Genomic DNA, 57,671 nt, shown 5'->3' on the forward strand with positions numbered 1-57,671 from the left:
AAGAAGTTCGAGCTTTAGAGTTTTTTAAATATGCGTTCAATCTATATATGAAAAATGAATCTCATTATGCATTTCAGGCTTTATATTTTATTGCAGCATGTTATTATAAGCTCGGAGATTATAACTTAGCAAGGATGAGTTATTCAAAAATCAAGGATGACCTAATCTTAAAAGAATATGGAATTTCCAATAAAGATATTGATATGCTTAGAACTGCAGAAAAAAAAGAAAAAGAGGCCTTAAAAAAAGCAAATTTTAAATTTCAAAAATATGGATTAAATGTTAAGTCTGTTCCATATCTTAAAGAGATCCAGCCGCCAAAAAAATTTGGAATATCGGTCGAAAAAGCCTTTGAATTTACTGACGGTTCAGGCCTTGTTTATTATGCTTATGCAAAAGAAAATAAGCCAACAGAAATGGACTCAGTCTACGCCTTTATTCATCAAACTTCTCAAAAGCTTGCAGGCAAAGAACCGTCTTTGCGTGAAATATATGCTTCAAAAATCGATCAGAGTTATACCCTTAAGGAGGAATTAGGTGCTGATTTTCAGATTGTAGATGCTCTGGTTTTCCCTCAAGCTCCGGATTTAAATCAGTATAATTATGTTTGGGTAAATGCAATATATCAAAAAGGTAATGGAATAATATTCCAAATTGCTTTGATTAAAGATGTAGATTTTGATATGGATCAATTATTCGATTCTTATTTTAATTGCAGCTTTTAATTTTTTATAATAGACAAATATTCATATTTCTGATAAAATGCGCCGGATAAAATTATAGGTGATGAGCCGTAATTTTTGTAAACCAATAAAAGGAGTGTCTTATGAACTATTTGGTTTTAATCGGCGTTGTTATTATCATCGTCGGCTTTATTTTAAAGCTCGATGTAGTTGCAGTAGTCTTGATTTCGGGACTTGTAACAGGCTTGATTGCAAAGATGGGTTTTGTTGAAGTTCTCAATGCTATCGGAACAGGTTTTGTAAACAACCGCTACATGAGTTTGTTCTTTGTTTCTTTCCCTGTAATTGCAATTATGGAGCGGTATGGGTTAAAAGAGCGTGCTGCAGACTTTATTAAAAAAATTAAGGGTGCAAGTGCGGGTATGGTTATTTGGCTTTACATTCTTATAAGGACAATTGCTTCGGCTTTTTCGATCAGGTTGGGCGGTCATGTTCAGTTTATCAGACCCTTAATCCTCCCGATGGCTGAAGGTGCGGCTCAAAAACATATAAAGCTTACCGAGGACGACATCGAAAAAATTAAAGGCCTTGCAGGTGCTTCCGAAAACTACGGAAACTTTTTCGGTCAAAATATCTTCCCTGTTGCATCAGGTGTTCTTTTAATTACAGGAACACTAAAGGAGCAGGGTTTTGATATTACAAATACGGATGTAGCTAAGTACTCAATTTTTGCAGGTGTTGCAATGGTTCTTATAGCCTTGATACAGTGCTGGCTTTTTGAAAAATCACTTAGAAAGGGGGAGTAGGCTGATGTTTAGTTTTATTAATAATAACAGCATGATCATCGATGAAATTATATATGGTCTTTGCGGTCTTGTTTCAATTATTACAGCCGTAATCTCCTTAAAAGATAAAAAGAATCCTATCGGAACATTCTTGTTTTGGGGAATTTTGGGTCTCTTGTTTATGTTCGGAAAGGTTCTTGTACTCAATGTGCCCTACGGCGGAGCCATCATCGGCGCTTTATTGGTAGGTCTTGGTGTTCTTACTCTTACAAAGCAGGTAAAGGTTGCAGATATTCCTTCTGCTACAAAAGAAGAAATTGTAGAAAATTCTAAAAAGGTCGGAAATAAGATTTTTATACCTGCCGTTTTGATTGGTGTTGTCGCCATGTTCTTGGCACAGATGAAGAGCTTTAAAATTTCTCTCGGAACAAATGCTGCCGGAAAAGAAATTATCTTCGGATTTACTACAGCTCAGGTTGTCGGTATAGCTTCTATCGTTGCCCTCATCTTTGCGGTTCTTTTGACCAAACCTAAGATGAAGGAATCTATTAACGATACATCAAAGATGCTTATGCAGGTAGGTTCTTCCAGCTTACTTCCCCAGCTTCTCGGTGTTTTGGGTGCAATTTTTGCAACAGCCGGCATCGGCAAAATCATAGGCCATTTTGCAAGCGGTATTGTTCCTCAGGGTGTTCCGGTCCTTGGTGTTATTGCATACTGCTTAGGTATGGTAATCTTTACAATGATTATGGGTAATGCTTTCGCTGCCTTTACCGTTATCACAATCGGTGTAGGTGCTCCATTTGTAATTGCACAGGGCGGCAACCCTGCAATTGTAGGAGCCCTCGGTATGACCTGCGGATATTGCGGTACTCTTTTAACACCCATGGCTGCAAACTTTAACATTGTTCCTGCAGCAATTTTGGAAACCGAAAACAAATATACCCTGATAAAAGCACAAGCCTTTATGTCCTTTGCTTTGATTATTGTTCACATTATTTTGATGCTGACTCTTGCCTTTTAATTAGGAGCGATATAATGAAGATTTTAGTTACAGGTTTTGATCCTTTCGGAGGGGAAAAGGTAAATCCCGCCCTCGAAACGATTAAGCTCCTTCCCAATCAAATCTTGGGAGCACAAATTATCAAGCTGGAAATTCCGACCGTTATCGGAAAATCCGTAGCAAAGATAAAAGAAATGATTGAAAAAGAAAATCCCGATGTTGTTTTAAGTATCGGTCAAGCCGGAAACCGTGCCGATATTTCGGTAGAAAGAATCGGTATAAATATTGACGACTGCCGAATTCCCGACAATGAAGGCAATCAGCCGATTGATGAGCCTGTTGTAAAAGACGGCCCTGCTGCCTACTTTGTTACTTTACCGATTAAGGCCATTGTCGAGAAGGTAAAGGCAGGCAAAATACCTGCTTCAATATCGAATACGGCAGGGACATTTATCTGCAACCATGTTTGCTACGGTGTTGCTCATATTGCAGCCGCAAGAACAGCCCAAGGCAAGCCGATGAAAAGCGGCTTTATTCATATTCCGTTTTTGCCCGAACAGGCTGTCGGAAAGCCTGCAACAACTCCCTCGATGAGCCTTGAGATGATTGTAAGGGGAATCGAACTTGCAATAGAAGCCATTGTCGAAAACGATGCCGATATAAAGGTTTCGGGCGGCAAAATTTGCTAAAGTTAAAAGCTTTAAAAGCGTTGTTCTAACTTATAATAAAGCCGCCGATTAGGGTTAAATACCTTAATCGGCGGTTTTGTATTGATTTTTATATTTCTTCGTCCGTATCCGTGCCGGTTTTTTTGTACAATTTCCAGTTTTTATTTTTAGCAGCGGTAACTGCATTCGCCAAAGCTTCCGGTGTTGTAAAATCGGTTACATTACCCGTTTCGCCTTCTTTGTACAATACGGCCTTCCCCTCCGTCTCGGCGGAAGTTCTATCCGGCAGGGTATTTAAAAGCGTTGTAAAGGCGTCTTTATTCAAGTCATTGTTATAACACTCTATTTGTTTTAAAGCGGTACAGTCTGTAATATTTATCTCGTTCAGTTTGTTCCCATGGCATAATACGGTTTGCAGCTGATTAAGACCGCTTATATCCAGTTTTGCTAATTGGGTACAGCCGGTTACGGTAAGCTCTGTAAGCTTATTTGACTTACAGTTTACTTCTGTCAAAGCCGTTAAATTACTGAGATTAAGTGCCGACAAATTGTTGGTTTCGCAGTCAAGCTTTGTTAAAGCGGTACAGCCGGTCAGCTTAAGTTCGGTAAGATTATTTTGCCAACACTCCGCTTTAGTCAAGTTGTTTAACCCGCTGAGGTCGAGCGATGTCAGCTTATTTTTTCCGCATTCAAGGCTTTCAAGGTTTTTACATGCTTGTATATTAAGAGCAGTAAGTTTATTCTCCGCACATGCTAAATGGGTTAACTGCGAATCGGCAGGAAGAATAAGGCTGTCCAGCAGATTTTTATTGCAGGTTAAGCTTGTAAGCGTTTTACATCCTGAGGCATTTATTTTCAGCACGGCTTGGTTAGGACAGTTTAATCCTATAATATCGGCACCGGTTTGAGGCTTTAAGATGATGATTCTGTTTTTTGCCGTTACATTTTCGTATGTATCATGCGGAACGGAAGATGCGGTACATTCTTCGAGTTCAATCGGTGTGCCGTTACTGCTTTTTACGTTAATATTTATCGTCTTTTTATCCCGACTTACTACCAGCGAAATACCGCCTTCGACATAGGGTGCGGAAGGAACGGAATCCTGTGAGCCGGAGGTGATGCCAGGGTAGGCTCCCTTATTATAGGGACAGGCGGTGTACAGCATAAGAATAAATATGCTTATAACTGTATATTTTGCAATATTTTTCATAATTTAATCTCCTATAAATATCAAAGGTTTTGGTTAGAATAAATTTTTTAGCTTAATTTACAACAATTGTAATTATCTATAATAACATTATATATCTAAATCTAAAAAATAATAAAATCAAGAGAAAATTATTAATATTCTTGTAACTAAATTCGCTCTCTGTTTGTTAATGTCTGGTTAAAATGATATATTTATGTTAGGAGTTTTATGAAAACAATATTAAACAATATAATGGCAGCTGCTATAATATGCTGCATTTTTTTATTTGCGGGATGCCCTAATTCGGCAATACCGAAAACTGATATAAACTCAAATGCACCGCTTAATCCGCAGAGACAGCCGGGCGATTTGTTAAAAGAGGATATTATGAGCGCCTTTGCTTTAACAAAGGGAAATATAACCGCCTCCGATGCGGCAAAAAAAATCCGTGATACGGATCCTTCTGAGGGTTCGGTGCTGACCTTTACCGAAAAAGCAATTACCGCCTACGATGATAAGGCCGGAACCTTTACCGTAAAGGTAAAGGGCACAAAAGGAGAAAAGTCCTTTGAAAAAGAATTGACCTTTACAGGCTTTGAAAATCCCTATGCAAAGATTTTTCCTTCCCTAAGTGCAGCAGAATTGGATTTTTCGGACGCTATAGAGCACAATAAAACATTGGATACCTTTATTTCGGATGCGGCCGGTAACTCCGCTCTTTTAAAAAAGCTGTCTTTCAGTGATGATAATGCCGGCACTCTCAGTTTGGGAGTTCATGACCGTTACAGCTTAGCCGCGGCATTGGAAAAAAACGGAGATAAAATAAAAATAATACCCGTATATAAAGTAAAATATTTAAAAAAAGAAGCGGGAGAGAGCGAAACTTCAACGGAAACGGATAGAAGTGCTTTATTTGCACGCTTGGGAGCCGACCTTACAAAGCCCTATTTTTCGAAAGAAGATGTGTTTAGGTATCTTATAAACAAAACCGATGACGGTATTATCAATGTATCTGCCGATGTGTTCGGTTCGGAATATTATGCTTTTGCAAAGCACCTTAGGGTAACACCTGCGCGTCTTATAAATGATGCCCATATACAAACAATTATGGCCCGTTATAATCGGGAGGGCGGACAGTTCAATATGGAGATGGACACGGCTTTATTTCATCCGGAAAACGAAGGTATAAAGGCGGATGATATTGAAGGAACTCTGGAAATAACTTATTGTATTGCCGAAAAGGAACAAATCGCAGAAATGCTTTCTTCCAAACCCGACCCTTCCGTACGGCGCATAACCGTAACAAAAACGGCAAAGGCGGCAGGGTTTAAAAAGATTCCTAAAGACAATATAGCGTCTTTATTTAATTTTTCCGTAAAGGTAAAAGATGACCCAAATTCGCGTCAAAAATGGCAACATAAAGTTTTTGAAAACTACCGCTTTTTATCGGAACAATACGATACCGAAAGAGAGATGACGATGTTTGCGCTGGAAAATCCCTTACAAAAGACAGCGGTTTCCGCATTTTATTTGGAAGTAAACGGCAGGGAACCTGAAGACGTTTTAGCCTTTAACGAGCCTATATCCTATTCAAAAACGGCGGACGGTAAACATATTTTTATAAAATATGTTTATTTGAATAAAGAAAGCGGAAGCGATAAACTCAAAGTACATATAAACTTTACCGGTGAAGGCGAAGAAATCGCTTTGGAAGTAAGTCCGGAATATGTCATCGGGAATTAAAGGTGAGTATGCAGTTGTGCGGCGGCAAGATTGTCGAAATGACAACACGGCCTTTTTTAGGATATAATCCGTAATTGCGAAGGAGTTTTTATTTGAAATACGGAGACAAAAAATACGGTAACATAAAGCATATAAGCAGCTTATCTTGTGCTCTGTATTCATTGAAAAACAAGATACGCCATTATGCATACAAACGGCTGGAAGGCGGAAAACTTGTATAATATATTACGCGTTATGCGCAAAAATTATAGTTATAAATAATATTTTTAAGGAGATTTTAATATGAAAAAAATTAAAACACAGTTAACGGATTATACTATGAAACAATATACAAAAAAACATAGACCAAGGGGCCGGCTTTTTTTAAACCTTTTCGGGGTGGCTGCCCTTATTTCGGTTTTGGCACTCGGATGCTCGGCCCCTATAAAGCCGGAGACGTTAAAATATGAGGTACAGTTTGAAGTCGAAGGCGGAGGCGGCCGGCTTAAGGCGGCGGTTGACGGAAAAAGCATTGCATCCGGTGCAAAAGCCGTAAGCGGCAAAACCGTAGTTTTTACCGCTGAACCGGGCGAGGGTTATGTAGTAGCAGGCTGGAATGTTAAAGGCGGTGAGATAGTATCGGGAAGAAACGAGGGTGATTTAACTGCGGCGGTAAAACTTACTTCCGATGCATCGGTAAAGGTATTGTTTAAGCAAAATCCTGCTTCGGGACAAGTGCCGGCATCTTCCGATCAAGGTACGGTTCCCGTCAAAAATATAACTTTTAAGGGAAAAGATACACAAGATGGTACGGAATTTGCGATAACGTATTCTATGAATCTTGAACTGAATAAACCGTATCGGCTTATCCCCGTTTTCGACCCGCCCGATGCTTCGGACAAAAACCTGCAATACGAGGTAAAAAAAGGCGATATTTCCGTTAGCCCCGAAGGAATTATTACGGTAAACGGCATCGGAAATGCCGAAATCACGGCGAGAGCGTCAAACGGACGCGAGTACACTATGTACTTTAACATTAAAGACGATTATACTTTTAAGGTTGAAGGTAAAAAGGAAATAAAACACAGCCGCGATGCTTTTACCGAAACGCTTGTTATTGAAAAAAAATATAACAGTACCAAGTATGTGCTGACGGTTAATCCTGTAGTACCTTGGCTGACTGTGGAAAAATCAGGCGAAAACACAAAAAAAGAAACGCTTACGCTCCGTATCTCAGAAAATAAAGCACCCGTGCCCAGAATGGTTTCGCTGACTGTTTCAAAAATAGAACCGGCTAGGCGAGGAAAGCAACAACAAAAAACAGTACACAAGCTGACCATTACCCAAACTCCAAACCTCGTTGACCCCAAGCTTATTACAAAGTGGGTGCACGGCATTACACCTCCGGCGGAAGGCGAAATTAAAACCGAAACGGGAACTGATGTGCGTTACCGCAAATGGGAAGAAACCGCACATACTACATGGTTTAATGCCCGCAAGCTCCGCTACACGCAAAACTATCGTTCGGTTACGGATGCCAATATGTGCTGGGCAATGTCTACCTCCGACCTTTTACATTGGTGGATGCGGGAAAACAAAGACAACCTTGAACGCTATATGCGAAAAAAAGGAATTACATCCGGTAAAGCCGAATATTTATATTACACGGGCGAATACAAGGGCGGTTTAGGCGATATAGGCGAAAAAGATAAAAGCAGCATTGCAAATGTATTCCGCAAGGGGTACGGCGATGTCGGGTTACAGTTACACACCGCCGTTAATTGGTATTTACGCGGCGTTTCCAACGGTTCACAAAAGATTGCTCCGCCCGGTATTGTGCAAGACGTATTTACGGGACAGGAAGATTTAAACAAGCTGATAGAAGTCCGTTACGCGCATAACAAAAAAGAGTTTGAAGATATGATAAATGGTGCTTTAAATGATGGACATGCTATTGCCGTTGTTATAAAACCGAAAACCAATATTATCGATCCGCTGCATGTCGTTACCGTTTGGGGCGTTGTTTTTGACGAAGACGATAACATCGTTGAACTGTGGACTTCCGATTCCAATGACAGAAACTCGCATATTGTAAAATTCGGCGTATATTATCCTGATGGAATACCGCATAAAATAAACTATGCTGCTCCGAACGATAAGGGAGACACCCGCATTGAAGAAGTAGCTGTTATGAAATCGGCAAAAAAAGAATTTAAAGCATGGCTGGATGCCGCGAACTGAAAATTGTGAGTTTTTAGAAACACAATGTCCGCACGCTGATAATGCGCTGCGGATATATTTTAAGGAGATTTAAATGAATAAAAAACGGATATTATATGCAGGTTTATTCGGTGCTCTTACGGCGCTCATTGTACTGCTTGCCGGCTGTCCGAATAGTCTCGCAAAAACAAACCCTTCCGGCGGCGGTACTGTCAAACCGCACTCGGGACAGGGACAAAACCCGGACAATTCCGGGCAGCCCGCTCCGTTTATACCGAAGTATGTTCCGGTAACTGAAGTTGTTCTTCACGATGTAAATGATGAACTTATCGAAGAAGATACTACTTTACCGGTTAAGTTGGGGGAACAGTTTCAGCTGAAACCCGTTATTAAACCGGAAAATGCGACAAATAAAGAAGTGAAATATACGTATGAGGAGAATCTGGTTTCAGTTACGGAAACCGGTCTGGTTACGGCAATTGGAAAAGGAACTGCAACCGTTAATATTTGGGTCGACGGTAAGAAACGTACTTCTATCCGTTTCCAGATAAAGGACGATTCTACGTTTGTGTTCAGCCAGCCGAAAATAGAATCCGATCATCAGGCTTCCTCTACGGTGTTGTCTGTTGCAAAAAAAACACAATATTCAACATATAATTGTACCGTCAGATATGCTTACGGGAACGGCAATTGGGTGGAAACGACATCTGTTTCGGCAGAGAATATTGATACAATTACCGTAAAGCTTAAAGAAAATAAATCGGCATTTGAACGAAGGGCTTATCTTGTATTTAAAACCAATACTGCCAAACCAACCCTCATTCGTGAAATACCGATTATTCAAAAAGTTTGTCCCGCTCCCGTGCTTAGAACCGAATGGGTGCACGGTATAACACCGCCTTCCGACAGTGAATTGGAGCACGGCGGGCATAGTGTAAATCCCAAATATGGTGTCTGGAAAGAAACTCAAACGACTATGTGGTTTAATGCAAAAAAATCACAAGATAATACAGATGATCAGATGTGTTGGGCAATGTCAACCGCCGATCTTTTACATTGGTGGATGAAGCAAAATGAAGAGAACCTGAAGCGTGTTATTCAACAAAAAGGCATATCTCCCGATACTGATGACTATAAATTATATCTGGGTGAATATAATAGAAATTTATCGGAGCGAAAAAGCGGTGTTGCCAATGTGTTCCGAAAGCGTTTTAAAAATAGTGTGCACGGTACTGCATTAAATAGTGCTGCCGGCTGGTATTTATTGGGTATGACTGCCGGAGGAGAGCTAACCCCTCAGTATAGTGCCGAACCGGCTCCCGGTATTGTACAAGGTATATTTTCCGATTTAAATGATTTGATAGTACCACGCTATGTGCACAACAAAGAAGAATTTGAAAACACAATAAAGGATGCATTTGATAAACACAACGCTCTTGCAGTGCAGTTTATATTGGGGAACAACGCCGGTCTTCATGTTGTTACCGTCTGGGGTGTTGAATTTGATGCCGATGACAATATAACTGCATTATGGGTTTCCGATTCCAATGATGCAAACTCCCATCTTACCAAATTCGGGGTGCATTATCCCGATGGAAGGCCGCACAAAATAAATTACGCTGTAGCTAATGATAGCGGGAAAACGCTTATCACCGATGTAATTACCATGAAAAACGCAAAAGAGCAATTTAAAACATGGCTGGATGCTCATCCGTAAGATGAGTTTTTACCGTAGAAAAAAAGGCTCCGCCGATTTGGGGAGCCTTTTTTTATCAGCCGCTTTAGTGCAAGCCCGTTTCATTTTTTAGGGCGGTTACGGCAGCGGTAATTTCATTTGAAGCGGTGCTGAATGAACTTCCCGTATTGAGCATAGCTTCCGCTTCGGTAAATTTTCCGTCATTAATTGCAAAGGCTACCTTGCCCGCTTCAACATGAAAAGCGGCATGTTTAGCTACACAGTTTTTGTATGAGGCCAAGTTACCGTATTTTGTTTTTGCTTCTCCGTGCAGCCATTTTCCGAATTCGCATTCCGAATCCTTAGAAATGATTCCTGCATCAAGTTTTTCCTTTGTTGATATTGCTGCCCTAAGTTTAACCTTCCAATCTACATGAACTTTGACTGCATTAGTAAGATTAATGCCGGAAGTTTCCTTTTTTGTTTTTACGAGGCTTATTTCGCCGCTTACTTTGAATTTTCCTACTTCCTTAACAAGATTATCAATGCTTTGTTTATTTTTTTCAGTTATTACAGCAACATCTTCCATTGCATTACCAATATGGGCAGCTCCTTTAGCAATCTCATTCATACTGCCGGTTATAACATGGGTTAGGCCGTCCAGTTTATTCATTTCCTCTGCGACCCCTTCTCCGCCTTTGAGCATTTCTTCCGAACCTGCTTGAACTTCGGCGGTAATTCTGTTTATGTCTTTGATGGCCATCAACACTTCTTGACTCCCATGCTGCTGCTCCGCCATGGCATTCATCAAAGTTGTGCTCATTTGTTTTACTTGCTCAGATAGGTTGAAGATAGCATTAAACTTTGATTCAGCCGTCTTTGCAGAATCAGACAATATTTCGATTTCTCCGGATAGGTTTTTTAATGTTGAGGTAATTGTTTTTCCCTGAGTACTTGATTCTTCTGCAAGTTTTCTGATTTCATCGGCAACAACGGCAAAACCTTTTCCTGCTTCTCCTGCATGGGCCGCTTCGATGGCTGCATTCATAGCCAAAAGATTTGTCTGACTTGCAATGTGTTGAATAACCGTCGAAGCTTCCAATAAGCCGCCTGACTCTTCGGATATTTTTTGTGTTACTGTATTTGCGTTTGTAACGGTATCTTTACCGTCTGCAGTGGCTTCTGCAAGAGTTTTAATAACATTATCGGTTTTTCCCAGAGTGTTTGTTATGGAGCTTATGTTTGCGACCATTTCTTCAATAGCCGAAGATGATTCGGCAACACTCGCTGCTTGACTTTCAATACTGCCGTTAAGCTGTTTTATGGTACGGATTATTTCTTCTACTGTGGCGGCTGTCTCGGTAACACTTGCCGCCTGTGTCATTGCTTGCTGTTTTACATCTTCAATGTTTGCAGTGATTTGTTGAACCGATCCGGCTGTTTCATTCATATTGCCGGCAAGTTCGGTTGCTATGTTTTCCATTGTTACGGTATTCACTCCTACAGCCTGAATGGAATCTTCTATTTTTTTGATTGTTTGGTTAAAGTAATTCGATAGATCGGTGATTTCGTCATTTCCTTTAAGCGGAAGTCTTACCGTTAAATCGCCTCCCCCTTGTGAAATATTTTTTAAGGCTGTAACGACTCCGTTAATAGGTTTTACAATGCGTAATGCTACAAGGAAAATTACGATAAGGGAGCTTATTAAAATAATTATACCCACGATATAAAGGGATTTTTTTAAGATAGCGATTGTTCCCATAAATTCGTCTATTGGTGCGGAAATGATAACCGTCCAATCCGTTACTTTAATATGAGCGAAAGAAGCTATTTCAAGCTCATCTTCCCAATAAAAAGAACCTACTGCCGGCTCTTTTTCGGCTAGGGCTTTTTTTTCGAACGCCGCTATGCTTGCAAAAGCCGGATCATTTTTTGCTTTGTTCTCGCTTGATTCAAGTTTTGAAACAAGACTTAAATCTTTATCGGCAATTGTTATTCCGCTTAGGCCTATGATATAACAGCCGCCTGTTTCTCCTACGGTTATATCTTTTATTTCGTTTGATAAATGAAGCCCGTTAATGGCTGCTGCCAGCACACCTATTATTTTGCTGTCGCTATTATAAATGGGAACAGCATATACGCTGATTAAAGAACCGTCAGAGCGGGATGTTATCGGTTCTGAAGCAAATCGTTTACCTGATGCGGCGGTCTTATACCATGCAAGGTCTCCTACAAATATAGTGCCTCCGGTATTTGCATAACGGTTACCTTTCATGTCTGTTATATTCAGTTCTAATATAGTTTTATCCAAGGCACTTTGTTTTTGTAAATATCGTGATTTTTCAAGATAGCTTGTTTCTGTATCGCTCAGTACAGGAGATCTTGCAATGCCTTCCAAAAGTTGAAAGAAGGCATTTATCCTGCCGTCTATAATTTCAGCCGTATCCTTTGCCTTATCGATTAAGTGAGTTTCCGCTTTTTCTTTTACAGCTGTTTCGGCAATGTTTACAGCTAAGATACCAAAGATAAAAAGAGCAAGGCTTACCAATAATCCGAAAATAACAATTAATTTATTACGGATAGAAAATCTCTTTTTCATAATATTCTCCTCCAAAATTGAATACTTTAATTTACTTATAAATAACCGGCTTTTTCTGCCTTAGCTTTTAAAAACCGGTTTTGCTTTTATCAGCTGCTGTTTTAAATCTCTCATCTTTTCGCTTAAAGAAACCTTGTATATATGGGGATTTAAAAGACGTTTTGAGGTATAGTCTAAACTATCAAGCTGCTTTTCGGCATAGGTTTTGATTTCTTTTAGAGACGGTACTTTACCGACAGCCTTACCGTTTTCAATTCGTTTTTCTAAAAGAGCCTCGGCCTTTGCTGGCGTAAAGGTAAAATTCTGGTAGTCATTTGCTGGATGATAAAAGGTCTGTTCTACACCCTCTTCAATTTTTTCGTTTTCAAGACTTAGAACATCGGCCTTAAAAGTACCGTCAGAATTGTAAAGCCGCCAAACCTGTTTGCTTGCAGGATTAGTCATCTTTGCAGGATTATCCGAAAATTTCATAACCGGAGTCCATTCCGTTTCTTCTAAACTCTTACGAGCAGCCATTTTATATACTCCTGTAAGGGAGGCTTCATTTCCGCCTGTAACCATGTGGGTTCCGACTCCCCAAGAATCTATGGGAGCATTGTTTTGGACAAGGGATTCTACAATTTCCTCCGTAAGTTCATTTGAAACGGAAATCTTTGCATTGGGGCAGCCCGCTTCATCTAGGCGTTTTCTTACATCTTTGCTCAAATAATAAATATCGCCTGAATCAAGGCGTACACCGAAGTTTTTTTCCTTTTTTTGCAGACGCTTTCCAACCTTGATAGCGTTTACGATTCCTGAACGGAGGGTATCATAGGTATCTATTAAAAATATCGAATTATCCGGATAAATGTCGGCATAGGTTTGAAAGGCCTCCTCCTCGCTTTTAAATGACATTATCCATGAGTGGGCCATTGTTCCGAGGGCCGGTATGCCGAGTTCTTTGGCAGCAAGGGAGTTGCTTGTGCCGAAGGCTCCTCCTATGTAGGCAGCTCTTGTTGCACTCATAGCCCCGTTGTTGCCCTGTGCTCGGCGAAGACCGAATTCCATTATAGAGCCTTTTTTTGAAGCCAGCCAAATTCTGGCGGTTTTTGTTGCTATGAGGGTTTGAAAATTTATCATGTTTAAAATTAGACCTTCTAAAAGCAGGGCTTCAACCGTATCAGCCTCAACTCGGATTAAGGGTTCATTCGGAAAAACGACGCTTCCTTCTTTCATTGCCCAAATATTGCCTGAAAATTTAAAGCCGGCAATATAGTCTAAAAATTCTTTTTCGAATATTCCGAGGGATTTTAGCCACTCGATATCGCTTTTTTCAAAGTGAAAATTTTGAATAGTTTCTAAGAGGGGTTCAAGGCCTGCAAAGACGGCATAACCGCCCTTAAAAGGGTTCGATCTAAAAAACATTTCAAATACGGTTTTTGTGTTATTTCCTTTTTTCCAAAAACCTTGAGCCATTGTCAATTCATAAAAGTCTGAAAATAAAGCGTTATCAATCATAAATTTTACCTCGTATAATTATTTTTTAAGAATGTGTAATTACTTCCCTCGGCTTTGAACCGTTTGCAGGGCCGACCACTCCGCGTTCTTCCATTTCTTCTACTATCCGCGCAGCTCGGTTATAGCCTATTTTAAGCCGCCTTTGGATATAAGAAGCGGAAGCCTTTCCTTCGGCCAGTACAATCTGCAAGGCCTCATCGTATAGGGGATCACTTTCATCCCCGAAGAGGGTGCCTTGGGAATACTCTTCGTCATCTACAAATATTTCGTCATCTATGTAGTCTGGTTCTCCGAATGTCTTTACACATTCAACAACCTGCTCTACCTCATCATCGGAAACAAAGGTGCCTTGGATTCGGGCCGGGAAGGGCTTGGTGGTGCTTACATAGAGCATGTCGCCCTTGCCTAAAAGCTTTTCTGCCCCGATATTATCGAGAATAATTTGGCTGTCTACACGGGAGGCAACCATAAAGGCAATCCTACTCGGAATGTTTGCCTTGATTAAACCTGTAATTACATTGGTAGAAGGGCGCTGGGTTGCAAGTACCAAGTGAATACCTACGGCACGGCTCATAGCACAAAGTCTTGAAACGGTTGCTTCAAGTTCTTTTCCTGTGGTAGACATAAGGTCTGCGAATTCGTCAATTATTATTACTATGTAGGGCAGGGGCTCGGCTGCAATTTTTTCCCGTTTTATTTTTTTATTGTAGCTTTTGATATCTCTGACACTCATGGAATCAAGCATCGCATAACGCCTTTCCATTTCGCAGATACAGTATTGCAAGCCTTGAAGTGCTCTTTTAGGTTCCGTAATTACCGGAGTCAATAAGTGCCCGATGCCGTTGTAAAGTTTAAGCTCTACAATCTTGGGGTCAACCAAGAGGAGCTTTACTTCTTCGGGACTTCTGTTATAGAGAATTGAAAGAATAATAGAGTTTACACAGACCGATTTACCTGAACCTGTAGCACCGGCTATCAAAAGATGGGGTGTTTGACAAAGATCCAGAGTTTGAGGTTCTCCTGTTACGTCTTTTCCTAAAACGATAGGAATACCCATTTTTTCGGTACCGGGAATTTGAGTTTCGATTAGTTCTCTAAAGCCGACTATTGCGCGTGATTCATTAGGAACTTCAATACCGACAGCTTGTTTTCCCGGAATGGGAGCAACAATTCGGACACTTTGAGCAGCAAGCCTAAGGGCTATATTATCTTGAAGGGCGGTGATTTTACCCAATTTTATTCCGGGAGGAGGAAGAACTTCAAACATGGTAACAACCGGCCCCTTTCTGATACCTGTAATTTCAATGCTTATATTGAATTCTTCAAAGGTGTTTTTTAAGGCTATGGCTGCTTTTCGGGTTGAGTCATCAACTATCCAGTATTCGTTTCCCGGATATTTTGTTAATAGATCATAAGGAATGTGGTAGCCATTTTTTTTATCTTTGGAGTCTTTTTTAGGCTTTAAAGGCTGGGCTGCACTTATTTCTATATCTTCGCTTAATTCTTCTGAAGGAAGAATATCATCGTCATCTTCTTCTTTATCGTCATCATCAGTATCGGTATTTTCAGAATCATCAGTTTCAAGGTCATCGTATTCGGCAATTTCGTTTTGTTTAAGACTGCCGTATTCAGCAATTTCATCCTGTGAGGGTTCTCTGTCTTCGGTAATCTCATCTTCCTCTATGGAGCTAAGTTCTTCTAAGTCCTGTTCGATGCTGATATCTTCTATTACGACAAGAGAGTCTATAATGCCTTTTTTTGAGTCTTCAGGAGGAGCACTGCCTATGTCGACCTCTATATCTGCATCTATTTTTTTAAAAGGAGCAGGTTCTTCCTTGGGACCCTCTGTTTCGCTGTTTAGTTGAGATTTTATAAACTGGTTTCGTGTAAGGATTGCCTCCGACAAGGTTTGTCCGGCTGTATCGGGACCGGTTTTATTTGTGTTTGACTTTAGCCAAAATCCTGTTTGGACCGTTTCATTTCCTTCACCGAACACCATAGATGTTTCTGAAGGATAATAGCTGTCACCTATGATATCTTCTATTTCGTCTTTTTCTTCAGGCTGAACAGAAGCTCTTTGATGGATTTTTTCACTTAATATAAGGGTAAGAAATACCTCCATCAAGAGTAAAAGGCCTGTTGCCAGAGTTACGGCAATTTTTGTAAATTCTTGCACTGTTTCATTTTCAATTTGCGGAAGTAAAAAATAGATTAAGTGTTCTCCAAGCACACAGGTTAAAAAATAAACCGGCATAAATGATAATAAAAATTTTGAATGAAGTGTCCAGCCGGGAATCATCAATAAAATTGAAGAATAAAGAAGAATGATAGGTATCAGCAAAGAAGAAAATTTATACGTAGAAAAAAGAACCGTACCTATTGTTTCAAAGGGGAATATGTAGCCTTTAAAACCGAAAATGGGTAAGAGAACCGCCAAGGCTATGTAGATTGAGATCAAAAAAATGAAAATGCCCAATGTGATTGATATGATCCTAAATTTTGATTCTTCTATCAAATTTCAACTCCGAAAGCGTAAAAATTATCCGGCAAAACCCCAAAAGTAAATACTAAGACCGATTCCCAGCGGAATCAAATAGAAAGCGAAGTACATAAGCTTTCCGTTTTTTATAAGTTTGAGTAAAAACCGTAGCGAAAAATAACCTACAACAAAGGCACTCAACATTCCGGCTATTAGGCTTATAGGGCTTACACCTGCAAGAAGATTATCGGCAGATTTGAGTTCAAGTATAAATGCCGCAAGGATTGCAGGTATCGATAATAAAAAGGAAAATTCTCCTGCCTTTTCCCGGTCAAGACCTGCAAAAAGAGAGGCGGAAATAGTACTGCCCGAACGCGAGATTCCGGGTAAGACTCCTATTCCTTGAGCAAGACCTATAACAGCTGCCGTAAGGAGGTTTATATTTTTTGATTGTTTTTTAGGCTTTACCTTAGAAGATGCTATTAAAAGAAATCCTGTTATGATAAAGAAGATGGGTATAAAACGTATGTCGATGGTTTTTACCCAATCTTTTAATAAAAGGCCTATTACACCTGTAACGGCGGTTGCGGTTATAATGGCTGCAATCATCATAAGATCGTCTTTATCTTCAGGTTTGGATTTTCTTATGATAAATCTGCCTAAAACACAAAAAAGACCGGCAATTTTTTTTGCAAAAACGGTGCAGACGGCCGCAAGGGTGGCGACATGCAGTAATATATCAAAAAGGATGGGAAGATCTTCTTGTTTAAAAAAGTATTCTACAACCGCTAAATGTCCTGAACTTGAAACAGGTAAAAATTCGGCTAAGCCTTGAACGGCTCCTAAAATAATAGCTTGAAAAATCGACATAAAAATTCTCCCGAAAAAGCTTTTACAAACGATAAGGTTACTGTATCATAAAAAAGAGAAAATTTCCAGCCGGAAATGCTTAACCTCTTATCTTTATTGCAGAGCCGTTGGCGGTTTTTTCTATTTCGATTTTTTGGGGGATGCGGGTTTTTAGCTCGCTGACGTGGGAAATTATTCCGACCATTCGGTTACCCCTTACTTCGTCGAGAATGCTGATGGCGTTTTCAAGGCTGGCTTCATCGAGGCTGCCGAAGCCTTCATCTATAAACATTGAATCCAGCCTTATGCCGCCGCTTCTTGTTTGAATGGAGTCGGCAAGGCCGAGGGCCAGGCTTATTGAAACCATAAAGGTTTCTCCTCCGGAAAGGCTGGCTGTGGGACGGATGCCGCCTGTGTAGGCATCATAAATTTCCATGTCCAATCCTGAAAGGTTGTTGCCCGAAAGCTCCTTACTCAATTTTAAAACATAGCGGCCGCCGCTCATGCGTTCAAGGCGGGTGTTGGCATAAACGATTATTTCGCGTAAAAAGGCCGAGAGCATCCAGATATCGAATTTCAGTTTATACTTATTGCTGCCGTTTAAACTTAAGGAAAGCTCGGTTATAAGCCGGGCTTCTTCGGCTCTTTGTTTTAATTCCGTTAAAAGATTTTGCCGCCTTTCAAAAAGGTCTTTGAGTTTGTCGAGAGAGCTTTTTACTTCCGTAAGGCGGTCTTGTTCTTCGTCAAGATTTTTTTGCAAAATTATAATTTCGTCTTCAATTTTTTCGGGCGGAATAAAGGTTTTGCCTTCAAGATCTTTTTCGAGGCCGGAAGCGGAGTGCTCCAAGGTTATCTTTTCTTCTTTGAATTTCGTTACCGTTTCTTCAAAGCCGCCGATTTTTTCTTCAGGTAAAATAGAATCTAAAAGCTCATTTATTGAAGAAAACCCCTTTTGCTCAAGAGAGGTTTTTAAATTTTCTTCTTCTTCCAATAAGGTTTTTTCCCATTTGGCCAACTGCTCCTGCCTTTGGATGAGCCCGGCCTTTATGCTTGTATGGCGGTCATTGCTTTCTTTTAGTCTTTCCTCATAGCCGCTTATTTTGCGGTCTGAGGCAAAAATCATTTCATTGCAGCCTTCGATTGTGTCTTCTATATTTTCTTTTTGGATATCTGAGGGGATGGACTTAAAGGCGTCATCGTATTGTTTTTTCTTTTCGTGGAGGATTGTGTTTAACTCGCTTTCTTTTATCTTGATATTTGTAAGAGCCTCGCTTAAGGCTTCCTTTTCATTTTGGATAGAAGAAAGTTTTTGCTCCAAATTTATTTTTGCAGTGTTTGCGGTCTGGGCTTCTTTTAAAAGAAGGTTATCTTTTTCGGCATTCTTTGCGGCTTGAGGAAGAAGTTCTCCTATTGTTTTTTCTAAAGGCATTTCTTTGAAAATAAAAGAGCCTGTTTTAAATTCCTCATTTAGGTTGAGAAAAGAGCGGTCAAGCTCATCCATTTGCTCTTTTTGCCAATCGGCATCGGTATTGCGGGCCGTGAGGCTGTTGTTGAGGTTTTCCCTGTCGTGATTAAACTTTTCGATGCTGCGTTCGCATTTTTGTATTTTTTCGTCGAGGGAAAAAATACTTTCCGTATTTTCAACGGCCGGGGAAGGGTGATGGATTGAGCCACAGACAGGGCAGGGTTCCCCGTCTTTTAAGTGAACGGCAAGGGCGGATGCCTCTTGGTTTATTTCAAAATCTTTTTTTTCTTTTTTAAGTTTTTCAAAAAGCTCTTTTTCAATTTTGATGTCTTTTAAAATTAACTGTAAATCGTTGTAGTTTTTTTCGGCTGCGGCCTTATGAGTTGTGTAGAGCTTTGCCGCTTTTTCTTTTTTTGAAGCGATGTCAAAAAGCCTTTTTAGGTAAGAAAGTTTTTGGGACGAAGTTTCTGCCCTTTCTTTTCTGTTATCGAGCTCGCTGATTATTTCAAGATAGCCGGAAACTTTGTCCTTGATCTCCTGAATGTTCTTTTCGGTTTGAGCCAACTTTTCGGTCTTTTCTTTTTTTTGCAGAGAAAGTCCTTTTTTTTCGTATGATTTTTCTTCTATTTCCTTGTAAACCTCGGCTGCCCTTTTGAGACGGTCAAGATTTTGTTTTAGGGCGGCATTGTTTTCTTTTTCGGATTCGATGTCTTTTTCTTGTGCTTTAAGAGCTTCCAAAATTTCGGTTACGGAATTTAAGTCTTTTATCTTTTTTTCGATGTCGGTTTTATATTCGGCTATGTTAGAGTTAAGTTTTTTTACGGAATCGGCAAGGCCTGTAAGCGAAGAGGCTCTGCGGGCTTTTTCGACAGCCTCTTCCATCATTTTTATATCGTTTTGATGGGCTTTAAGATTTTCGAGCCTTGTTTTTATCGTTGTAAGTTCTTCTTTTTTTTCTTTGAGAACCTTTGCCTGCTCTTTTTCGGATATTTTTACCTCAATTTTTTTGGAAATTTGGTTGTAATTTTTTTTGATAAGTTCAATCTCTTTTTCAAATTCGCCCTTTTTTGAAGGATAGGAATCGGCATCGAATTCTTTGCCGAGGGATTCAAGGGCATCTTCAATATTTTTTATCTTATAGGACTCTGCCTTTTCCCTCTCCTTCAGGTTTTCCATTATTTGGGTATAGCGCGAAATAGGAAAAAGCTCTTCAAGGGTTTCTTTTTTTTGGCTTGAATTTTCGCGCAAAAAGGCGGCAAATTCGCCCTGAGGAAGAAGTACAATGCGGGCAAATTCTTTTTCGTTTAAGTTTATGATGTTCAATATTTTTTTGTCCGTGTCCCGCTTATTTGTTGTGCTTAAGTTTTTCCAAGTTTGGCCGTCCCATTCGGCTAGGGCCGATTCTTCGGGGCTTTCGCTTTTTTTTCCGGGGCGTAAGAATGGAAGCCGTCTGAAAATTTTGTATTTGGAGGGACCCATGGTAAAGATAAGCTCAACCTCTGCTGTTTCCTCCTCGGGGGCAAATTGGCTTCGGAGGCTGCGGGCAATTTGAGAGCGGCTTCCCAAGGGCTTTGAGTAGAAGGCATACGAGATTGCATCAAAGATTGTTGTTTTTCCGGCACCGGTTTTTCCGCATACCAAAAAGATAGAATCCATGAGGCTGAAGTCTATTGTGTGAGTTCCTCTAAAGGGGCCTATATTGGTTAGTTTTAAAAGTTCGGGTTTCAAATTTACTCCTCCTTAAACCGTTCCCTGCAAAGGTTTTTGAAAAGTTCCTGTTTTTTTGCAGAGGGCTCTTCGTCTATTGCCTTTTCAAAAAGCATAAAGTTTTCAAAAATTACATCCTCGTCTTCAATGTTCTTTTTTAAGATATGAATTTGCTCCTCTTCTTTTAATTCGGCAGCGACCGCCTCTTGGTGCAGGTTTAAAAGATAGGGAAATTTTTGCTGCAAGAGGCTCATCGGGCTTTGAATGACTTCGGAACCTGTCAGGTTTATTTCTAAAAAGTCGTCCTTGTAGGCATCGAATTTATCGGTATTAAAAAAATCGAAAAAACTGCCCTCTAAGTGGGTCATTTTGCGTAAGGGTGTAATCGGAATTTTTTCTACCCGGACAGGGAAGCCTTGAGTTTTGCAGTCTATGTCGACGGATAAAACAACTTTTTCGATTGAACATTCATCGAAGGCATAGGTTAGAGGGGCTCCGGAATAGTACATTCTGTCGGTCACCTTTTGCATTTTGTGTAAGTGTCCCAAGGCTGTGTAGGTAAAAAAATTGAAGAGGGCCGGCGAAACATATTCCGCTGTGCCTAAAAAAGCTCTTTCGGAGGAGGAGCTTTCTCCGTTTAAGGTAAAAAGATGGGCAATCAAAACCGAAGGAATTTCCGGATCTACAGCCCCTTTTAACCGTCGGGAGGCTTCTTGTGCCATCTCGGATTGAGAGTTTAATTTTAACTCCTCATTTTGTTCGGAAAATGAGCCTAAATGTAAAAAAGGCATTAAAAAAAATTGAACTTTTTCTCCATTTTGTGCTATAATAACAGGTGAGCATAGTTTGCCGGTTCCCGCAGCAATGTGAATATTACTCGAACTTAAAATTTTAGAACCGAAGGCAAGTCTTTCGGCGGAGTCATGGTTTCCGGGTATTATAAACACGGCTGTATCGGGGCAATCCCGATGGACGGCAGATAAAAATGAATCGAAGAGGGCTACGTATTCTGCAGGAGGAATTGAACGGTCGTATACATCGCCTGCAATAATAAGGGCTGCATAATCGTCTTTTAAAAGAATTTTATGAATATCATCGAGCATTTTTTTCTGTCTTTCAATTTGGGGCGCCTCGTATAGGCTTTTCCCTAAATGCAGATCGGCGGTATGCAAAATTTTCATACTTCTAATGTATGGGTATTTAAGGATTATGTAAAGGACCTTGGAATGAAAAACTACATAAAAATTGTTTTTGCTTTGTGCGGTATTGCTTTGGCGATAGGGATAGGAGGAGCGGCTTTTTTTATTGCTGCAAAACCTTCGTCGGATTTTCAACTTAAGACCGATTATTTACTTGAGTACAGATTTTATCTTGCAAGTTTAAGGGCGGATATGTACAGGACTGCAAGCAAGGATGGGGAATTTTCCGTTCAAAACCTTAAAGCAAGGATAAAGGAAACCGTCAATTCTTTTGAAAATTTAAAAAAACTTTCGGCTGCCGACAAAAACGACTCCAACTTAAAATTTGCATACAATGATTATGAAGCTTCAAATAATAAGCTTTTTAAAAGTATAGAGGCTTGGAGGCAGGAGTTTGAACTTACCGGAGATTCATCGGCAAGAACTTTTTTTCCTGTTTTAAAAGAATTCGATGCCGTTCAAAATAGTTTTGAAAGGCTTAAAGACGAATATAAGGCCGGCTTTACAAGGCAGGAAAAAAAATCGAAAGGGCTTGCAGCCCTTTTAATCGTTTTAGCCTGGGGTATAGGAGTATTTTTAACATGGCTTGTTTCTTCTGTCATATACAAGATTTATATAGAAAGAGAAAGAGCAAAAAAAGCAAAACTCAGGCTTCATCTAGGTCCAAAAACAGATGACAGGCAGACTGCTGCCCCCGATACTGCAAAAATATTTCTGCCATCTTATAATGAAGAGCGGAGTTCTGCTTCGGATAAAACTTTTAATAAAGGTTTTCAACAAAGAGCCGAAGAAGAGACCAATAAAAGCGTGTCACAAAATTACGCTCAGCAGCCTCCTTTCCAAAAATCTTCCTATACACAAACAGCTTCTGCCGTTTCTATAGAAGAATCGCCTATTTATATAAAGCTGCAAAATGATTATAACGAATTAAAAGCTATGTCTGAGGAGTTAAATGAAGCTTATAATGAACTGCAAGAAAAACATAGCGAACTTGGTTCTTCCTATAAGGAATTGCAAGAATCCTTTAAGCAAGACGATGAAAAAAAGGCCGAAAAATGTGAAACGGTAAAATCCTTTTTGTCTGACATACAGATGGATGCTGCGGAAGCTCAAGAAGATGCTCAAGCTGCACAAGAACTTGTAGAAACCTTCCAGGGCGGGCATAAACTTTTTAAATCTACTTACGAAAGAATAGTTCATATAAATCAAAGCATTTCGGATATACAGGAAATGGCGGAGGTAATCGCAGGTATTGCCGAGCAAACTAAAATGCTTAGTATGAATGCCGCCATCGAAGCTGCTCATGCCGGAGATGCCGGAAAGGGCTTTGCCGTTGTTGCCGAAGAGTTGGGCCGCTTGGCAGCTGCCTCGGTTGAAAGCTCGGCAGGTATAGGCAAGACCGTCATTGAAGTGGTAAAGAATATTTCGTTTATGGCAAAGAGCAGCGAAGATTTGGATAAGGCCTTTAACGATATAAATACAAAAACAAATCAGGTTTATACAACCGTTATGAATTTTTCGGATAGAATGGTTCAAACCTTCCAAAAAACAGACAGTGTTTTAAGAGGCCTTGACACAGTTTAACAATAATAGTATTATAGACAGATAGAAGAGTCGTTTTATATGATTTAAATGTTGTGGAGGTTCTTTTTTGTGAAAGTTGTATATGATCAAAATCGTCCGATATATTTACAAATAATCGAAAAAATAAAATGTAAGATTGTCTATGGAGAGCTTAAACCCGGAGATAAGATTCCTTCAATGAGCGATATGTCCGTCGAGATGGATGTAAACCCGAATACGATGTTCAGGGTATATAAGCAGCTTGAAAGCGAGGGCATAACGGAATCAAAACGCGGGCTAGGCAGCTTTGTAGTAAATGAGGCCGATTTGGTGAAAAAATTGACTGAGGAAATGGCGGATCAGATCATAGTGCCTGCAATTGAAGGATTGCGGAATTTGAAATTTTCTGATGAACAGATAATTGAATCGATAAAAGCAAAGTTATAATAAATCTTTAGGAGGAAAAAATGAGTACAGTACTTGAAACTGAGCATTTAAAAAAAACATATTTGGGAAAAAAGACTGCTCTTTATGATGTTAGTTTAAAAGTTGAAAGCGGAAGAATATACGGTCTTTTGGGGCCGAACGGTTCCGGCAAAACAACCTTTTTAAAGATAATTGCAGGCCTTATAAAACCTACAGCCGGCAATTTTAAGGTATGCGGAAAAGAATTCGGTATAGATACAAAAAAGATTGTAGCCTTTTTGCCGGATAAAAATGTTGTATATCCTTGGATGACCTCTGAAGATGCCGTCAATTTTTATGCCGACTTTTTTGAGGACTTTGACAAAAACAAGGCTATGGATATGCTGAAATTTATGAAGCTTGAACCCAAGCAGACGGTAAAAACAATGTCGAAGGGTATGATCGAAAAGCTTAACCTTAGCTTAACTTTTTCGAGGGCTTCAAAACTTTACATCTTGGATGAACCGCTGGGAGGCACAGATCCTGTAGCCAGAGAACAGATTATTAAAACCATAATCAAAACATGGACTGAAGAAAGCGCCATCCTAATAACTACTCATCTGGTATCGGATATAGAGCATGTATTTAACGATATTGCCTTTTTAAAAGAAGGTGAAATCGTTTTGGAAGGGGATGCTGAGGATTTACGCAGCACACGCGGAAAGTCTATCTATCAAATCTATCTTGATGTTTTTGGAGTATAAAAATGGGAAGAATTTTTAAATATGAAATAAGGCGAAGGCTGAATACTATTTTAATTTTAAGCGGAACTATGATAGTCTTATCGCTCGGCTCGATAGGCCTCTTGGGGATTTTTAAAACTCCTTTCGGAACAATGGGTACGACAGGCGGTCTTTGGCTCGGCTTAACCTTTTTTGCTCTTTTTTTTATACCCCTTGTAATGTTTTTTACATGCAGCAATGGACACATAGACGAACTTTTATATAAGGACACCAACTATCTCATGCTTACCATCCCTATAAGGAGTGAAGCTATATTGGGAGGCCGAATCCTCGCGGGCTTTGTAGAATATTTAATATACACCCTTATAGCTGCCGTCTTTTTTATAGTGATAGGGGCTCAGCAAACTGTTCTTTATGCAGGAGCAGGACGAACAATTATGTCGGTTTTAGGGGATATATTTTATCAGATATTTGCACAGAATTTTCTCCCCTTTCTTTACGGAATTTTACTATTGGTTTCATCATTTTTACTTGTAGGAACGGCCTTTATGTTTGTTAAGGCTTTGACCCGCTCCTTTATAAGAAAAAAGATGACGGCTCAAATTATTGCAGTCATTCTTTTTGTTTTAATTTTTGAAAGAATTATAGCCCTAGGCACTTATTTGAGCACGGAGTGGGATCTTGTTCAGTACATAGATCTAAGACTTGTATCTTCTCAATATCAGCCTTTTGGAAATATTCAGCCGATGCCTGTTCATTTGGTTACAGTCATTATGACCCTGCTTATTTCTGCCGGTTTTTTTGCGGCTACAAGTTGGCTGTTCAATAAAAAAGTTGAGTTGTAAAATTAATCGCTAAAGTCTTTAGGAGCGCAAAGAATTTAAGGGAACCTTTATAAGGCATTATTTAATAAGTTTTTGCGCTCTTGGTCAATTTTATAGGGCTTCTATTTCTTCAATAGAAAGTCCCGCTATTTTGCAAATATCGCTAATCGGATAATTCTTATTTTTCATCAACTTTGCCGTTTCAAGAGCTTTTTGGTAAGAGCCTTTTTCTATACCCTCCTGATACCCTACATGTTTCCAAGAAGCTTTGTCATGTTCATATTTCATTCGGTTTTCATATAGCCATTTTTCTTTCGGGCTCATTTCCATTACTTCTATCGTTGAATTTGCCTTTCTCATCATAGCAGACTCTTGGGCTAACATGGTACGTACCTCCTCCTCATCGGTTTCGATAAATTTCAGCCAATTATAAAGTTTCTTTTTCTTTTTATCGGTTTCTTTATTTTCTTCTTGCTCTTTAACCTTGGCTAAGTTCAAAAAGTGGATTTCAAGCTCATCGGAAAGCTTATCGTTTATGTGCTTTTCAACTACATTATACTCACTGTGAATCAGATTGTTCAAATTAAAGCCTTCACCCACTATGTTTATTGTAATACATTTAGGCTGTTTTGTATACACTTCACCTGTTTTTAAGTTTTCCGTATACATTTTAGCCCAATAAAAGATAGTTCTTTGAGCAAACTCACTGTTCCACCTGTTTTGAATTTCGATATCGATAATGGTACTGTTTTTTAGGCGTAATTTTACATCTAAAACACCTGTTTTATCACTTATTGCATCTTTATGAAACTCTTTATCCAAGAGTTCTAAACCGGCGATGGTCTCAGGCGGAATGTCTAAAATGCACTCCAATAAATCCTGTAGGATATCCTTGTTTTCGTCCGTTCCGAAGACTCTTTTAAATGCGTAGTCGTTGCGGAGGGTAATGTTAAAAAGTTTTTCCACTTTTACCTCTCATAAATTATTTGAAAGAAGAAAATTTTTTTTCCTTTCATAATTATTGTATGAAGAGTTTGCAGTAAATAGTAAAATTTTAAAAAGAAAGTTTATAATTTAATAAATATTTAGTAAGCAATAGTTGACTTTATTTGAAATCTATGCTTAAATAGATTCATGTTGAATATCGCTAACATCGAATATAATTTAGCTTATTCCTGCGCTCCTTGCTTGGCGGGGTTAAAACCGTCAAATTTGATGTCCATTTCGGCAGAGGATTTTAAGCAATTCTTTTTGCTTGATAAGGACTTGCTTGAATCCAAGGGGTTTTACCTAAGGGTTTTGTGTGCCTGCGAAAAGGGTGTGCAAATTCTTTTATACAAAAAAAAGGCCTTAGAGGCTTTGATTAGGGATGAGAGGGTTCAAGCGGCTCTTCTAATGTTCGGCTATGAGCCGGGGATGAGTTTGGAGGATATGCTGAATCGTTTAGCTTTAAGAATGCACAGCTCGCAGGCAGACAGGGGTTGTAAAAGATGCCGGACATTTCCGCATGAGATAGGGCTTTTTTTAGGCTATCCCGTATACGATGTTTTGGAATATTACAGGCGAAGGGGAGAGGGGTGTATTTTTTCGGGTTATTGGAAGGTTTATTCCGATGCCGAAAAGGCTGCCGAAATCTTTGACCAGTATAATGAATGCAAAAAGCATTTTGCTTTGCAGATAGAAAAGGGCTTGAGGCTTTACGACTTGTTAAGCGCTTGAGCTTTGATTAATTTTTTAACCATTGGAGGTTTTTTATGGCAAAAATTGCTGTTATTTATTGGAGCGGAACAGGTAACACCCAGTCTATGGCAGAGTCCGTTATGGAAGGCTTAAAAGCGGGCGGAGCAGATGCTTCTTTATTTACCGTTTCGGAATTCGGATCGAAGAGCATTGATGATTACGATAAGATTGCTTTCGGATGCCCGGCAATGGGAGCCGAAGAGCTTGAACCGGATGAATTTGAACCCTTCTTTGCTTCAATTGAAGGAAACTTGTCCGGCAAAAAGATTGCCTTGTTCGGTTCATATGAATGGGCCGGAGACGGTGAAGGCGGAGAATGGATGAGAAACTGGGAAGCCAGATCTAAGGATAAGGGAGCCGACTTGTTTGAAGAAGGTTTGATTATCTATGATGCTCCCACCGCTGCAGGAAAAGACAAGTGTAAGGAATTCGGCGAGAGATTTTCAAAATAAATCCTGATTGTTTTTCTAATTAAAAAGAGCTTAAAACTGCTTTTTTAGGGCTTAAGAAGCGGCAGCCTAAGCCGCCGTTCTTTAAGCCTTTTTTATTTTATGACAAGGATTTTTCGTACTTCGTCTATTTCGGGACCTGCCACTCTTACAAAATACATACCGCTTGCGACCGCATTGCCTCCGTTGTTTCGGCCGTCCCATGTAACAAAATGGTCTCCGGCATTTTTATGGGATCGGGTAAGGGTCCGCACAATATTTCCGTCCAATGTCATAATCTGAATGGTGAGCATTCCCGATTTTTTTAGATGGGCACCTATTGTTGCTTCCTGACCTTTGTTGGGATTTATAACATTGTCAAAAATTGAAACCCCTCCCTTTTGCTTTTGTACTCCCACAATTTTAAAGTTCCAGACATCAAAAGAAAGAATATTGTTTGCGTCTTTTAAGCGAGTGCAAGGAAGCCATCCATCGTAGACATACATAAACTGACCGATCTTATCTTTTACTAAGTAGTTGTCGGTTGAAGGGATAATGAAGTTTATTTGATTTCCGCTTCCTCCGGGGATAGGCGAATATTCATTTGCACCAGATTGGGAGCTTGCATAGTTTTGTGCAGCCGGCGGCGGAGTAATAGTATTGGGGTACCAAAACCCTCCCGTATTGTTTTTTGAAATAAAATACAGTTTGACATTATCTGAAGCCGCTTTTTTTATTGTAGGTATAGTAACATCCAGTGTAGTTAACCCCGGGTCATTCGTTGCTGCTCCAAAATCGTAAAGAACAATGGAGTTAAATGCTTTTAACGGGTCTACAATGTTAATTCCTATGTCGGAAATGTATTGCTTGTGCGGAATATTTGTACCAAAATAATTTAAATTTATCTGATAAGAGGGAGTAAGAATATGTTCTGCCGAGATAGCATTATTAAGCGGAATTTTCCATACCCCCGATCCCTCAGACGATGCATTATGTAAATCTGATGTATAAGGAGGAGGTGGTGGAGAAGGAGGGCCGTTTGTGATTGTTAAACTACCGGCGTCTAAAGCTTTAAATTCTTCGAGAGATAACTCTGTGTTGTTAAATAAGAGATAGATATAAGGTTCACCTGGTTTTGCAAAGGAATTGACTATATTCAAGCCTGTTTTAAAAAAGACCCAACCGTTTTTACTTTTTTCTGCGCCGAAATTATCTTTACTATCTTTTACGACATAGTATTTGCCGTTCGGCTGAATTTTTACTTTTTCGGTATAAATTTTTAAGTAGTTTCCTTTTGCATTACCTCCAGTTAAACCATGGTTGTTGGTAAGATGAATTTGTGCATTATTATAACCATCTATCGTTAATAGATTACCGATTGCACCGGAGAGGGTTAAATAGTTTGCAACGCTGATTTTATTTTCAATAGTAAGAGTTTTTCCGCCGGCACCGGTACATTCCAACTTGTGGAATTTTGTATTAGGGGCATCAGAAGTTCCTGAGATTTTGACCTCATTCGCCTTATGGTTTAAAGTGACCGTTTTGCTTTTTGCTGCGGCATCTAATACTCCTTGATTATTCAGACCGACGGTAATCGTTATATCCGATTCAAGCTGTAAACTCGAGCTCGAATTTATTTGTAAATTTTGTATACTGCCGCCTTCTATATTGTTGTTGTTTTTGCCTGAAAGTTTTTGAGTTCCGCTTCCGTTAAAGATAATTAAGCCCCGATCTGCTGCGGTAGAGGATGCATTCAATTTTTTTGCCGTAAGATCTCCTCCCACGGTTATAATTCCCCCCGTAAAGGCTAATTCGTTTGCGATATCGATATTGCCGGTTGCGGTAATCCCGCCCCAAGAAGTCCAATTATTTCCGCTTGAAGTTATATTTCTACCTTCAATGTCAGAGTTTCCCGAATTCCAAACCCCTGTAACTTTAATATCTGTTCCGGCTTTTATAGTTCCGTCTGTAGATGTCCACTTATTTGCTTCTATATCTGTTCCGGCTGTAACAGTTCTGGTGTTTATATCGGGATTCCATGTCCAGTCTCCTCTTACCTCAATTTTACCGCTTGTTGCGGTAATATCGCCTCTAAAGCTCCAATTGCCTCCACTTACGGTAATTTCGTTTGCGGCTTTAGCAAAGCCGCTTGTAGACGACCAATTTCCGGTTGCGGTAATGCTTCCCGTTGAAGTATTATTACCTGAAGAGTTCCATGTGGCGGCAGTAACAGTAATGTTTCCTGCTTTAATATGGCTGCTGGTGGTTATTGTCGCACTTGTGCTAGTAAGAAAAGTAATATCATTTGTACCGGCTTTTATTTCTCCTCTGTAAGTTTGAGCTCCGTTTGATGTTGATGTATCGATGGTTATTGATTTTTCAATAGTTAATGTTTCGTTGACTTTAAGAAAGGCTGCTTTTATTGTATCGGGTACACCTGATTCAAAGGTTAAATTTTGATAAGGGCCTTTATCAATTTCTGCATTTGCAGCGGTTACATTTTGATAAACTATAGTGGAACCGGCTATATGGTTAAAGTCAGGGCGAACGCCTCCACCGGGCTGATTAAGCCAGGTTTTTTGTGCATCTGTTCCATGCAGATAAACTGTACCATGATTATTTAAGCCCGTTGTTATCGGCATAGGCGGTAAGCCCGCTATACCGGCTGTAATCATATACTCATTTAAATATAATTTTGCATTTGCTTCAACCTTAACTTGTTTAGCTTGAACATCAGTTGTTAATTGAGGATAATTAGTACACCCTTGCGGTATTATAACATTTGTTGTTGGTGTCGGAGCGGCTGCCGGTGCCCAATTTGCGGATATACTCCAATCATTGCCATTCTTTCCTGTCCAAGTTAGTGCGGCAGGTGAACTAAAGACCCAGTTTTCGGGTTTGCCCTGAGCGAGTTCTTGTCCTGTTCCCTCAGGTCTACTGAATGTTGTTGTATATTTATATGTTGACGAATTTACGGATCCAATTGGAATATTTGTTTTGACCTTAAGCCATTTACCTCCGGATTTATTGTTATTAATACAAATAGCAGAATTAGGGGTTGCCGCGCTGCCCTCACCTTCAATTGTGAGCAATTGATTGTCAGCGGTGCCGGACCCTTGCAAGATTAAGTTCCCGTTTACGGAAACTTTTCCGTTTACCGTAAGCGTTTTTCCGCCGCCGCCTGTAAGGCTTAAATTATTGAATGTCGTATTACCCGCATTGCCGGTACCCGTAATCGTTACGGTTCCGCCCGGCGGAGGGGCAAGGGTGACCGTATGAGTTCCGGCGTTAAAGGTTCCCTTATTGGTAAAATTCTCTGCAATAGTTATAGACGAGCTGAGGCTGACATTTGCATCAATTCCCTGTCCCGAGTTTTTGTCTATTATAAGATTTTGTATGTTGTGTCCTACCGGATTTGTAAATACAAGCGTCTGCAAAGTTCCGTTACCGTTAAAGGTAAGAGCTCCCGATGTTTGATTAAATTGGGCGGCAGTCAGGCTTCCTTTAAGCGTTACATCTCCCGCAGTCCACGTATTTGAGTGTGTTGCATTATCGGCAGTGATGCTTCCATGCGCCACAACGAATGCATTAGAAGTCCAGTTTCTTTTCACGGTAATATTGTGAGCTCTAATTGTTCCTCCTGAAGAAGTCCATGCGCCCGTGCCTGCGTTTACAGTGATATCTCTTGCTTGAATGGCTCCCGTAGAAGTCCATGCGCCCGTGCCCGTATTTAGGGTGATATCTCCGTTAGCCGGAGCTATAGTAATATCTTTTTTTGTCTGTATTGTACCGCTTCCGTCAAAAGTAATAGAACTTCCATTAGTGTTTATATATTCTTCAAATATAATTCCTGAGGGTGAATTGGAAGTAAAAGTTGTTGGTTTGTATAAAAGCACAGAGTTTTTATAATGCTGCGAATCGGCTGTAACGGTAAAGTTTGCTCCTACATTGTCGGCAACGGTAAAATATCCATTGACTACCAAATTTTCCGTAGTAATACTTGTTTTTCCGCCGCTTACTTTTAGATTTTTATAGGGGCCTTCCCAAATGTCCGATGTTGCAGGTGAGGCACCGTAATATTCTATTGTAGAGCCGGAGCCGTGGGTTATATTATTATTATTGGGGCCGGAATTATTAATTTCAAGCCAGTCTTTTTGCCCGGGACTGCCCGGATTTCCTGTTGCTGTTCCGGTCATTTTGAGCGTACCGTTGTTCGTAATATGAGTTGTTACCGCACTGCCGGTTCCGCTATCCCGAATAATTTCTGCACCCAAATCAAGTGTTGCACCTGCCCCTACCGTAACGGAAGAAGCTTGCGCTGCGGGGTTGAATGGGGAGGTTGGATTCAGTTTGGGATATGTAGCTCCGGAGCCGCCTGCGGGAATTATTACAGGCCAATCGGCTGCCGGAACCGCTGCGGGAGTCCAGTTGTCTCGAGTATTCCAATCCGTACTTGCTGCATCGGTTTTCCATGTAGAGGACATCTGTTCCCAGTTTGATGGTTTGGGATGGTCTAAATAGCTTTTTGCAACATAATATTTTTTTCCGCCTTCTATAGGAATACCTGATTTTACGTTAAGGTAATAACCTTTTTTTGTGCTCGGGTCGGGAATTTGATCCGATGTAAGCGTTATACCGGAGGAAGTTCCAGTGGTACCTTTGACTGTTAGATTATTTGCATCTGTACCGCTTATATCAAGATTGTCTACCGTAATTTTTCCGTTTATTGTAAGCGTTTTTCCGCCTGCGTTTGTAAGTTTTAGCATGTGAAACTTTGTTTTGCTTGCATCGCTGGTACCCTTAATTGTTATATCTACGGATGAATTAAGCTCTACCGTGGTACCGATATTTGCTATAAAGCTTCCGCCATTATTCGTAAAATCATCGCGGAGGGTTAGATATCCGGAACCAGATATGGAAATAGAACCGGAGTTAATTGTAAGTGAGTTTATTGCTATAGGGGTAATAATTATGGGAGAATTTGTACTATAGATTATAGTTACATTATCGTTATTAGAAGGATAGCCCGGATGACCGGAAGGAAGAGTCCCTGTATAGGTCCAATTAGTGCTTAAATTCCATGTAGAAATTGTCGCATTTGGGTTCCACGTGAAATCTACTGCAAATCCCGCCGTTATCACAAAAAGAGTATATATCAACATAAATAGAGTTTTTCGTATTTTTTTCATACTATAATTATACATCTTTTTTTGTGAAAAATCCAGTCTAAGCTGTGGGGAAATTCAATGGGTAATTGGTAATGGATAATGCGTGGTTTGAATTAAGCAATCACACATTTTTTTGGACAAGGACTTTGTACTTCGCCCTTTGTTACAGTTCTTCTATTTCTTGAATGCTGAGGCCTGTCCCTTCTGCTATTTTAGCAATATCAATACCAAGCCGCTTAAAGGCTGCAGCAGTTTCAAGCTTATTTTGGTAAGCACCTTGTGATATGCCTTGTGCTACACCTTCGCGATAACCCTCACTTATACATGATGCCCTGTCGTTTTCATATTTCATGCGGGAGTCATAGAGCCATTTTTCTTTCGGGCTCATTTCCATTACTATAATTTTATCATTTGCTTTTGCCATTACTTTAGAAGTTTCTGCCAGCATCTTTCTTACCTCCGGATTATCAGTTTCGATAAATTTAAGCCAGTTTAATAAGCGTTTTGTTTTATTATCCTTACACTGACCTTCTTTTAACAGCCTTGCCTTTTCAAGGTTTAATATATGTATCTCAAGTTTTGAAACTAAAGGCTCTTTTGTGTCTTGTTCAAGAATAACGTACTTATTATGCAAACGCTTATTTTTATTAAAGCCTTCCCCTATTAAGTTTATTGTAATACACTTTGGAAGTTTTGTATAGTCTTGGCCTTGTTTGACACCTTCATTATACATCTTAGACCAATAATACAAGGTTCTTTCAGGGAAATCAAAGAGCCATCTGTTTTGAATCTCAATATCAACAAAAGTCCCATCTTTTAGTCTTAGTTTTATGTCCAAAACTCCTAACTTTTCACTTAAGAGTTCTTTATGAAACTCCTTATCCAGAAGTTCCAGCCCTGCGATGGTTTCAGGGGGAATGTCTAATATACATTCCAGTAAGTCCTGAAGTACATCCTTGTTTTCTTCCACTCCGAATACACGTTTAAAAGCATAGTCGTTACGGAGGGTTATTTTAAACGGTTGTGTCATATCAACCTCCATAAAATTTATTTAGAAAGAGAAAATTTCTCCCCTTTCATAATTATTGTATGAAGAGCTTGCAATGGATAGTAAAATTGAAAAAAGAATTTATATTTTTTTGATAGATAATGGCTGCCCCTACCTCTGCACCCTTCCCGAAGCATCTCCTTGTGCGAGTGTTAAAACCTCATCGAATGAAACTTGGTTAAAGTCTCCATTTATGGAATGTTTTAAGCAGGAGGCTGCCGAGGCAAAGTCTATTTGGGCTTGAGGTGAAAAGCCTTTTAGTTCGGCACAGATTAGGGCTGCAGCAAAGCTGTCGCCGCCTCCCAATCGGTCGACTACCTGCATTGTATATTTTTTGCTGAAATAGGCTTTACCTTCGGTGTAAAGCATTGCAGACCAGTTGTTTTCGCTTGCTGATGTTGATTCCCTCAAGGTTATTCCTACCTTTTTAAAGCCGAAAGTTTTACACAGTTCTGAAGCAACTTCCTCATAGCCATTTTCGTTCAGCTTGCCCGAATTTACATCAGTATTTTTTGAGGTGATTCCGAAAACTTTCTCAGCGTCTTCTTCATTTGAAATACAGATATCGACAAACTCGCAGATACGGCTCATTGTTTTTTTTGCTTCCTCGGTGCTCCACAGTTTTTTGCGGTAATTTAGGTCGCATGAAACGGTAATTCCCATTGTTCTTGCCGTCTTGCAGGCTTCAAGGCAAATTTCGGCGGCGTTTTTGCTTAGGGCAGGGGTGATCCCCGTAAAATGGAACCATGAGGCTCCTTTGAAAATCTCTTTCCAGTTAAAGTCATTCGGTGAGGCTTCGGCAATTGCAGAATTGGCCCTGTCGTATATTACTTTGGATGCCCGCTGAGAGGCTCCTTTTTCCAAAAAATAGATACCTACTCGGTTTCCTCCGCGGATTATGCCTGAAACATCTACACCGTACCGGCGTAAGGAGTTTACTGCTGCCTGACCGATTTCGTGGGAGGGGAGTTTTGTTATGTATGAGGACTCCATTCCGAAGTTGGCTAAAGAAACGGCAACATTAGCTTCCGCCCCTCCGAAGACCAAGTCTAAGGTGTCGGCTTGAACAAAGCGGTTGAATCCTGTAGGGGATAGGCGTAGCATTATTTCACCCATTGTTACAACCCTCGGTGTTTTATTTGAAGATAGATGCTGTGCAGTCTTTGATGTTTTTGAATCGGAAGATGAGGCTGTTTTTTTAGGATTACGGGCTTCTTTTACCTTTTTTAAGGCAAGAACCGATTCTTCTTCTATTTTTTTAAAATTACCTGATTCTATAAGCTCTTTTGAAACCATCCAGCTTCCGCCACAAGCAATAACCTTAGAGAAGGCTGCATATTCTGCAATATTTTGGGCGTTTATTCCGCCTGTCGGCATGAATTTTATGTTCGGATAGGGGGCTGAAAGAGCCTTTACAAATTTTAAGCCTCCGGCAGCCTCAGCCGGGAAGAATTTTACGGTATTAAGGCCGAAACTCATGGCTTGTTCTATTTCTCCGGCTGTGGAAACTCCCGGGATTACCGGATATCCTGATTTGACGCAGTGTTCTACAACCTTGGGGTTTAATCCGGGGCTTACGATGAACTTGGCTCCCGCAGCAATAGCCTTGTCGGCTTGTTCGGGCGATAAGACCGTCCCTGCTCCTACAAGAAAATCGGGAAAGTTTTTTGAAAAAATTTGAATAGCTTTTTCGGCTGCTTCCGTTCTAAATGTGATTTCGGCACAAAGAAGACCGGCATTAGATAGCGATTTCCCCAACTGGAGAGCATCTTTTTCATCTTCTAAAACTATGACCGGCACAATCCCTATTTTTTCGATTTTCTGCAAGATTTTGTTCATAAAAGCCTCTTTGTAAGTTTATTTTGCCCTTTATAATTTATATCGGAATATTCTACTATAAATCTTATTATTTGTTGGTTAAAGTAGAAAAAACTATTAAATATTCAAAAAAATATGTATAATGATGCCCGGAAATCAATTTTACTAAAACCTGCCGATAATGTAGGTATGGAAAAGCGAAAATATATTTGATTACTTCAGCGACATCAAAATAATCAGCAATCACGACGGATATTTTTACAGCGTAAACGAAGCTTTAAAAATATTATTACTTGGCTTTCTTTGCGGACGTAAAAACATTAGAGAAATACACGAGTGGGCAACTGAAGATATTATAAAAGAAAAACTTAGCAAAGAATTCGGCATAGAGAAAATACCTTGCTATTATTGGCTAACCTGTCTACTTAAATTGATAAACATAGACTCATTAAACGAATGTTTTATGAATATGGCTGAAGCTCTTATCAAAGAATACGGTACAGAAAAACCTCTTACAATAGCAATAGACGGAAAAACTATCCGTTCAACAGATAAAATGAGCAGCTATGAAAGTCCGTTACACATAGTTTTAAGCTCAGGTTGCCGAATTTGATATAACATTGGCACAAAAATGTGTTAAAGGAAAGACAAATGAGATACCAACCGTTCAAGCTCTTATAAAAACTCTTAATATAAAAGGGCATATAATTGTTGCAGATGCCTTAAATTGTCAAAAAGAAACAACAAAAATCATAAAAGAAGGAAAAGGGGACTATTTATTATCTGTAAAAGGAAACCAACCTTTACTAAAAACGGATATTGAAGAATATGTTCAAGATGAAATTTTAAGACAACAAATGGACACGGCTTGTACGAGTGAAAAAAATCGTGAAAGAGTTGAAAAGCGAACAGCCTTCTGTACAACCAATTTAGGTTGGATGGATAATAAAAAAGAATGGGAAGGGTTAAGTTGTATTGGAGCTATTCATTCAGAGTTTAAGAGTAAGAAAGAAAAATCTGATTGATGAGGCATTATTATATTTCAAGTAGAAAACTTACAGCTGAAGAACTATTGGAGATAGCAAGAAAAGAATGGGCTGTAGAAACCATGCATTGGTTATTAGATGTTCATTTTAGAGAAGACTTTTGCCGGCTTTTAGATAAAAATCTACAACAAGCATTGAACATAGGACGAAAAGTAGCATTAAATTTGATATCGAGATACAAACAAAAAAATGCACCTAAAGCTTCTTTGTCACACATTATGTTTAAAGCTCTCATGGATATATCTTTTATCAAAAAAATATTACAAAATTGATTTCCGTGATAATGATGATGCCGAGGTTGACATAAATGTGAAAAAATGGTAATAATTTACAATAAATAATTTAAGGAGAGACTTATGAAAAAGGTTGCTTTAGTTTTGTTTGTTGTACTTGCTGCTCTTTTAATTGTATCATGTTCAACAGTTAAACCGGTTGCAGGTGCTACAGGAATTGTAGGAAGAAAGACCGGTGAAGCTTCTCAGGCATTCTTTGGTCCTTATCCCATGAAAGGTGAGGGAGGAATCGCTCAGGCTGCCAAGAACGGCGGCATCACAAAAGTAGGAACAGTTGATATTAGAATTGACTATCCTGCAAGTCCTGCTATTCCCTATTATATCGTAACCACAGTTGTTACAGGGGAATAAGTTTTTTTAGCTTTAACGGCTTCACTTTTTGATAGTGAGGCCGTTTTTTTAGATTGTATGAAAAAATATTTTTTTATTTTAATACCTTTTTTAATGTTATTTTCTTCGTGCTTGACCGGTCCTTCAGGAAAAGAGAAGGTTATAACGGCTTATATGGAATCGGGTAATATAAAGTATTATATTCGTCCGGGTAAAATGGTGTTACAAAATGAAAAAGATACATCAAGCCATGTGATGGCCGATTTTACCTATCAAATGAGACAGAGAGAATATGTTTCGGATGCCTATTTTAATTTTACCTTAAATAATAAAGCAGATGCATTTGTTTTAAAAGCTTATTTTGTTTTAAACTCTGATGAAACCATAGAGCTTTTTGAGCTTAATACTCTGGATAGAAATCTATCTTTGGGGTACATAAGGGTTTCCACGGTTCTTAAAAAAGAAAAGATTAAAGATGTTTTAGAATCTTTGCATAAAGGTGAGGCTGTTTTGAAGGTGGAGCTTGATAATAATACCGAAAAGGAATTTATAGCTTCACAAGATTTAATAATCCGTATTGAAGAAGCTTTTTATAAATAACCATTAACCTATTGACAATATCTAATATTAGAGTATCATCTGTAAAATATCTATTGTTATGAATATGTTTATTGTATGCAAGATCTTTGCTTCTGGGGTAAGTGTGTGAAAAAGTTTGTTCTAGTTTCTATCTGTACCTTTTTTTTTTCTTCATGTATAAAACCTTATAATTCTGTGCCTAATCCTGTGGTCAAGGGTGTTTTTGACGCAGAAAATATTGCCGTAGGCGATATACAGGTTCTTGAAGGGGAGTGGATTTTTATTCCAAATAAATTTGTAGACCCTCTGGAAGATTTCGGTAAATATAGCCGTTATGAAAATATAAATACATCTTGGCATAAGTATGGAGACGGGCTGTCTGTTTACGGATATGGAACCTATGCCTTAAAAATAAAAAACCTTTCTTCAAACGGTGTATATGCAATAAAAACGGCAACGGTTTCTTCAGCCTTTATTGCATACCTTGAAGGTAAGGAAATTTATAGAAGCGGTGTTGTAGGTAATTCCCGCAAATTTGAAACCTTTAATTGGGATGCTCCGTTTATTACCCTTCCGACCTTTGGAAAGGAAGATGTAACATTAGTTTTTCATGTGTCTAATTTTAGTGATAATAAGGCCGGATTTTTAAAGCCCATAGAATTCGGTTTTTACTCTACCCTTTTAAATGCAAAAAATGCAAGCGTTTTAACTCTTACTATATTGGCCGGTATACTTTTGTTGGCTGCTGCATTTTTTATTTCTCTTTCTATTTTTTATCCTAAAGAAAAACAATCCCTTTATTTCGGTTTGTTGGCCGCTAATTTTTGTTTAAGGATTTGCTGCTATGATGAATTTTTACTTACAACAATAATACCCGGTATCAGCGGAGAAGCTCTTTTTAAAATAGGCTATATAACACTTTCATTGGGGATTATTTTTGTATCATTTTTTATACATAACCTTTTTAGCAAAATAAAAAGCAGATATTGGGTTGTTATGCTTTTTCCCGGAATATTGTACATTATCATAAATATTTTTGCGCCCATGAGAGTTTCTGCTATCCTTCTTCAGCCGGCTCAAATATATGTTCTATTGTTTGCCGCATATAATATAATAGTCGTCATCAGGTCTGCTTTAAAAAAAGATACATCGGCTATTCTTTTTTTGACGGGATTTTCAATTTTTTTAATTTTAGGCATAAGGGATATTTTAATTGCAAATAGGATTATACAGGGCTTTTTTCTATCACATATAGGAGTTTTAGTCTTGTTGATTCCGATGGCTATTGTTGTTTTGAATAATTTTAGGGACAGCTCTAATAGGGTTATCGGAATTACGAAGCAGATAGAAGCTACAAACGAAGCTCTTGCAAAATTTGTTCCTAACGAATTTATGAGCTTTTTAAGAAAAAAACACGTTGATATTAAGTTGGGGGATAATATTTTAAAAGACATGTATATAGCCTTTATTCATTTAGGTGTTTATACAGGCTTGGAAACCGAAAAAGAAAGGTTGAGTCTTCTTAGAATTTATAATGATACTCTTGCAAATATCAATCCTATTATTCAGGCCCATAACGGATTTATTGACAAATACTTGACTGAAGGTTTAATGGTTCTTTTTTATGGTTCGGCAGATGATGTTATAAAGTGTATGCTTGAAATTAAATCTATAGTTCAGTTTGAAAATATGGACAGAGAAATAAGTAAATTGCCTAAAATAGATCTTGCTGTAGGTATTCATTATGGAAGGCTTATGCTTGGTACTATTGGAGAAGAAGAAAGAATGGACAGCACCGTTATATCCGATGTTGTTAATGTTGCTTCCAGACTTCATTTTTATGCTCTAAAAAAAGGAGTAAATATTTTTATCAGTGAAGTTGTCAAAAAAAATGTAATTAATCTGCCTCTAAATGAAGTAAAATTTGAATATAACGGCTTGGTAAGATTTAGAGGAAAGGATGAGCCGGTTAGAATATATGAGGTAAAAAAATTATGACAGCCGAAAAGAAAAGGTTATTTTTAGGTTCTATCCCTTTTTGTTTTTTATTTATTCTTTTGTATTTAACTAATTTGTTTAAACCTATTTATGAACAAAAAATTATAGATTTGGAAGTAAAAAAAGGTAAGGTAAATATTCCCGCTAAGACTTTATCAGATTCTTCTCTTTTTTCTTTAAGCGGAGATTTATATTATACACCTAATCAGTTTTATTCATTAAAAAATAGTTCTGAAGAGGTTTATGTTAAGGTGCCGGGTGATTTTTTAAGTAAGGATTTAGGGAATGTGTTTGGTTACGGATCTTACGGTTTAGAATTATATGGTATGGATCCGGGGACCATCTATGCAATTCATGTTCCCCATATTTTTAGCAGCTGCAGTATTGTAATAAATGGAATAGATCTTGAAAGTCAAGGACAACCCGGTATAGATCGGGAAACGGAAAGTCCGGGAACCAGATCTTCTCAAATAGCTTTTAGACCGCTAAAAGATGGAACAGCCAATATAGTTATAAATGTTTCCAATTTTTTTAACAATAAAGGTTATATTTCGGCTCCGATTATTTTGGGGGAAGCAGCTCAAATAGGGACAATGTTTAGAGAAGACTTGATTTTTTATGGTATGATATTTGCCGTGACTTTTTCGGTTGCCTTATTTTTCTTTATGCTCTCATTTTTTCATAAAAGTTCCTCCTTTGTAATTTGGTTTGCTTTGACATCTATGGTGCTGGCCTGGCGCGGGATTTTCTTTTATCCTCATATTTTTGTTATTTTATTTCCTAATACCCCGTGGTTATTTAATTTTATTATGAGGTATGTTACCGTGCCTCTGCCTATAATTTTATTTACGGTTTTTATAAGTACAGCTTTAAAATTGCGGTATAAGATTCCTTATATCATTATATTATCAGTATCGGTTTTATATGCGGTTTCCACCATAGTTCTTCCGCCTGAGGTTTCCACATTTTTATTGGTTTACTACCAAATTTTTGCTTTGTTTTGTGTAAGTTATATTATCATCATCGCAATAATAGGTTTGAAAAAGAAGAAAGAATTTTCCGTGTGGATATTTATTGCGACATCCGTATTATTTTTATTTGGTGTTTATGACCTATTGGTTTCTTTAGGTATTATACCGGGAGAATTTTTTATTCAGATAGGAACGGTTTTTGCAGTTATTATATTGTCGATAATGGTGTTGGATGACTATTCCGCTTCGATAAAGAAAATAGAAGACCTAAGTGTAGAAATGAAGCTTATAAACAGGTCTCTTATTCGGTTTGTGCCGGATCAAATTGTAGAACTTTTGAATAAAAAGTCCATAACTGATGTTAAACTGGGAGATAGTGTTGAGCTTACAATGCCCATACTTTCAATAGATATTCGCTCCTTTACTCACACTTCAGAAAAACTTGCTCCCAATCAAGTTTTTGAATTATTGAATGAGTATTTTGCATTGGTAGCTCCCATTGTTCGTAAATACAATGGTGTAATAACGAAGTACTTGGGAGACGGCTTTTTTGCTTTGTTTCCTGATGGTGCAAATGCTGCTCTTTTATGCGGAATAGCTATACAAAAGGCTATTCGAAATAACAGCATTGCAGCTCCTAATTCTTCTCCTTTAAGAATAGGTATAGGAATCGATATGGGAGATATTCTTTTAGGAACCATAGGTAACTCTACCCGTATGGATAGTATTATTATTTCCAATTCTTACCATGTTGCGGAAGTCTTGCAGGAGTCGACAAAAAAGTATTCTTCATGTATTATTATTTCCGATAGAATTTATGAGGCTCTTAATGATATTTCCGAGCATTATATCAGGCCCATACAAAGGGTTAAAAATTCATCGAACAAGGAAACTTTTTTGTATGAGGTTTATGATTGCGATGATGACCTTATTCGAGATTTAAAATACAGCACTCAGTCCTATATGGAAAGTGCTTTAAAGGCTTTATCGAATGAAGGACTTGAATCTGCCGCTAAATACTTTGATAAGGTTTTAGGTATATTCCCAAACGATTCTGTTGCTCTGTATTATAAAAAAATATTTGAAAAGATAAGTACGCGATAAAATTTATTTTAAGGAGTAGTTTATGGCAAAGAAAGTTGTAATTGTAGGAGGCGTAGCAGGCGGAGCTTCCGTCGCAGCAAGGGTTAGACGCTTGGATGAAAATGCTGAGGTCATTATGTTTGAAAAAGGCCCTAATGTATCTTTTTCAAATTGTGCCTTACCTTTTTTCTTAAGCAGGATTGTTCCGGAAAGTGAGGATCTTGTTTTGATGACTCCGGAACAGTTTAAAAAGCAATATAATATTATTGCAAAGACTTCGCATGAGGTTCTCTCGGTTGATCCGTCAAAAAAGACTGTAAAGGTAAAAGATTTAAATGCCGGAAAAGAATTTGAAGAGTCTTATGATGTGTTGGTGCTTTCACCGGGTGCTGCTCCTGTTGTTCCTCGGGCCATCCTTGGACATGATAAGCCCCATGTCTTTACTGTAAGGAATGTTGTGGATATTAAAAAACTTGATGATTATGTTACCGCTCACAATGTAAAAGACATAGCCGTTATCGGTGCAGGTTTTATCGGTATTGAAGTTGCAGAAAATTTTAAGCTTGCAGGTAAAAACGTTTCTCTTGTAGAAAAGCTTCCTCAAGTTATGGCTCCCTTCGATTATGATATGGCCCAAATTCTTCATAAAGAAATACACGACAAGGGTGTAAACTTGGTTTTAGGTGACGGAATAAAAGAAATCGGAGATAACTTCATTGTTCTTGAGAGCGGCAAAAAACTTGATGCCGGTGTTGTAGTTATGTCTTTGGGTGTGCGTCCCGAAATTGCCTTAGCTCAAAGTGCAGGTGTAAAGCTAGGAGATTCCGGGGCTATTTTGGTTGATCATAATTACCGCACCAATATAGAAGATATTTATGCTGTAGGTGATGCTATCGAAGTAAATCATTTTATAACAAACAAAAAGACAAGGCTTACTCTTGCCGGTCCTGCTCAAAGACAGGCTAGGGCTGCTGCAGACGATATGTACGGCATTCCCCATAGAAATACCGGAGTTATCGGTTCTGCCGTTATTCAATGTTTTGATTATAATGCCGCATGTACAGGTCTTAATGAAAGAGAGTGTCAGGCTCAGGGAATTAACTATGACTGTTCTTATGTTATTCCGGGAGACAAGGTTGGCCTCATGCCTGATGCAAATCCCCTCTTCTTTAAGCTGATCTTTGCTAAGCCTTCGGGAAAGATTTTAGGTGCACAGGCTATCGGTAAGGGAAATGTAGATAAGCGTATAGATGTTATAGCTTCGTTTATCATGCTGGGCGGAACTTTGGAAGATCTAAAAGAGTTGGAGCTTTGTTATTCTCCTATGTTCGGTACTGCAAAAGATATTGTAAACCATGCAGCTCTTGTAGGTTTAAATATTTTAAACGGTGTTTATAATCAGGTTCCCGTTACAATGGTGAGAGAGCTTGTCGAGTCAAATGCCTTTATTGTTGATGTGCGAGAGCCCAAGGAATTTGATGCAGGTCATCTTGTAAATGCTGTAAATATTCCTTTGAGTCAACTGCGTGAAAGAATGAGTGAGATTCCGAAAGATAAACCCGTATATGTACATTGCCGCTCCGGTCAAAGAAGTTATAATGCTCTTTGTGCTTTGAAGGGCAAGGGTTATAAAAATATAGTAAACATTATGGGCTCATTCTTAGGCATCAGTGTTTACGAATATTTTAATGATGTTAGTCAAAATAGAAAGCCGATAGTGACTAAATATAATTTTAAATAGGAAGAAGCTTTTGGAAGAAAAAAAAATACCGGCAAATGTAAAGGGGTTATCAAAATTCGATGTTTTAAATCTTGTAATAGGTTCTATTATCGGATGGGGCTCCTTTATTTTGCCGGGGACTCTTTTTTTACCTACTTCGGGGGTTATAAATACCGTCCTCGGTCTTGTGATAGGCGGCCTTTTTATTATTGTTATACAAAAGGCTTATCAGGTTATGCTGTATCATCATGTGGGCGAAGGAGGTGAGTTTTCCTATACCTTGGCAAATATGGGAAAGGTTCATGGGTTTATTGTAGGCTGGTCGTTAAGTCTTTGTTATTTGAGTATGATTCCTTTAAATGCAACCGCCTATGTGCTTATACTGCGTAAGATTTTTGGGGAGGTGATTTTATGGGGTTATATGTATGATTTCGGCCCTACAAGTGTTTATCTTGCCGATATTCTTATCGCCTCCGCTCCCATTATTATTTTTACTATAATCAATTTAAGAGGGCTTTCATTAAGTGCAAAGATACAAAATATTATGAGTTCTGCCCTTGTGCTGATTGTTATAGTATTGTTTTTTATAATTATGGGTAAAAGCGATTTAAAGGTCTTTTCGGATAATTACTTGGGATTGGATAAAATATCCTTGGCAAAAACCGCATCGATAATAGCTATAATTCCTTTTTTGTTTGTGGGCTTTGATGTGGTTCCGCAAGTGTCCTGTGATTTGGGTTTTCCGCCATCTAAGACGCATTTGCCTACGATTATTTCCATAGTATTCGGCATTTTGCTGTACAGCCTTTTAAATATGATAGGAGCTTTTAGCTATGGTCCTGAGGAAGCGGCTAAGGTTGAGTGGGCCGTTGCCTCATCGGTTACAAGTACGACAGGCTCTATCGGTTTTTTCTTTTTGCTTATCGCAATTTTTTCGGCTGTTACCGGCGGTATAAACGGTTTTATGATAAGCAGCAGCAAATTGCTTGGTGCCTTATCGAATGAAAAATTGTCTCCGGCATTTTTGGGTAAAAAGAACGATAAGAATTTATATCCGAATGCAATTTTGTTTATTGCCGGGATAAGTTTAATAGGTCCGTGGATAGGAAGAGAAGTAATTATTTTGATTGTGGATATGGCCTCTGTATTGGCTGCCTTGGCCTATACCTATGTCGGTATGATAGGAATTAGAAAAGGCAAAAACTTATTTGAAAAAATAATGTGTGCTTTTTCGGGGCTTATCGGTTTGGTATTTATAGGCCTTCTTTTAATTCCCGGGTCTCCTGCACAGCTGACAAAGGAGTCAATGTTTTTTTTGATAGCTTGGACGTTTCTGGGCTTTTTATTTTATAGATTCGGTACTCGCCGAAATGAAAAAAGTAAAGAATAGTTTATAAGGAGTTGCGTATGAAAAAAATCGAAAACATTATCGGTTTTGCAGTGCTTATTTTGAGCATTGTTTTGGGATCCGCTCTATTGAAGACGGATATGTTGTTTTTTAGATGGGTTATAGGAATGGCCTTCGGTTATGTTTTGACCCGTTCTTTTTTCGGCTTTGCAGGAAGTATCAACAGAGCATATCGAACCGGCTCGACAAAACTTATGAGGGCTTTGATGCTGATGTTTGTACTTTCTGCAATTCTCACTTCAGCCTTTCTTATGTTTGGCGATGTTAAGGTTTATAACCTTTGGATTAACCCTATTAACTTGGGGCTAATTGTCGGCGGTATTCTCTTCGGTTTTGGTATGAGTTATTCTTCTTGCTGTGCTACAGGAACTCTTACTGACTTGGTTACAGGTTTACCGCGAGCACTTATTACTCTTCTATTTTTTGGAATAGGTGTTTTTGTGGGCTTCCCCCTTCAAGCCAGACAGTCTTGGATTAAGGAATCTTGGTTTAAAAGCGGAACAGGCCGCGGCGTTTTTTTACCGGACTTGTTTGCTTCTGAAGGAAAGAGCGGTTATTTAGGTGCAATTATTTTAACAGCCTTGCTTGCCGGTATTGTTGTTGTCATTTCATACATGTATGAAAGCAAAAGAAAAAAGAATAATCAATATTCAGGTGTAGGTTCAGAACAGGATCAGGATGCTGTAAAGGAACTTGATACTCATAATTATAAATTGTTTAGTGAAACAACTTATAAAAAAATCTTTGTCGAGCCCTGGTCTTTAACTATGGGTGCTGTTTTGCTGTCTGTTTTGTTTACACTTTTAATGGGAGTTACAAAGGCCGGTTGGGGTGCTTCAGGACCTTTCGGTTTTTGGTTTGGAAGATTGTTAAAGTTTTTTGGAATGAGTGTTGATTCCATTGTTGCCTTTACAGGAGGTAAACCAGTCCCTTATACAATGCCTTTCTTTGAGAATCCTTCTTTTGTACAAAATATAGGAATCATTGTAGGAACATTGATCTGCCTTCTTCTTGCAGGAAGCTTTACTGAGAGCTTTAAGTCCGAGTTAAAAATTAAGGCTAAAGATGTTTTGATTTTTGCAATCGGAGGTTTTGCAATGGGCTTCGGAACAAGGTTATCAAACGGATGTAATGTCGGTGCCTTGTATACCCCAATTGCAAACTTTTCGCTTTCAGGATGGATATTCTTAATTTGTCTTGTTGCGGGCGGTTCTTTAGGAAACTATACTCTCACAATGCTTAATAAAAAGAGATAAGTGAAAAAAACGCTTTAGAATTTTTCTAAAGCGTTTTTTTTATAAAATTTTAATTTGGGTCGATAAGGGATTCTGCTAAAATTTTTAAGGCTTGGCGTGATACATTCCCATCGATTGAAACAGCTTCCAAAAAAAGTTTTTCCGGAACAACAGCTAGAAGGCAGTCAGTTACCGCTATGGCTGTACCTGTTCTTTTTCCGTTTAAAAGACAAGCAAACTCTCCGAATAAATCTCCTTTTTCCAAATCTAAAATTTTATTTGATGTTGTAACTCTTACCGAGCCTTCTATTATATAATAGATTTCGCTGGATTCATCTTCGTAATTAAATATTACCTCGCCGGCTTTTATTTCGATGGCCTTTTTTCTATATTCTTTTGGAGGTTCTATAAAAAGGTGCCTTAAAAGCTGGTTAAAAAATCCGGGAGCATCTTCTTTAGGTAATCTGTAAAGTTGCGAAATAACAAAGCTGTTAAAAAATTGATTAACATACATAAATTGGGCAAAGAAGACAAAGAAAAAAAAGAAAAACCAGACTTGAATTAAAACTAAGATGACATTTGTAAAGATTCCGTAAACGATTGTAAATTTTGCTGTAGATCTAAAAAGCATAAAAAATACTTTTATAAAGAAATAAGATAGGGTGCATCCTAAGGCAGAGGTCCAAGCATTTTTAAAAGACGGTTTTACAGGAGGCATAACATAATAAATTAAGCAGATAAAGAACTGCATAAGTAGAAGCGGAATAAAAATAAATAAATTTTTTAATAAAAAAACAATGTTGTTAGAAAAAACCGATTGAACTATGTTTATTCTAAAAACTGCGGAGCCCGTACTTAAAAGTATAAACAGCATAACTAAAAAAATAACTACAATCACCTCTCCTAAAATGACCGTTAGACTTGTTTTTATGGCTGTCTTTTTTGCTTTTTTACGGTATATTTTCCTTATGCTGTGCTGTATTGTTGCAAAAAAACGTCTTGCCATCCAAAGAATAAAAACGGTAACAATAAAATCAAAAACCGAAAATGTATTTATATTCAAAAGCAAAGAAAAAAAACGGTCTATGTTTACCGTGTTTTCAAAAATAGAAAGGGAGCGGATAGCGCTTTTTACCTGCTCCGGAGTTTGTTTTAAAACTCTTAGTAATATTGTTAATGTTAAAATAAAAAGCGGCAAGGCCGACATTAAAAAATTATAGGCTCCTGCTGAGGCAGTTGTTAGAAGATCATTATTTGCAAAGCTTACAATCGTAATATATATTTTTTGATTAAAGTCATAGAGGCCTTTTTTTTGCTCTTGAACAACTCTTGCGTACCAAGCTAAAAATTTTTGACTACCGGTTGTTTCTCTTTTCAATTGGAGCCCTCCTATCTTGTGTAATAATACACGACTAATTGAGTCCTGTCTCGTAAATTTAATTTTTCCAATATTGAAGAAACATAATTGCGTACAGTTCCTTCGCTTAAACTAAGCCGATTCGATATTTCTTTATTATTAAGGCCGTCTGCAACCAATTCTAAAATATCCGTTTCTCTATCGTTTAAATCTTCTTTAAATTGAGAGCGGGCCGGTTTTGTTTGCGGGATTTTTGATATTATTTCGGAATCGAATACAATGCTCCCTGCACCGACAGCATTTAATGCAGGTATAAGGGAATCTATATTTTGTTTTAATATATATCCCTTACATCCGAAGTTAATAGCCTTTGTAATATATTCTTCATCATTAAAGGTTGTAAGCAGTAATATTTTTGCATCCTTATGTTCAGCTAAAATTTTTTCACTTGCTTCTATGCCTGTCATATTTTCCATTCTTATATCCATTAAAAGAATGTCCGGTCTGTGCTCGTTAAATAAAAATACCGCCTCACTTCCGCTTGAGCCTGTTGCAATAATATCGAAGCCGTTGGCTTTTAATATTGTTTTTAAAGAGGAAACAACAAGGCAATCATCATCAACTATTATTATCTTCATTATGTTTATCCTTTTTTATTTTCGGAAAAGTAATATGGGTTTTAAATCCGTTTTCGGAATAAAAATTAACCGTACCCCTATGTTTTTCTACAAGGTCTTTTATAACTTTTAATCCTATTCCGTAATTAACAGGTTTACCTAAAGAGCCCGATCCATTATCTTTAAGCACAAGGGAATAAAATGCAATGTGTTCCAATAAGCTGATTTTGAATTCGCTTGCTCCGCTGTGCTTAATAGTATTTGAAAGGCTTTCTTTTACTATTGAAAAAATATCGTATTTTAATTCGTAAGGTATGGAATCCGCCTTATATGTTAATTGTATTTTAGGTTTTTTTGTGTTTTCAGCAAGCCCTTCCAAACCTGTTTGTAAGTTAAAAGAATCATTGTGCATATTATGGAGGCATTCTCTTATTTCACTCATTCCGTTTTCCAAAGCATTTTGTAAAATATTTAAGTTGTCTTTTACTTCTTGCTGGTTTGATATGTACTTTAAGGCATTTACCTGCAAAATACCGGCACTCAGTGTATGACCTATGGAGTTATGAAGACTGCCGGAAATTCTATTTCTTTCGGCTAGGATTAAAACTTCGGCATTTTTTAAAACGTCATTTTGTAGAATTCTTTCCCTTTTTTCTGCGTTTATTTTATTTTCCGCAAGCTTATCCTTAAGGTTTATTACTTCCGTGATTTTTGCAAGGTATTGTCTTTTAATTTCGGAATAAAAAAAGATTATAAGAGCAAAGATAAAAAATATTAAATCAAAATTTAAAAAAAGACATAAGATAGGCAGGTATCTCAAAAGTTTTTTTTGCGAACTTTCGCAGTTTTGATACTCTTCTAAATTTATAGTCATAAGTATGGGAGAAAAAAACACAAGGTTCTTATCGAAAGCTGCTATTGAAAAAACAAATAGTAATAAAACAATGAATTTGATTTGCTTGTTCTTAACCATATTATCCCAAAGACCTATAGAGAAAAAAATGATAAAATAGGGAATGGCAATAAAAGAGCTTGTTTTTATAAATAAAAAAAGAGAACAAAAAAGACTTATCAAAAAAAATTCTAAAAATAAAAGCATATAAATTTTTGTCTACATCAAGGATTAATATTATGAGTATAATCTAAAGTCTTTAAAAAATCAATAAATAGTATTGACAGAATAAAAAAGTAGTGAGATAATATTTGATTATAGGGAGGTTTAAGTTGAATAAATATGATATAGTTAGCTTGGTTAAACAAAAAGAAGCTAAGATTATTCAAATCAGGCGTGATTTGCATCAGATTCCTGAGCTGCAATTATCCTTGCCTAAGACTGTAAGTTATGTTTGTAAACAGCTTGATGAGCTGCAAATACCATATTATAAGCTTGTTGACGGCAATGCTATTGTTGCAACTATTGAAGGAAAAGAAAAGGGTAAATGTATTGCAATAAGAGCAGATATGGATGCCCTGCCCATAAAAGAAAATACGGGTTTAAGTTTTGCATCAAAGCATGAGGGGTGTATGCATGCTTGCGGGCATGACAGTCATACGGCTATGGCTCTCGGCGCCTGTATGGTGTTAAAGGAGCTTTCATCGGAATTTAAGGGCTGCGTTAAAATTTTATTTCAGCCCGGGGAGGAGTATCCCGGAGGTGCTCTCCCTATGATAGAAGAAGGATGTTTGGAAAACCCAAAGGTTGATGCTCTCATAGGGCTTCATGCCGGTTACATTTACCCCGGTGTTGAAAAGGGAAAAATAGGTATCTGTCCGGGTGCTTTTTTTGCTTCAATGGACCGTTTTCAAATTACGGTAAGAGGCAAGGGTGCTCATGGTGCATATCCCCACATGTCTGTGGATCCTATTCCGATAGCTTGCGAAATAGTTTCTGCTCTACAAAAGATTATAAGCCGGGAGCTTGCCCCTACGTCAAATGCTTTAATTTCGGTTTGTCAAATACATAGCGGTACGACTCAAAATATAATTCCCGATGAGGTTTTTATGGAAGGAACTGTACGTGCTACAGATGAAGATGTGCGAAAGTTTATGGCAAAGCGAATTGATGAAATTGCTTCAGGCATAGCAAAGTCATATAGGGCAGAGGCGGAAACCGTTTATGACTTTAAATATCCCGTCTTAATGAACGATAAGGCTTTTACGGAATTCTTTGCTGAAAATACAAAAGAAATTTTTGGGGAAGATTGTATCCATGAAATTTCAATTCCTACAATGGGCGGAGAAGATGTTGCTTTTTTCCTTCAAAAAGTTCCCGGTACTTTTTTTGTTTTATCTAATCCCATTATACATGATGGAGGGAAAATTTATCCTCACCACTCGGATAGATTTGACATTGATGAAAGCCTATTCTATAAGGGTACTTCAGCGGTGCTGGCTACCGTTTTAAAATATTTAGACTTAGGAGGTTTAAAATGAAGAATATACGATTACACCTGACAGTTCTTGTTTTGGTTGTTATTTCGGAATTCATCGGAAAGTTTGCATTTAAGGTTGGGATAGGAACGATAGTTCTTTTGCCGATGCTTTATGCTTTAATTCTCGGTATTTTAACAACATTAAAAAAAGTTAAAATCTCCGGAGACAAAGAGATTAAAGACGCAGGAAGTCTTATAAGTATTACTCTTATGCTTTTGATGGCAAAGTATGGAACAACAATAGGTCCCAGTATTTGGAATATCTTAAAAGCAAGTCCTGCTCTTATTTTGCAGGAATTCGGAAACCTAGGAACCGTTATCTTGGGTGTTCCTATTGCAGTATTGCTCGGTCTTAAACGGGAAGCTATAGGCGGTGCTCATTCAATTTCACGAGAGCCTAATGTTGCTATTGTTGCAGAAAGATATGGTCTAAATTCTCCTGAAGGTGAAGGGGTATTAGGAGTTTATCTTGTAGGGACTGTTTTTGGCACCATATTTATAGGTCTTATGGCAAGTATTTTGGCTTCAGCAACATTCTTACATCCCTATGCTCTTGCTATGGCATCAGGAGTAGGTTCTGCATCTATGATGACAGCCTCAGTAGGTTCTCTTATAGAGTTATTCCCCGATATGGCAGAAAATATCAAGGCCTTTGGAGCAGCAAGTAATTTGCTTTCGGGATTAGACGGCGTTTATATGTCAATTTTCCTTGCTCTGCCCTTCTCGGAATGGCTATTTAAAAAATGCTATAAGATGAAATATCATGAGGCCGCTCCTCTTCCATCAGTTCCGACTGAAGTTAGCGCCGGCAGTTCAAATTAAGGAGGCTTTTGTATATGAAATTTAAGAATGCATTAATTGTTTTACTTATAACGGCTCTTATTTCTTTGGTAGGTAACTTCGTAGGTCCTAAAATCAATCCGATTACAGCCCTGCCCGGTATGTTGATTCTTGTAGGTATCGCTGCTGCCGGTATAGGCTTATCAAAAATAATTCCCGGAAAAATACCTGCTGTAGCATATATTGTTACCATTGCTGCTATTCTGACTATTCCCGGTGTTCCTTTTTCAAAGGAAGTATATGAGTATACTGCAAAGGTAAACTTTCTAGCTCTTTGTACACCGATTTTAGCCTATGCCGGTATCTATACCGGTAAAAACTTAAGTTCTCTTAAAAATACCGGTTGGAGAATCTTTGTTTTGGCTGTTGCCGTTATGTTAGGTACTTATATCTTCTCAGCTTTAATTGCTCATTTTATCTTAAAGATTATCGGACAGATATAACAGGTATAATTAAAATATTTGGTGCTCCAATTCGATAGAGTTGGAGCATTTTTTATTACTTTCTACCCCATGTAAAGAACCTCATCGGCAAGGGCGGCTGCCTCATCCTTGTCGTGGGTAACATAGACGGCGGTGTATCCCAAACTCTCCTGCTTTGCCCGCAGCTCCTTGCGTAAGTGCAGACGGAGATCTGCATCGAGGGCCGAGAGGGGTTCATCAAAGAGGATGAGGGAGGGGCTCACTGCAAGACTGCGAGCAAGGGAAACCCTCTGCTTTTCTCCGCCCGAAAGAAGATCGGTTTTGCGCTTTTGTAAGGCTTCTAAATGAAAAAGCTCGACAAGGGGGGCTATTGTTTTGCGGGCTTCCTTTTTGGACATACCTTTAGAAACCAGCCCATAGAAGATATTTTCTTCAACATTGAGATGAGGGAAGAGGGCATAGTCTTGAAAGACCATTCCGATTCCGCGTTTGCCCGGAGGGATTCGGCTTATATCCTTTCCGTCTAAAACAATCTCCCCCGAATCCGGGGCGATAAGACCTGCAATTATTTTTAAAACCGTTGTTTTGCCGCAGCCTGAGGGCCCGAGGAGGGCAAGAGCTTTTCCCTTTTTTAATTCAAAGGAAACGGAAATATCTTTTTCGGTAAAATGTTTTTTTATATTTTTAAGCTGTAAAAATGCTCTTTCGTGTTTCAATATCATTTTAAATTTATTTCTCCTGTAAAAAGAAAACAAAGCCTGTTATAAGGCTTAAGACGACTGCAACTGCAGAAGATTCTACAAAGCGGTATGAAGAAGCGTAATCAAAAATCAGTAAGGCCAGATTGTTAAAATGCGGGATGTTTAAGACTATTGGCAAGGATGCATCTCCTGCACTTATGGCAAAGACAAAGGCTAAGCTTGAAAAAATGCCTCTTTTGCACAAGGGAACTATCACCTTAAAAAAGGCCGTTTTTTTGTCGGGTGAAAGCAAGACTGCCGCATTGATAATATTTTGAGGAATGCGTAAAAGTGAGGTCTGTATTTGAGTCCACGCAAAGGGCCATGCAAGGGAGCTTTGTGCAAAGATTAAAATGAGTTCCGTTCCGTTGGGTTTTAACAAGAGCCAGCCGAAGCCCAGCATTACCGATGAAACTGCCAAGGGCAGATAGGGAATCGCGTATATTTTTCTCCGGTTATAAAAGACGGTAATGTATGCAAAGAACAAAGAAGCTATGAGGCTTACAAGAGCTGTAAGGATGCCGATTTTGATGCTTGTCCAAAGAGCCGTCCAAAAAGTTCGGGATAAAAAAATATTTTTCCATGCCTTAAAATAAAAGAATTTATTAAAGATAGAAGTATAATTTACATTATATGTAGAATGTAAAAAGATAGAAAACAAGGGTGCTATTAAAAAAAGAATAATTATAAAAATCGTAAAGCTAAAAAAAACTTTTTGTCCAAAGCCTTTTATTGAGGTGCGCTCCCTTATTCCCTTTAGGTTTTCGTTTTGTACTCTCATCTTTTTTTGCAGGTTAGAATAGATGAGGATTAAAATTAAGGCCGCAGATATTTCGGTGAGGGCTATCTTTGCGGCAAGGTTCATATCCAATTTTGTGCGGGCTGCCTTGTAAAGTTCTACCTCTAAGGTGGTAAGGGCAAGGCCTCCGAAAAGCAGGATTATTATAAAACTAAAAAAGCAAAAAAGGAAGATCAACAAAAAGGAAACGGCTATAGAATTTAAAAGAGCCGGAAAGGTTATGGTTTTAAAGATTCTAAATTTACTTGCCCCTAAAAGGAGGGCAGCATTAGGTTCATCTTCGCTTAAGCGTTCCCAAACTTGAGAGATTGTTTTCATCGCAAGGGGAAAGTTGTAAAAGCCGTGGATTATAATTACTCCCGTCATCGAAAACACAAAATTGACAGGCGGTTCGTCTTGGTTTAATAAGTTCTTTAAAAAAGAATTTAGGACTCCGTTATTCCCAAAAAAGATTATAAAGGAAAGGGCGACGATTATTGCAGGCACGCAGAGCGGAACACTTGACAGGGCCAGTAAAAATTTTCTGCCCCGAAAGTTTTTTCTTGCACAAAGGTAGGCCGCAGCAAAGCCTACGGTGCAGGCAAGCAGGGCAGAAAAAAAAGCCTGAGAAACCGTAAAAACCGTTATCCTAAAAATATGCGAAAAATCAAAGGAGCTTTTGACTCCCGTAATATGCGAAAAATCAAAGCGTGAAGAAAATAAGGGAACAAAGCTCAATATTAACGGAAGAAAAAAAGAAAGAAGGACAAGAAAAAAGATAAGGCTGCCGAGTGGCAAAACAAGGCTGCCTATCTTAGATGGGCGACCTATTTTAAATAGGCGCCATATCTTTGATATGGCGCCGCCCGGCCGAAGGCCTTCTTGTTTATTTTTGTAAAACATTAATTACGGCGTTGACCGATTCGGTTTGATCTTCTGAAGGAATGCGCAAGATTTTTGCAGGTTTGGGAACATCCTTGTAAGAAGCAGGAAGGGGAAGCCCCTTGATAACCGGATACATAAACTGAGTTTCGGGAAGGAGGCTTTGAGCTTCTTCCGTCAGCATAAAGTCGATAAAGGCCTTTGCTCCCTTAACATTAGCAGCATTAGCGGATATTCCCATACCTTCAATTTGAATGACATGGCCTTCTGCGAAAACCAATGGCCGGAAGCGGTCTGTTTTGTCATACAAAACATGGGAAGCCAAGCTGCTTGTATACGAGATAGCCATAGGTGCTTCTCCGGCTGTAAAATAGCCGTAACCTGTGCTCCACTTGGGGGCCATTGCAAAGATATTCGGCTTGAGGGCCTTCCAAAAGTTGAGGTACTCATCACCAAAAACAGCCTTTGTCCACGCAACCATGCCTAAGCCTGTTGTACTTGAGCTAGGATCCAAAACTACAATCTTTTTTGTATAGGAAGGATCGGTCAGTTCCTTTAAAGATGCGGGCTTTTTGATTTTGGCCTTTGTATCGAACATAAATGCAAAATAGCCGTAATCAAAGGGGGTTAAAAGCCAATCGTCTGCAATAAGAACATCCGAATCTATCTTGTTTGCGGCCGTAGGTTTATAGGCTTTTAAAACATCTGCCTTGCGGGCTTTTTCGATAAGATGGTTATCGATACCAATGAGCACATCGGCTGTAGAAGCCTTACCCTCCAATATGGCCCTGTTTAAAACGCCTTCTTTGCAGACGACATATTCTACATCCTTGCCCGTTTTTGCCTTAAAGAGCTCGGCAATTTTCGGGCCGGGACCGTAGTCGGCAGCAAAGGATTTTGTCGTGTAGACCACAACCTTTGTTCCGTCAGATTCTTTTGCTCCGCCTGCAAAAAGAGCGGCACAACCGATAATTAAAAATGAGAAAATTAAAATAGAGCGTAAATGATTTTTCATATGCTCCCTCCGCCGGTATTATCCGGATCAGGTAATAGGGCATCCGTGCGGACAGCCCTTTGCGGGTATGTTCTCAGCTTGTATAAGCACCCCGGCGAAAGCGAGTGTAGCATAAGAAGAACAAAAATTCAAGAGGAGGGGAATTGATAGACTCAGTTATTTCTTTAATTGTCATAAACAGCGGGATTGTTTTCCTGCTGCTGTCACCGTATCTCTATCGGGAGTGCCGGCGTGCCGATACCCTAAGCTCATTGTCGAGTGTATTTTCGATGTAGTCTATCGTCCTGTTAAATAATTGAATACTGTTCATCTTTTCTCCTGTATTATTATGGAAATTATATAAACAAAATACCTTACCGTCCCGATATTTTTTGTACAAATTTTATGGGATCAAACAAGTTTTATAAGTTAATTTTGCAGGTTAAAGCGGGTGTTATACGTTTATAAAATATAATAATACCAATTACTTCCATAGTTGGTATCAAAATTTTCTTTAGTGTCAAATTCAATATTTATTTTGTCTACATTTAATTTGTTATTAAAATCAAATTCTTTCAATGAAGAATAAATATAATTTTTTATCATCATTTCAATTCTATATTTTTCTAGTTTATTCGGAATTTGTACATTTGAATAAAAAAATACAACAACACGTGTATAAAATACTTTCTTTATTATCCAGATATTTTTATTATTTATTTCTTTTTTTAGGAAATTCAAATCTTCTGGTAGATTTTTATATATTCGCTCTAATTCTTCTCGTTCAAATGATGAAAAATAGGTGAAAAATCTTGCCTTATATTTATTTTGCAATTCAAATTCTTTTTCGGCTATATAAAAAGTAATTTCATTTTTTTTTCTTATTATCAAATTTAATATTTTTTTCTTGAGAGTTATTTTCTAATTTTACTTCAAAACGAATCAGATTTTTGTTATTAGAATTTTTTATTAATGTAAATAAAATTTCATGTATATCTATGTTATATGTTTTAGAAATATACTCTTGAATTTCTTGATAATCTTCTTCTTTAATTTCACTGGTTATCAAAATTTCTTGCTTTACTTTATATTTTTTATAATAAATAACAAAAAAAATTGAAAGTACAATTAGAATCACTAAAAAATACATTTTTATTCCTAAAATCCAATGCACTGCGTTGTGCGTATAATGGGCGGCGGATAAGCTGCAAGAAGCTTTCAAAGCCTTTAGGCTTTTGAGCTTCGCTGTCAGCTTAATTCACGTGTTGGACGGCGCTGTGCGCCGGACGACACGCGGAGATTCCGCCGCCCGTTGAACGGGCGCGTATTTACCCGTTTGGGGTTTTCAGCGTGTTTTTGCGCAAAAGACGTATCGTTTGCGCCCTTTGTTTGCTGTTCCGCCCGCGGAAAAACAGCCGGTCGGCAATGGGCGTTTTGCATATCGGCGCTTTTGTGCATCTTCGTCGTCTATATAGTCTTTTAAGACTGCGCCGAATCGGTCAAAAAGATTTTCCGTTTCCATTTTTCGTGTACTCGGTTAAAAAAAAGCGAATAAGCAGTTCCCGCAATGTATTCAATATCGATATTTTTATAAAAACTCCGTTTTTTTCATCGTATATCCAATAGGGCATCTCTAAAAACCTTGTTGGATTTTTAGAGATGCCCGACGAGTTTTTCATAAGTCTTTATATATTAATGACTTATGAAAAACATCGCAAATTAAATTAAAGGGAGCCTCTAAAAAACTGATGTTTTTAGAGGCTCCCTTTAATTCTTCATTTTTACAATCATCTTCATTAATTTCTATTTTAAAATACTCATAGTTTAAAGACCAACTATTTTTGTTGAAATTAAACTCCTCTTTTTTTAATGAATGCTGCATTAAGTTAGCTACTTTTCAATCTACCTCCTAGTGAGAAAATTAGAAAATTAATCAGAATTTGCAATCTCATCTGCATTCTCTTTCAAATAAACAAAGTCTAATTGTCTCGCCGCTTCAATATATTCGCTTAATTTATCTGATTTTATTTTATAAAGAACACTGAGTGCCATTATTTTTTGATACTCTTCAGCATAGGTATCACCCTTATATTTGTCTCTTTCCCAAAATTCAATCGCATACTGTTCTGCTTTTTTATAATCTATCTCACTTAAAGCACTTAAAGACATTCTCTGTGTATATTCATCATCTACATTTATATACTTGAATACCCAATCAGTAACTGAACTATCATCTTTATAAACTGGCAATCTTTTTACTAACTGCCACTTCGCAGTTGTATAAATTGAATCTATACATCTTTCAATCAAATATTTAAACCATTCTTTATATGACGAAATAAAGTCAGCCAAATATTCGCATTCATTGTCCCTGGCTACACAATAAAGTATAGATTCTAAATCAGTTTCGGTAACATCTTTTACTTCTACATTCTTTACAAATGAGATTGCAGATTCTCTCATTCTATC

The 57,671-nt window shown here is 38.3% G+C and carries 49 protein-coding genes, 2 pseudogenes and 1 riboswitch (2 of these 52 only partly in view); of the genes and pseudogenes, 28 read left to right on the forward strand and 23 right to left on the reverse strand.

Going from position 1 to position 57,671, the window contains the following annotated elements:
• The 4 genes from E4O07_RS12320 to pcp all read left to right on the forward strand — a co-directional run.
• Positions 1-725, forward strand: the 3' portion of a protein-coding gene (locus E4O07_RS12320; protein ID WP_253686261.1) for a tetratricopeptide repeat protein. The gene continues 469 nt to the left of window position 1, outside the view; only the last 725 of its 1,194 coding nucleotides appear in the window; its start codon lies beyond the left edge, outside the window; the stop codon is at positions 723-725.
• A gap of 101 nt (positions 726-826) precedes the next feature.
• Positions 827-1,489, forward strand: a complete 663-nt coding sequence (locus tag E4O07_RS12325; protein ID WP_253686263.1) for a DUF969 domain-containing protein — start codon at positions 827-829, stop codon at positions 1,487-1,489.
• A 4-nt stretch (positions 1,490-1,493) separates the two neighbouring features.
• Positions 1,494-2,492 (forward strand): DUF979 domain-containing protein, encoded by a 999-nt coding sequence (locus tag E4O07_RS12330; protein WP_253677663.1) that lies wholly within the window; start codon positions 1,494-1,496, stop codon positions 2,490-2,492.
• 14 nt (positions 2,493-2,506) lie between these two features.
• Complete coding sequence (pcp, locus tag E4O07_RS12335; RefSeq protein ID WP_253677662.1) at positions 2,507-3,160, forward strand: pyroglutamyl-peptidase I; 654 nt, start codon at positions 2,507-2,509, stop codon at positions 3,158-3,160.
• Positions 3,161-3,248: 88 nt separating this feature from the next.
• On the opposite strand, the gene E4O07_RS12340 is transcribed toward pcp, so the two are convergent.
• On the reverse strand, positions 3,249-4,349 hold the full coding sequence (locus E4O07_RS12340; RefSeq protein ID WP_253686265.1) for a leucine-rich repeat domain-containing protein: 1,101 nt from the start codon (positions 4,347-4,349) through the stop codon (positions 3,249-3,251).
• A 207-nt stretch (positions 4,350-4,556) separates the two neighbouring features.
• On the opposite strand from E4O07_RS12340, the gene E4O07_RS12345 reads away from it, so the two are divergent.
• From E4O07_RS12345 to E4O07_RS12355, 4 genes are all read left to right on the forward strand, one after another.
• Positions 4,557-6,071 (forward strand): lipoprotein 17-related variable surface protein, encoded by a 1,515-nt coding sequence (locus E4O07_RS12345; RefSeq protein WP_253686267.1) that lies wholly within the window; start codon positions 4,557-4,559, stop codon positions 6,069-6,071.
• A gap of 92 nt (positions 6,072-6,163) precedes the next feature.
• A complete protein-coding gene (locus tag E4O07_RS13430) occupies positions 6,164-6,292 on the forward strand; it encodes a hypothetical protein (RefSeq protein ID WP_256487873.1) in 129 nt (42 codons plus the stop codon).
• A 61-nt stretch (positions 6,293-6,353) separates the two neighbouring features.
• Positions 6,354-8,291 (forward strand): IdeS/Mac family cysteine endopeptidase, encoded by a 1,938-nt coding sequence (locus E4O07_RS12350; RefSeq protein ID WP_253686269.1) that lies wholly within the window; start codon positions 6,354-6,356, stop codon positions 8,289-8,291.
• Between the two features lie 73 nt (positions 8,292-8,364).
• On the forward strand, positions 8,365-9,987 hold the full coding sequence (locus tag E4O07_RS12355) for an IdeS/Mac family cysteine endopeptidase (protein ID WP_253686271.1): 1,623 nt from the start codon (positions 8,365-8,367) through the stop codon (positions 9,985-9,987).
• Positions 9,988-10,051: 64 nt separating this feature from the next.
• On the opposite strand, the gene E4O07_RS12360 is transcribed toward E4O07_RS12355, so the two are convergent.
• From E4O07_RS12360 to sbcD, 7 genes and pseudogenes are all read right to left on the reverse strand, one after another.
• The gene (locus E4O07_RS12360) at positions 10,052-10,444 is read right to left on the reverse strand and encodes a CZB domain-containing protein (RefSeq protein ID WP_253688144.1); all 393 of its coding nucleotides are present in this window, start codon (positions 10,442-10,444) and stop codon (positions 10,052-10,054) included.
• A 9-nt stretch (positions 10,445-10,453) separates the two neighbouring features.
• Positions 10,454-12,544: pseudogene (locus E4O07_RS12365) on the reverse strand (methyl-accepting chemotaxis protein); the annotation flags it as partial.
• 60 nt (positions 12,545-12,604) lie between these two features.
• Positions 12,605-14,041 (reverse strand): nicotinate phosphoribosyltransferase, encoded by a 1,437-nt coding sequence (locus E4O07_RS12370; protein ID WP_253686273.1) that lies wholly within the window; start codon positions 14,039-14,041, stop codon positions 12,605-12,607.
• A gap of 25 nt (positions 14,042-14,066) precedes the next feature.
• Positions 14,067-16,556 carry a DNA translocase FtsK gene (locus tag E4O07_RS12375; protein ID WP_253686275.1) on the reverse strand — a complete coding sequence of 830 codons (2,490 nt, stop codon included), beginning with the start codon at positions 16,554-16,556 and terminating at the stop codon, positions 14,067-14,069.
• 24 nt (positions 16,557-16,580) lie between these two features.
• Entirely contained in the window at positions 16,581-17,390 is an 810-nt protein-coding gene (uppP, locus tag E4O07_RS12380; protein ID WP_253686277.1) for an undecaprenyl-diphosphatase UppP, read from the reverse strand.
• Between the two features lie 79 nt (positions 17,391-17,469).
• Positions 17,470-20,562, reverse strand: coding sequence for an AAA family ATPase (locus E4O07_RS12385; protein ID WP_253686279.1), 3,093 nt, complete (start codon positions 20,560-20,562; stop codon positions 17,470-17,472).
• Between the two features lie 2 nt (positions 20,563-20,564).
• The gene (gene sbcD, locus E4O07_RS12390; protein WP_253686281.1) at positions 20,565-21,722 is read right to left on the reverse strand and encodes an exonuclease subunit SbcD; all 1,158 of its coding nucleotides are present in this window, start codon (positions 21,720-21,722) and stop codon (positions 20,565-20,567) included.
• A 45-nt stretch (positions 21,723-21,767) separates the two neighbouring features.
• On the opposite strand from sbcD, the gene E4O07_RS12395 reads away from it, so the two are divergent.
• From E4O07_RS12395 to E4O07_RS12410, 4 genes are all read left to right on the forward strand, one after another.
• Positions 21,768-23,324, forward strand: a complete 1,557-nt coding sequence (locus E4O07_RS12395; protein WP_371921982.1) for a methyl-accepting chemotaxis protein — start codon at positions 21,768-21,770, stop codon at positions 23,322-23,324.
• Positions 23,325-23,393: 69 nt separating this feature from the next.
• Positions 23,394-23,750: a GntR family transcriptional regulator gene (locus E4O07_RS12400; protein ID WP_253686284.1), complete on the forward strand. Its 357-nt coding sequence runs from the start codon at positions 23,394-23,396 to the stop codon at positions 23,748-23,750.
• Positions 23,751-23,770: 20 nt separating this feature from the next.
• Complete coding sequence (locus E4O07_RS12405; RefSeq protein ID WP_253686285.1) at positions 23,771-24,472, forward strand: ABC transporter ATP-binding protein; 702 nt, start codon at positions 23,771-23,773, stop codon at positions 24,470-24,472.
• Between the two features lie 2 nt (positions 24,473-24,474).
• Positions 24,475-25,296 (forward strand): hypothetical protein, encoded by an 822-nt coding sequence (locus E4O07_RS12410; protein WP_253686286.1) that lies wholly within the window; start codon positions 24,475-24,477, stop codon positions 25,294-25,296.
• Between the two features lie 90 nt (positions 25,297-25,386).
• On the opposite strand, the gene E4O07_RS12415 is transcribed toward E4O07_RS12410, so the two are convergent.
• The gene (locus E4O07_RS12415; protein WP_253686287.1) at positions 25,387-26,241 is read right to left on the reverse strand and encodes an Rpn family recombination-promoting nuclease/putative transposase; all 855 of its coding nucleotides are present in this window, start codon (positions 26,239-26,241) and stop codon (positions 25,387-25,389) included.
• 168 nt (positions 26,242-26,409) lie between these two features.
• Between E4O07_RS12415 and E4O07_RS12420 the strand changes: the two genes are divergently transcribed.
• Together E4O07_RS12420 and E4O07_RS12425 are read left to right on the forward strand one after the other, a co-directional pair.
• Positions 26,410-26,994, forward strand: coding sequence for a DUF3793 family protein (locus E4O07_RS12420; protein ID WP_253686288.1), 585 nt, complete (start codon positions 26,410-26,412; stop codon positions 26,992-26,994).
• A 35-nt stretch (positions 26,995-27,029) separates the two neighbouring features.
• The gene (locus tag E4O07_RS12425) at positions 27,030-27,467 is read left to right on the forward strand and encodes a flavodoxin (protein WP_253686289.1); all 438 of its coding nucleotides are present in this window, start codon (positions 27,030-27,032) and stop codon (positions 27,465-27,467) included.
• A 92-nt stretch (positions 27,468-27,559) separates the two neighbouring features.
• On the opposite strand, the gene E4O07_RS12430 is transcribed toward E4O07_RS12425, so the two are convergent.
• The 3 genes from E4O07_RS12430 to E4O07_RS13455 form a co-directional block, all read right to left on the reverse strand.
• Positions 27,560-32,632 carry a FlgD immunoglobulin-like domain containing protein gene (locus E4O07_RS12430; RefSeq protein WP_253686290.1) on the reverse strand — a complete coding sequence of 1,691 codons (5,073 nt, stop codon included), beginning with the start codon at positions 32,630-32,632 and terminating at the stop codon, positions 27,560-27,562.
• 142 nt (positions 32,633-32,774) lie between these two features.
• Positions 32,775-33,641, reverse strand: a complete 867-nt coding sequence (locus E4O07_RS12435; RefSeq protein ID WP_253686292.1) for an Rpn family recombination-promoting nuclease/putative transposase — start codon at positions 33,639-33,641, stop codon at positions 32,775-32,777.
• A 129-nt stretch (positions 33,642-33,770) separates the two neighbouring features.
• On the reverse strand, positions 33,771-35,498 hold the full coding sequence (locus tag E4O07_RS13455) for a KHG/KDPG aldolase/sugar kinase fusion protein (protein WP_305879946.1): 1,728 nt from the start codon (positions 35,496-35,498) through the stop codon (positions 33,771-33,773).
• Positions 35,499-35,712: 214 nt separating this feature from the next.
• Here E4O07_RS13455 and E4O07_RS12450 point away from each other — a divergent pair.
• The 11 genes and pseudogenes from E4O07_RS12450 to E4O07_RS12500 all read left to right on the forward strand — a co-directional run.
• A pseudogene (locus E4O07_RS12450) lies at positions 35,713-35,886 on the forward strand (ISAs1 family transposase); the annotation flags it as partial.
• A gap of 21 nt (positions 35,887-35,907) precedes the next feature.
• A complete protein-coding gene (locus E4O07_RS12455; protein ID WP_253686294.1) occupies positions 35,908-36,090 on the forward strand; it encodes a hypothetical protein in 183 nt (60 codons plus the stop codon).
• Positions 36,091-36,097: 7 nt separating this feature from the next.
• Positions 36,098-36,502, forward strand: coding sequence for an ISAs1 family transposase (locus E4O07_RS12460; RefSeq protein WP_253686296.1), 405 nt, complete (start codon positions 36,098-36,100; stop codon positions 36,500-36,502).
• Positions 36,503-36,549: 47 nt separating this feature from the next.
• Positions 36,550-36,795: a hypothetical protein gene (locus tag E4O07_RS12465; protein ID WP_253686298.1), complete on the forward strand. Its 246-nt coding sequence runs from the start codon at positions 36,550-36,552 to the stop codon at positions 36,793-36,795.
• Positions 36,796-36,879: 84 nt separating this feature from the next.
• A complete protein-coding gene (locus E4O07_RS12470; protein WP_253686300.1) occupies positions 36,880-37,167 on the forward strand; it encodes a TRL-like family protein in 288 nt (95 codons plus the stop codon).
• A gap of 57 nt (positions 37,168-37,224) precedes the next feature.
• On the forward strand, positions 37,225-37,746 hold the full coding sequence (locus tag E4O07_RS12475) for a hypothetical protein (RefSeq protein ID WP_253686302.1): 522 nt from the start codon (positions 37,225-37,227) through the stop codon (positions 37,744-37,746).
• 105 nt (positions 37,747-37,851) lie between these two features.
• A complete protein-coding gene (locus E4O07_RS12480) occupies positions 37,852-39,723 on the forward strand; it encodes an adenylate/guanylate cyclase domain-containing protein (RefSeq protein ID WP_253686304.1) in 1,872 nt (623 codons plus the stop codon).
• On the forward strand, positions 39,720-41,798 hold the full coding sequence (locus E4O07_RS12485; RefSeq protein WP_253686306.1) for an adenylate/guanylate cyclase domain-containing protein: 2,079 nt from the start codon (positions 39,720-39,722) through the stop codon (positions 41,796-41,798). Before E4O07_RS12480 ends, E4O07_RS12485 begins: the two co-directional genes overlap by 4 nt.
• A gap of 22 nt (positions 41,799-41,820) precedes the next feature.
• On the forward strand, positions 41,821-43,518 hold the full coding sequence (locus E4O07_RS12490; RefSeq protein WP_253686308.1) for an FAD-dependent oxidoreductase: 1,698 nt from the start codon (positions 41,821-41,823) through the stop codon (positions 43,516-43,518).
• A 10-nt stretch (positions 43,519-43,528) separates the two neighbouring features.
• Positions 43,529-44,887, forward strand: a complete 1,359-nt coding sequence (locus tag E4O07_RS12495) for an APC family permease (protein WP_253686310.1) — start codon at positions 43,529-43,531, stop codon at positions 44,885-44,887.
• Positions 44,888-44,904: 17 nt separating this feature from the next.
• Positions 44,905-46,161: a YeeE/YedE family protein gene (locus tag E4O07_RS12500; protein WP_253730562.1), complete on the forward strand. Its 1,257-nt coding sequence runs from the start codon at positions 44,905-44,907 to the stop codon at positions 46,159-46,161.
• 49 nt (positions 46,162-46,210) lie between these two features.
• Here E4O07_RS12500 and E4O07_RS12505 read toward each other — a convergent pair whose 3' ends face one another.
• From E4O07_RS12505 to E4O07_RS12515, 3 genes are read right to left on the reverse strand one after another with little or no spacing between them, the layout of a single operon-like run.
• Positions 46,211-47,518, reverse strand: coding sequence for a YhjD/YihY/BrkB family envelope integrity protein (locus E4O07_RS12505; RefSeq protein WP_253686314.1), 1,308 nt, complete (start codon positions 47,516-47,518; stop codon positions 46,211-46,213).
• A gap of 11 nt (positions 47,519-47,529) precedes the next feature.
• Positions 47,530-48,135 (reverse strand): response regulator, encoded by a 606-nt coding sequence (locus tag E4O07_RS12510; RefSeq protein WP_253686316.1) that lies wholly within the window; start codon positions 48,133-48,135, stop codon positions 47,530-47,532.
• Positions 48,116-49,213, reverse strand: coding sequence for a sensor histidine kinase (locus E4O07_RS12515; protein ID WP_253686318.1), 1,098 nt, complete (start codon positions 49,211-49,213; stop codon positions 48,116-48,118). Before E4O07_RS12515 ends, E4O07_RS12510 begins: the two co-directional genes overlap by 20 nt.
• A gap of 125 nt (positions 49,214-49,338) precedes the next feature.
• Here E4O07_RS12515 and E4O07_RS12520 point away from each other — a divergent pair, with 125 nt between their 5' ends.
• The 3 genes from E4O07_RS12520 to E4O07_RS12530 are packed head-to-tail and all read left to right on the forward strand — an operon-like array spanning position 49,339 to position 51,829.
• The gene (locus E4O07_RS12520; protein WP_253686320.1) at positions 49,339-50,547 is read left to right on the forward strand and encodes a M20 metallopeptidase family protein; all 1,209 of its coding nucleotides are present in this window, start codon (positions 49,339-49,341) and stop codon (positions 50,545-50,547) included.
• Complete coding sequence (locus tag E4O07_RS12525) at positions 50,544-51,368, forward strand: DUF3100 domain-containing protein (protein WP_253686322.1); 825 nt, start codon at positions 50,544-50,546, stop codon at positions 51,366-51,368. Before E4O07_RS12520 ends, E4O07_RS12525 begins: the two co-directional genes overlap by 4 nt.
• Positions 51,369-51,382: 14 nt before the next feature.
• Positions 51,383-51,829 carry a DUF340 domain-containing protein gene (locus E4O07_RS12530; protein WP_253686324.1) on the forward strand — a complete coding sequence of 149 codons (447 nt, stop codon included), beginning with the start codon at positions 51,383-51,385 and terminating at the stop codon, positions 51,827-51,829.
• Positions 51,830-51,891: 62 nt separating this feature from the next.
• Here E4O07_RS12530 and E4O07_RS12535 read toward each other — a convergent pair whose 3' ends face one another.
• The 8 genes from E4O07_RS12535 to E4O07_RS12570 all read right to left on the reverse strand — a co-directional run.
• Positions 51,892-52,524 carry an ABC transporter ATP-binding protein gene (locus tag E4O07_RS12535; RefSeq protein WP_253688146.1) on the reverse strand — a complete coding sequence of 211 codons (633 nt, stop codon included), beginning with the start codon at positions 52,522-52,524 and terminating at the stop codon, positions 51,892-51,894.
• Between the two features lie 13 nt (positions 52,525-52,537).
• On the reverse strand, positions 52,538-54,229 hold the full coding sequence (locus tag E4O07_RS12540) for an ABC transporter permease (protein WP_253730563.1): 1,692 nt from the start codon (positions 54,227-54,229) through the stop codon (positions 52,538-52,540).
• Complete coding sequence (locus tag E4O07_RS12545) at positions 54,213-55,223, reverse strand: thiamine ABC transporter substrate-binding protein (RefSeq protein WP_253686328.1); 1,011 nt, start codon at positions 55,221-55,223, stop codon at positions 54,213-54,215. Before E4O07_RS12545 ends, E4O07_RS12540 begins: the two co-directional genes overlap by 17 nt.
• Positions 55,211-55,327: riboswitch (TPP riboswitch) on the reverse strand. Its footprint overlaps the gene before it by 13 nt.
• A gap of 337 nt (positions 55,328-55,664) precedes the next feature.
• Positions 55,665-56,093: a hypothetical protein gene (locus E4O07_RS12550; RefSeq protein WP_253686330.1), complete on the reverse strand. Its 429-nt coding sequence runs from the start codon at positions 56,091-56,093 to the stop codon at positions 55,665-55,667.
• Entirely contained in the window at positions 56,071-56,352 is a 282-nt protein-coding gene (locus E4O07_RS12555; protein WP_253686332.1) for a hypothetical protein, read from the reverse strand. Before E4O07_RS12555 ends, E4O07_RS12550 begins: the two co-directional genes overlap by 23 nt.
• Positions 56,353-56,547: 195 nt before the next feature.
• Complete coding sequence (locus tag E4O07_RS12560) at positions 56,548-56,724, reverse strand: UbiA family prenyltransferase (RefSeq protein WP_253677617.1); 177 nt, start codon at positions 56,722-56,724, stop codon at positions 56,548-56,550.
• A 153-nt stretch (positions 56,725-56,877) separates the two neighbouring features.
• Entirely contained in the window at positions 56,878-57,084 is a 207-nt protein-coding gene (locus E4O07_RS12565; RefSeq protein WP_253686334.1) for a hypothetical protein, read from the reverse strand.
• A 47-nt stretch (positions 57,085-57,131) separates the two neighbouring features.
• Positions 57,132-57,671 carry the 3' portion of a hypothetical protein gene (locus E4O07_RS12570; RefSeq protein ID WP_253686336.1) on the reverse strand. The gene runs 120 nt beyond the window's last position, so only the last 540 of its 660 coding nucleotides appear in the window; the start codon falls outside the window, past its right edge — the gene reads right to left on this strand; its stop codon occupies positions 57,132-57,134.

It is taken from the genome of Treponema sp. OMZ 798 (genome assembly GCF_024181385.1).
GTDB lineage: Bacteria > Spirochaetota > Spirochaetia > Treponematales > Treponemataceae > Treponema_B.

Excerpts from the sequence above, each read along its gene's own strand:
- E4O07_RS12330 (WP_253677663.1), top strand. The coding sequence starts at position 1,494 with ATGTTTAGTTTTATTAATAATAACAGCATGATCATCGATGAAATTATA.
- E4O07_RS12425 (WP_253686289.1), top strand. The coding sequence starts at position 27,030 with ATGGCAAAAATTGCTGTTATTTATTGGAGCGGAACAGGTAACACCCAG.
- E4O07_RS12420 (WP_253686288.1), top strand. The coding sequence starts at position 26,410 with ATGTTGAATATCGCTAACATCGAATATAATTTAGCTTATTCCTGCGCT.
- E4O07_RS12395 (WP_371921982.1), top strand. The coding sequence starts at position 21,768 with ATGAAAAACTACATAAAAATTGTTTTTGCTTTGTGCGGTATTGCTTTG.
- E4O07_RS12370 (WP_253686273.1), bottom strand. The coding sequence starts at position 14,041 with ATGATTGATAACGCTTTATTTTCAGACTTTTATGAATTGACAATGGCT.
- E4O07_RS12430 (WP_253686290.1), bottom strand. The coding sequence starts at position 32,632 with ATGAAAAAAATACGAAAAACTCTATTTATGTTGATATATACTCTTTTT.
- E4O07_RS12560 (WP_253677617.1), bottom strand. The coding sequence starts at position 56,724 with ATGGAAACGGAAAATCTTTTTGACCGATTCGGCGCAGTCTTAAAAGAC.
- E4O07_RS12530 (WP_253686324.1), top strand. The coding sequence starts at position 51,383 with ATGAAATTTAAGAATGCATTAATTGTTTTACTTATAACGGCTCTTATT.
- E4O07_RS13455 (WP_305879946.1), bottom strand. The coding sequence starts at position 35,498 with ATGAACAAAATCTTGCAGAAAATCGAAAAAATAGGGATTGTGCCGGTC.
- E4O07_RS12515 (WP_253686318.1), bottom strand. The coding sequence starts at position 49,213 with ATGCTTTTATTTTTAGAATTTTTTTTGATAAGTCTTTTTTGTTCTCTT.
- E4O07_RS12350 (WP_253686269.1), top strand. The coding sequence starts at position 6,354 with ATGAAAAAAATTAAAACACAGTTAACGGATTATACTATGAAACAATAT.
- E4O07_RS12540 (WP_253730563.1), bottom strand. The coding sequence starts at position 54,229 with ATGTTTTACAAAAATAAACAAGAAGGCCTTCGGCCGGGCGGCGCCATA.
- E4O07_RS12485 (WP_253686306.1), top strand. The coding sequence starts at position 39,720 with ATGACAGCCGAAAAGAAAAGGTTATTTTTAGGTTCTATCCCTTTTTGT.
- E4O07_RS12355 (WP_253686271.1), top strand. The coding sequence starts at position 8,365 with ATGAATAAAAAACGGATATTATATGCAGGTTTATTCGGTGCTCTTACG.
- E4O07_RS12555 (WP_253686332.1), bottom strand. The coding sequence starts at position 56,352 with ATGTATTTTTTAGTGATTCTAATTGTACTTTCAATTTTTTTTGTTATT.
- sbcD (WP_253686281.1), bottom strand. The coding sequence starts at position 21,722 with ATGAAAATTTTGCATACCGCCGATCTGCATTTAGGGAAAAGCCTATAC.
- E4O07_RS12525 (WP_253686322.1), top strand. The coding sequence starts at position 50,544 with ATGAAGAATATACGATTACACCTGACAGTTCTTGTTTTGGTTGTTATT.
- E4O07_RS12565 (WP_253686334.1), bottom strand. The coding sequence starts at position 57,084 with ATGCAGCATTCATTAAAAAAAGAGGAGTTTAATTTCAACAAAAATAGT.
- E4O07_RS12345 (WP_253686267.1), top strand. The coding sequence starts at position 4,557 with ATGAAAACAATATTAAACAATATAATGGCAGCTGCTATAATATGCTGC.
- E4O07_RS12340 (WP_253686265.1), bottom strand. The coding sequence starts at position 4,349 with ATGAAAAATATTGCAAAATATACAGTTATAAGCATATTTATTCTTATG.
- E4O07_RS12470 (WP_253686300.1), top strand. The coding sequence starts at position 36,880 with ATGAAAAAGGTTGCTTTAGTTTTGTTTGTTGTACTTGCTGCTCTTTTA.
- E4O07_RS12325 (WP_253686263.1), top strand. The coding sequence starts at position 827 with ATGAACTATTTGGTTTTAATCGGCGTTGTTATTATCATCGTCGGCTTT.
- E4O07_RS12410 (WP_253686286.1), top strand. The coding sequence starts at position 24,475 with ATGGGAAGAATTTTTAAATATGAAATAAGGCGAAGGCTGAATACTATT.
- uppP (WP_253686277.1), bottom strand. The coding sequence starts at position 17,390 with ATGTCGATTTTTCAAGCTATTATTTTAGGAGCCGTTCAAGGCTTAGCC.
- E4O07_RS12405 (WP_253686285.1), top strand. The coding sequence starts at position 23,771 with ATGAGTACAGTACTTGAAACTGAGCATTTAAAAAAAACATATTTGGGA.
- pcp (WP_253677662.1), top strand. The coding sequence starts at position 2,507 with ATGAAGATTTTAGTTACAGGTTTTGATCCTTTCGGAGGGGAAAAGGTA.
- E4O07_RS12435 (WP_253686292.1), bottom strand. The coding sequence starts at position 33,641 with ATGACACAACCGTTTAAAATAACCCTCCGTAACGACTATGCTTTTAAA.
- E4O07_RS12545 (WP_253686328.1), bottom strand. The coding sequence starts at position 55,223 with ATGAAAAATCATTTACGCTCTATTTTAATTTTCTCATTTTTAATTATC.
- E4O07_RS12475 (WP_253686302.1), top strand. The coding sequence starts at position 37,225 with ATGAAAAAATATTTTTTTATTTTAATACCTTTTTTAATGTTATTTTCT.
- E4O07_RS12490 (WP_253686308.1), top strand. The coding sequence starts at position 41,821 with ATGGCAAAGAAAGTTGTAATTGTAGGAGGCGTAGCAGGCGGAGCTTCC.
- E4O07_RS12510 (WP_253686316.1), bottom strand. The coding sequence starts at position 48,135 with ATGAAGATAATAATAGTTGATGATGATTGCCTTGTTGTTTCCTCTTTA.
- E4O07_RS12500 (WP_253730562.1), top strand. The coding sequence starts at position 44,905 with ATGAAAAAAATCGAAAACATTATCGGTTTTGCAGTGCTTATTTTGAGC.